This window comes from Vibrio sp. 10N.222.49.C9, assembly GCF_041474985.1.
GTDB classification, from domain to species: domain Bacteria; phylum Pseudomonadota; class Gammaproteobacteria; order Enterobacterales; family Vibrionaceae; genus Vibrio; species Vibrio crassostreae_C.
Map to the genome: position 1 here is coordinate 56,586 of NZ_JBFRVD010000020.1, position 57,671 is coordinate 114,256.

The following is a 57,671-nucleotide window of genomic DNA, read 5'->3' on the forward strand; positions in this document are numbered from 1 at the left end:
TAAAAATAGGATGAAATGAAAGTGCTTTTCCACTATCATCCTGTCGCCTAAACGTAAGCGATTGCTTTCACAGATTTCGCCGAGTTTAGGCTCCAACTACATAACACTTCAAATGGTGGGAGCCTTCAATGACACAACTTACGATTACTCGTCCTGACGACTGGCACGTTCATCTACGCGATGGCGAAGTATTAAAAGATACAGTGCGCGATATCAGCCGCTACAATGGTCGAGCGTTAATCATGCCAAACACCATCCCACCGGTAACCGATACCGAAATGGCCTTAGCTTACCGTGAGCGCATCATGGCAGAGCAGCCAAGCGAGCAATTCCAGCCTCTGATGGCACTTTACCTGACAGACAACACAACACCTGAAGAAATTCGCAAAGCGAAAGAGTCTGGTGCAGTAGTGGCAGCAAAGCTTTACCCAGCGGGCGCGACGACTAACTCGGATTCAGGCGTAACTTCAGCACAAAAGATTTACCACGTGTTGGAAGCAATGCAAGAAGTGGATATGTTGCTACTGGTTCATGGTGAAGTAACCACTCACGATGTTGATATCTTCGACCGCGAGAAACAGTTCCTAGACACAGTGCTAGCTCCGATTGTGAACGACTTTCCTAACCTAAAGATTGTTCTTGAGCACATCACAACCGCTGACGCAGCAAACTTCGTTAAAAACGCGAATGACAACGTCGCGGCAACCATTACTGCTCACCACTTGCTTTATAACCGCAACCACATGTTGGTTGGCGGCATTAAGCCACATTTCTACTGCCTACCTATCCTTAAGCGCAACACACACCAGTTAGCACTTATTGAAGCAGCAACAAGCGGTAGCAAGAAGTTCTTCTTGGGTACAGACTCTGCACCACACGCTAAAGGTGCAAAAGAGTCAGCGTGTGGTTGTGCAGGTTCTTACACAGCGCACGCTGCGGTTGAACTGTACGCTGAAGTATTCGATTTAGAAGGCAAGATTGAGAACCTAGAAGCATTCGCGAGCCACAATGGCCCAGACTTCTACGGCATGCCACGTAACTCAGATACAATTACGCTCGTTAAAGAAGAGTGGAATGTTGCTGAAACGATGCCTTTCGGTTCAGACATCGTTGTGCCAATCCGTGGCGGCGAGGCGATTGCTTGGTCTGTAAAATAAGCACTTGGGCTGTTAAATAAACACCCTCCATTTAGCGAAAAGGGTCACCATAGTAATTATGGTGACCCTTTTTTGTTTCGATAAAAGACTGTCTTATTCCCAGCAGTAATTTAACGATTACTTACCGCGAATTTTTCCGATAGCAGTCCAAATAGCAACGACAATCAATCCAGATAAAACCCCAATCACACCATTTAATAGCGTTGGTACCACCGCAGTCGCAATCGTATGTCCACTGAAGTCCATAATAATCGGTTCAATTAAGTGATGAATTGCTGGAACGTTGTGTACCACAATACCGCCGCCAACCAAGAACATCGCAGCCGTGCCGACAACCGCAAGCATCTTCATTAGCTTTGGTGCAAATGCGACTAACCCATTACCCAATCGGGTTTTAATGGCACTCCCATTTGATGTGCGTTGGAGATAGAAACCTAAATCATCCAGCTTAACGATCCCTGCCACTAAGCCATAAACACCAATCGTCATCACAACCGCTATCAAACTCACCACAAGAATCTGAGTCACGATACTTGTACCCGTTACGGTACCCAGCGCAATTACAATGATTTCCGCAGATAAGATGAAGTCGGTACGAATTGCGCCTGAGACCTTTCGCTTCTCATACTCTTCAACAGATTCACCCGAGCTGCTTTCCTCATCTTTCTCTTCGTGTTGATGAGCATGAGGAAAAAGCTTTTCTAAGATTTTCTCTGCCCCTTCAAAACAAAGAAACAGACCACCAATCACCAGTAGTGGCATGATCAACCAAGGAATGAATGCACTGATCAATAGTGCTGCCGGAACCAAAATCAGCTTGTTTTTAAATGAGCCTTTTGCGACCGCCCATACCACTGGGATTTCTCTTTCAGCAGAAACACCGGATACCTGCTGGGCGTTAAGGGCTAAATCGTCACCTAATACGCCTGCGGTTTTTTTAGCGGCTACCTTAGACATCAATGCGACATCATCCAACACGGTTGCAATGTCATCTAGCAGTGTTAGTAAACTTGCTCCAGCCATTTTGTTGTCTCTTTATAAAGAATTGAACCATCAATAAAATGTAACACCATCAATTCACTCATCAAAGTTATGAGTCTGTAAAAAATAAAGTCACAAGTTGTGTTTTCTATTGCTGTCTCTGTTAGACAGGAATAATCTGTCTTAATCTTTCACGAACATAAAAGAAAAAGTATTGATGAAAAGTGAATCTACCTACCCGATTGGTAAGCCAGGGCAAAAATGGCAACAAGCAGAACGTGAAGCATGGTTAGCTCAACGAACGGTTAAGCGTGAATACCAGCAAGAAGTTGTACCAAAGATTAAAGCACTTGCAGACCGCTTTGACATCGAACAATACGGCGCACTGAGCTACGACGAAGCTCGCTTCCCACTCTTCGCTATCAAGAGCAAAAACTGGGACGAGTCAAAGCCGACGATTCTGGTAACAGGTGGTGTTCACGGTTACGAAACCAGTGGCGTGCATGGCGCGATCAAATTCGCTGCGACTCAAGCAGAAAAATACACGGCGCACTTCAACATTGTTGTCGCACCTTGTGTGAGCCCTTGGGGCTACGAAGTGATCAACCGCTGGAATCCAAATGCTGTTGATCCAAACCGCTCTTTCTACGACGGTACGCCAGCAGAAGAATCAGCAAACCTACGTGCATTAGTCGCTTCTTTACCAGAAGTGTTGGTTCACGTTGATCTACACGAAACAACGGATTCTGACGAAACAGAATTCCGACCAGCACTCGCAGCCCGTGATGGCATTGAGTACATTGAAGGTATGATTCCAGACGGTTTCTACACAGTTGGCGATACTGAAAATCCACAGCCTGAGTTCCAAGCGGCGGTAATTGCTTCAGTTGAAAAAGTAACGCACATTGCGCCAGCAGATGCAGACGGCAAGATCATTGGTTCTGAAGTTACCCAACATGGTGTGATCAACTACCCTATGAAGAAGCTAGGCTTGTGTGGTGGTGTGACTGATTGTAAGTACGGTACAACCACAGAGGTTTACCCAGACAGTGACAAAGTAACAGACGAAGAGTGTAATGATGCTCAAGTTGCTGCTGTTGTTGGTGCTTTAGATTACGTTATTCAGCATGAATTGAACGCATAAGCTCATACCCGCTAATAACTAGAACCGAGCACCTAGAACTAAGAACGAAAAGAGCCACAAGTGATGATTCACTTGTGGCTCTTTTTTATCTGGTCTCTGATTTCTTCCTAGGCATAAAAAACTCTCTTGCACCAAGTACAAGAGAGCTTTGAATCATGCTGAGTAAAGTAAATCTCTATCTAGCGACTTACTTAATTCACGATTTATTTTGTAGTTTGAGTTACGGTTTCTTGCCCTTTACCGACTTCTGTCAGTAGGCCTTTCAACAAGCTCACACAACCAATCAAAAGAATGATCGTAAACGGCAGTGCTGCAATAATCGTAATAGATTGCAGAGCTTGGATTGATTGAGTACCACCAATCCACAGCATCACCATCGCGATAGCACCTGAGATAACCGCCCAAACGACTTTCTGTTTCACTGGCACTTCTAATTTACCACCCGCCGTCATGCCATCGATAACGATAGAACCTGAGTCCAACGTTGTAACGAAGAACACGATGATCAGCGCGACTGCGAGAACAGACAGAATGCTACCGAACGAGTAAGCATCTAGCATGTAAAACAAGCTTAGAGATACATCTGTAATGCCTTGGTCGAGGCCAAGTTGCCCCACCTGATTAATCACTTGCTCGATAGCTACGCCACCGAAGATAGACATCCAAGCTGAAGTCACCAATGTTGGGATAATCAATACGCAAAGTAGGAATTCACGAACCGTACGGCCTTTAGAAATACGCGCTACGAACATACCGAAGAAAGGTGCATACGCTACCCACCATGCCCAGTAGAACACAGTCCAACCATGCAGCCATGTTGTGTCTTCACGACCCGCACTTTGGCTCAAAGCTACGATATTTTTCACATAGCCCGTTGCCGCCGTTGCCATTGAATCAAGCACAGTTGTGAAGTTCAATACAGCGATAAGACCAAGGAATATGAATGCAATAACCATGTTCAGGTTACTTAGGAACTTAACACCACCGTCCATACCACGTAGTACAGAGATGATCGCCAAGCCCATGATTAGAACGATGATAGATTGCTGAAGGAAGATGTTGTTTTCCAAGCCGAACACGTGGCTAATACCACTTGCTGCTTGTGTACCACCTAAGCCCAATGAAGTCGCAAGGCCAAACAGAGTAACCAGTACGGTTAGTACATCGATTACATCACCAGTTTTGCCCCACACACGCTCACCCAGAATTGGGTAAAACACAGAACGCATTGATAGCGGTAAGCCTTTGTTATAAACAAAGTACGCCAGACAAAGCGCCGTCATGCCATAGATAGCCCATGCATGAAAACCCCAGTGGAATACGGTTGCGCCTAGCGCCAGTTCACGACCAGCGGCTGTGAAAGGTTCTGCGTCTAATGGCGTTCCGAACCAGTTAGTGAAGAACGCAGTTGGCTCTGCAACACCCCAGAAGATAAGTCCAATACCCATACCTGCTGCGAATAACATCGCAATCCAAGATGACATTGAATAGTCCGCCGTCGCGTCTTCGCCACCTAAACGGATTTTACCCAACGGTGAAAAAGCAAGAACAACAGCAAACGCTAGCATGATGTTAGCTCCCCACATAAACAGGAAGTCAAACTTTGATAGAACAGCACCCTTAATAGAATCAATTGCAGCTTTAGCATCTGCAGGAGGAAGAGCAAGAAGAGTGATGATGAAGAGAAGAGATAAGCCAACTGAGGCTACGAAAACTGTGTTATGGACATCCATGCCCCATTTACTGACGTTGTCTTGACCAACTTGATAGTCAGTAGAATCAATACTGTACTTTTTTGATTTAAAACTCATAAATTATGATGTTCGCATATCCGATTCAACGAATATAAGGACGCTCTCCATATCCAACTACTACTTGATTGGCTCGCCGCATCGCCTAAATAAAAGGCAATAAAAATCACAATAGTTAGTGATAAATGGACTTACAGGCTCAATCCCAAGGCGCACATTATAGCACAGCTCAAAGCATTTTGACTGATTTTTAGCTCAATAGTCACCCAAACCACCGTTGATAGTGATAGTTAACCCAATAAAAACAGAATAAAACAAAAGAATAAAAACCTTCAAATACAACAATTTAAATTAAAATGACGCACCGTAAAATCACATCCAAACTTTTTGCAGATAATTTTAATAATCACCCAATTTACTTATAGCTCTAATAAAAAAGCCCCGCTATAGGGGCGGGGAAAGTTACCAAAGGTAAAAGAGAAATCAGTGCTCAAATGTCAGCGCTGCGTCTCACAGATCAGCACTGCACATTTCAAAGACAGTTCGTTAGATTGCGAAGCAAAAACCTAGGTTATAGTCTTCACCATTTTTCGCAGTGAACTCTTTGTCTTCACTTGATGCATTCGGGCGGCCACTTTCATCGCCTTTTACTAAGCTCACCCAGTGACGGATGCCAGAAGAACGGCTGGCCTCAGTTTGACCAAACGTAGTGCACGTCTCTAATTGGATATCTTGAATATCAACCAACTCCAGACGGCCAGTGCCTTTACGAGCACCGATTGTCACTTCAACGTGCGTACCGCTTTCATCACGGAATAGGATTGCTGAAGGCTTAGATTTATCACCTGTGTAAGCCACAAAGTGTTTAGCGCGTTTCAGTCCAGTATGTTCGCCATTCTTGAAGTAAACCTGAACGTGTCGGTAATCGATCTCGTAGCTCACCGCGTCTTCGTGTGAACCCGCCTCAAGAGGAAATAAAGTATCAAGCAACTGTTTCGCCATTTTCTGTTTTTCGAGTTGCTTGTCTGCTTTCACCATTTCGACGGCAAAGACAGCTTCAGCAATAAATGTTGAATGGTTTCTGTGAAGTTCTGTTTTGTCTAGTGTCAGCATATTCATAGTCTATCCCTCGTACGGCTTTAAATTTCATTTAGGTCAAACATCCCAATAGACCCTTTTCAAAATTGTTCTTTACTGTGTGGTTTCCATGTTTTTCATACTACTGTTATTTTTGAAACAATTTCACAACAAAAATTACACAGTGTGAATTTTACTAAATTGCTTTTTTACACAAACCGGCATTTCGAGCCCCCAGCCCTTTATTTAACTGGGTTGAGGGTTCCGTAGAAACGCGTTTACGTGTTGTTTGAATTTGTGTAATAACCCACCCCAACCAACTTATTGTCGATAATTCGATAGTAAGTGTGCTTAGTTTCCACTTTGCTCGACAGCGGATTTAACCATCGATAGGTGTAAACGCCACGACCATTTTCTTTGGCTCGATTTAACATCTCAGTAAGAATTGGCTTATCGTCAGGGCTTAGATTTTTACGCTGATTTTTCCATCTTTCAGGGTAAACACATCAACCATACGAGCTTCGATGACGGTGCCATCTGGGTTAGTCGCAGAGAACGTTGATTCGCTTACCGCGCGGTCTCCACACACAAAGTGGACAGGATCGCTCCAGGCTGCATCTGGAAAGTTCTGCCAAACCAATTCAAAGCTATTGCGAACGGCTTCGTACCCTTCGATAGTGTTTCCAAGTTCGCCTTCTCCTGCCACGGTGTGGAAGACACAGTCTTCGGTCATAAACGACATTAGCGCTTCAATATCATGGTTATTCCATGCATCACTAAAAGACTGTAAAAAGGCGGTGTCGACTTGGTTTTCCAGCACGAATGTCGCTGCATTGGTTTGCATATTCATATTCCAGAATCCTTTATGTTTTCGTTATTGGTTTAAATTTCAGTAGCTTTTCGCCACTTTTTTATTAGAGTGTTTAAACTAGATCTGTAAAAATTTAACAACTTGATAACAAGATTCATCACTCTAACTTCGAGTTACTTTATAAACAATCTTTAAGCTCACAGATTTCATCTTTTTATAAATTAATTGGTGTTCTAATTTTATTTATCTCGTAATCACTAGATCTATATGAGCTCTAAATAAAATCAGTAGAAATATTAGACTTTAGTCGAAATCAAAATCTTGATGGTACTTTCGGCCATACTGCTCAAGCTGGCGATCATGAGTATTCACTTGTAATTCAATATTACCCTCACCTTTATTAATAACTTGATTGTTATCTACATGGGCTTCATTTTTTATATCAGTTAGCTTCTCTTCGATATAATCAGTCGGTTCATTTAAAACATTCATGGATATTAACTCCTTTATCAGGTTTACTTTCGCTGACGGAAAAATATGAACGAATACTAGACCGTTTGAATATTCTTTCTCATCGTACAAAGGCTGAATGGCATCATTACTGCCGTCCTTAAATGGATGAATGGAATACCACTTATCCGTTCGTTGCTCTTGCTTATCGCAGTCGGCTACTTTGAAGATCTGAGTTCTTTCAAGTTCATAGGGTGAGTTAAAAACACTAACCCTATGATAATTAATCGCTTTAACAATATTGATGCAGTCTTTACTTTGGCTATGGCACACAGACCACAACGCATTAATCAGGCTATCTGTCCATTCAAGTAAACGGGTGGGAAAGCCCTGCTTTTTGGCTAAACACATCAATAACCAATCATTTATGTCGTATGAGCTCAGCGAGTGACCACCGTAAACTCTCACTGTTGAAAGCAACTCTTGTTCGACACGGCGTATGTTCTTACGATTGGAACGGCCTAAACTTGGCATTAGATTATTATTTTCATAATCACACACGTTATACATCAAACCACGTTGGTCACTGCATTCATTCATTAATGAATTAATTATTTTATACATCTCTTCGAGTGAGCTTATATAACGTTTATTGTTCACAGCATGCATGTAATAGGTCACTTAATTTAAATTTATTACAATTAAAAATTAACTATCATGGTTAATCAGTATCGTTACGAATAATTTTAAAAATGACAATAGGTATATGTCTTTATCAATGGCCATATATCCTCATCAATAACTAACAGTTATAAAACCATTAACTAAGGAGCAATTAGCTAAGGGTCGATTAATAAGGAACGACAAAGTTTATATAACTAAAACCACTTATATATACAACAGTCATTTAATTCATGTTCTAACGTTTGACTAAGGATTATTGAAATACGGGTTGCCGGTATTCACTTAAGTACATTGCCAATACCCGTTAATATTGCCCGACCACATTCTCGATAGCACTTTCTCTAACACTCTCGAGATATCTACGGCCGGACAAACTTCCTATGACTTATACGTAATCTTTGTATTTATCTAGGAAACGAACCGGTGTTGATAGTGCATCTCGGCGGAACGGGTCACCCAATTCCTGAGTACACATGATTTCAATGATGGTTGTTTTGCCTTCGTTCATCTGCATGTCGATGGCTTTTTGCAAGGTTGGACCTACATCTTCTAGCTTATCAACCGTGATACCTTCAGCGCCCATTGCTCGTGCGATTTCAGCAAAGCTTTGGTTATCTAGCTCACCGGCAACAAAGCGTCGGTTGTAGAAGTCGACTTGGTTCTTCTTCTCTGCACCCCATTGACGGTTGTGGAATACCACGGCTGTCACTGGAATGTTATGACGAACACATGTCATGGTTTCCATCAGGCTCATGCCCCACGCACCGTCGCCTGCATAAGAGATAGCTGGGCGATGAGGTGCTGCTGCTTTCGCGCCAATGATGGTCGGGAACGCGTAACCACAGTTACCAAAACTCATTGCCGCAAAGAAACTACGTGGTTTTTCAAAGCGTAAGTAGCTGTTTGCCACCGAGTTGATGTTACCGATATCGGTTGAGACCATTACGTCTTCTGGCATCGCTTTTTCTAGCTCACGCAATACTTGGCGCGGGTGAAGGTATTCACCACCAGAGAACGGAGTCTCGTGTGAGTTTTCTTCAATCATATCCAAGCTGAACGAGTCACGTTCGTGTGTCCACTCATCAAGCTCTTTTTCCCAAAGTGCTTTCTCTGTTGCGACCGTGTCTTGACGATCGCCTTTATTGTCATCACACAACAATGCACGGCCTTCCAATCTTTCAGATAGAGCAACCGCAGCTGCTTTCGCATCACCACAGATACCAACTGAAATCTTCTTAACCAGACCTAGCATCTTGTTGTCGGCATCAATCTGAATGATTTTCGCGTTCTTCGGCCAGTAGTCCATACCATGTTGAGGCAAGGTACCAAATGGACCAAGACGTGTACCCAAAGCGATAACCACATCCGCTTGAGCCATCAACTTCATTGCTGCTTTCGAACCTTGGTAGCCTAAAGGACCACACCATAATGGGTGACTAGCAGGGAACGAGTCATTGTGCAGGTAGCTGTTCACTACGGGTGCGCCTAATCTTTCTGCCAGTGCCGCACACTCTTGAACTGCATCAGCCATTACCACACCGCCACCAGAAATGATGACTGGGAATTTCGCTTCAGCTATCAGGTCTGCTGCTTCATTCAGAGATTTCTCACCACCTGGACCACGGTCTAAACGCGCGGGTTTAGGGATCTCGGTTTGAGTTTCACCGTAGAAATAGTCACGTGGAATGTTCAGTTGAGTTGGACCCATTTCACTCATCGCACGGTCGAAGCATCGGCCTGTGTATTCCGCCATACGGTCTGGGTGCGTTACGTGTCCTTGATACTTAGTAAACTCTTGGAACATTGGAAGCTGGTTACATTCTTGGAAACCACCTAAGCCCATTGTTTTAGTGCCTGTCTCTGGCGTCACAATTACGACCGGGCTATGTGCCCAGAACGCAGCTGCAATTGCTGTTACACAGTTACTAATACCAGGGCCATTTTGCCCGATGACTACACCGTGGCGACCCGATACACGAGAATAACCATCTGCCATGTGGGCAGCGCCTTGCTCGTGTACTACTGGAACCAATCGAATGCCAGCAGGAGCAAAGATATCCATTGCGTCCATAAATGCCGACCCCATGATGCCGAACATATCGGTAACATCATTAGCAACCATAGTTTCAACGAACGCTTCTGATGGTGTCATTGTTACTGTGCCGGAAACAACCGTACGTTTTTCTTGCTCGCTCATTCTTCCATTCTCCTTGAGTTAACCAAAATTTCATTTTTCGGAATGAATTGTCTCTTTTTCGAATTCATTTTCACCTTGGTAGTAGAATTTTTGCGCGTCAACTTTTTATATTAAATTGGAACAATTCATTCTAATTAATAAAACTGGATCACATTATTGGTAGTTTTTCGTACAAAAAGTGCCGTTAACTTAACTGGAGCTGTTAATAATCGATGACATATCGCGATAGCAGCGACAAGTGATGAGCTATATAGAGGGAAATATGATGAAAGAGGCGGAATTGGTACCAACGCAGCCGGTAAGCGTGAGAGAACGCTTTGGCATCGACAGCAACCTAACGGTGATGGCATTTGAACACCCGGGTGAATATGTGCCGAAAGTCGACCCAAATTACTGTTTTGATCCTGAAGTGACGTTGGCTATATTAGCGGGGTTCACTTCAAATCGTCGTACATTGATACAAGGCACGCACGGAACGGGCAAGTCGTCTCACATTGAGCAAATTGCCGCGAGATTGAATTGGCCGTGTTTGAGGATCAACCTAGACGGACACTTAAGTCGATTGGATTTCATAGGTAAAGACAGCATCGTCATTAAAGACGGAATGCAGGTGACTGAGTTTAAAGAAGGCATTCTTCCGCAAAGCATTCAACAACCCATCGCACTGGTATTAGATGAGTACGACGCTGGTCGCCCTGACGTGATGTTTGTGATTCAGCAGTTATTAGAGCAAGACGGAAAGTACACCTCTTTAGAGCAAAACCGAGTGATCACACCTCACCCTTCTTTCCGCCTGTTTGCTACCTGCAACACGCTTGGCTTGGGTAACTTTTCAGGTTTGTATTCGGGTACTCAAGTGCTTAACCACAGTCAGTTAGATAGATGGAACATCATCGCCACGCTCAACTATTTAGATCCACAACATGAAACCAAGATCGTGTTATCCAAGCTTCCAGAGCTGAATAATGAAAGTGGCCGACAACTGGTTGAGAAAATGATCGCAACGGCAGGGTTAACGCGCAACGGGTTTCGGGCTGGCGACCTTTCAACGGTGATGTCTCCGCGAACGGTGCTCACTTGGGCTGAAAACATCCAAATATTCGATGATGTAGCCACCGCATTTAGGTTGTCATTCTTGAATCGCTGTGAAGACGAAGAGAAAGAACTGGTTAGCGAATACTATTTCCGTTGCTTTGGTGAAGCCTTGGAAACGCATACTCAAAACTATTCGCACTCGGAGTCGTAAACCATGGCCAATATTTCTTCTCAGCAGAAAAAGATCCTCGATATTGGAGTGTCTGTCGCCAGAGCAATCAGTGGTGAACTCGATCTGAACTATCGGGGAGAACGACTCTATAAAGGCAATAAGCCCTGTTATTACCAGTCTGCCCACACCAACGATCTCACCTTTGTATCTCGCCACGAGCTGAAAAACAGTAAGCTTTCGATGCAAGGCAAGATCGATTCATCGGCATTACGACTCTTGCTTTCAGATGCTGATCTTCACTACTCATTGCGACCGAAAAACGAGGTCGAACGTCTGTTATATGACTTCTGCGAGCAGGTGCGAATTGAATCGCAAGTTCCATCTTATCTAAAAGGCGTTACCACCAGCATTCAGTTCAACTTTGCGTATTGGAGCGACCAATATCATCAGAATGGCTTCACCGAATCACGAATAGGCATGTTGCTGTTTACTCTGATGCAAGTCATCCACACCCGCTTAACCGGTGTTCCGGTTTCGGAACCCATTGCTGAGACCATTGAATCGACTCGCGCCGGCATCGTGCCTACCTTCGGTCACAGCTTTAAACGCTTAAAGCAACATAGAACAGACCAAGAACAGTTTGCACACAGTGCCAATGAGCTTGCAGCCCTTGCACAAGAGTTAATCATCCAAGAACAGGAAAGTGATAACTCACCCACACCAACCGTTGAAGAAGACATCAAGCTCCTTGCACAGCTTGCCTTGATTGTTGATGGTGACATTCAAGATCAAGACGTCGATACCGACATCACAGGCAGTAGCAAGGTATTCGAGTTGTCGGGCGCCAATTATCAGGTCTTTAATTCAGAATTTGATCAAGTCATCGCCGCAGACAAACTCGTCAGGCGTACCCTATTACTCGAACTGAGGCAAAAGCTAACCGATGACATCATGGCGAGACAAGTCAACACTCGCCGTTTAGCCGCTATGCTTACTAGCTTTGTTGCCACACCACAGAGGAACCGACGTCAGGACCATTTAGAAGAAGGCATTGTTAACGCCACCACCATCACCAAGCTCGTCACATCGCCATTGGATAGCACTGTCTTTTATCAACCTGACATCGGTACATCTCATCAATGTGCCACCACATTTTTGATGGACTGCTCTGGCTCAATGCAAAAGCACAGTCACAAGCTAAGCCTACTGATTGATACAATTCTCAAATCCGTTGGACTGGCCAACATCCCTTTCGAGATTATTGGCTTTACGACCAATAACTGGAACGGTGGCAAGGTCTATCGGCAGTGGCTTAAACAAGGCCAACCAAAGCACCCGGGCCGCTTAAACGAAGTTCGGCACATCGTGTTTAAGGATTTTGATACCCATTGGAGACGTTCTCGACTTGGCATTGCGAGTCTTCGTAAAGCCGACATCTTTAAAGAAGGGATTGATGGCGAAGCGGTTCAGTTCGCGAGTCATCGATTGCAGCAGCACACCGCCCAGCGAAAGGTTTTGATTGTGTTCTCAGACGGCTGCCCGATGGATACCGCTACCAGTACCGCCAACGATCAGTTCTATTTAGATAACCATCTCAAACAGGTGATTGAACGTGAGTCGACCAAAAACGGTATTGAGATTCATGGTGTGGGAATGGGAGTGGATTTGAGCCCGTACTATCGCAGCAACATCACGTTAGATGTACAAGAGAGCTGCTTGTTTGGGCTATCTAGGAGCATATTTGAGATGCTAAAGCGTGTTTAAACAGGGAAGCTTAGGCTAGCGAATCACTAGCCTCCTTTGTCGAGAATGGTTTACGAGGAGCCAAACAACGACCATGCAGAGACAGCCATCAAATATCCGCCTATCAGCATTAACACCGTAAACACCAGCTTTCTGAGTTGATCATTAGACAACAGCGGTGGGAAACGCCGAGCAAACATTGTGACAAGCGCCACCAGAGGAACAGCAATAGCGGATAACCACAATATGCTCTGTTCCATGTCGCCCGCCGCATAGACATTGACCGTACGGGACATCGACGTACAAGCGAAAACCATCAGCAGTGTGCTTCGCACCAGATCGAGCGAAAAAGGTTGCCGATAGAGATGATAAACAATCGGTGGACCTGCCATCCCAAATAATCCCCCCGCTAACCCAGAGCTAAATCCTGAGACAAGGAAAGATACGGTTGTCGAACGGACCGTTCTAGTTTTAGGTTTAAACATAAAGCTCAAACCAGCGAACAACACCATGGCACCCAATAGCCCTCGTAGGATTTGGGTTGCCGACTCGCTCAACGCGTCCAGCAAGTACACGCCCATCGATACGCCGGGAATAATACCGATGACTAACACCACCAGAATCTTGAGTTCCCCAAGCAGTGGCTTACCCATCAACGCCACCAAGCAATTGAACAAGGTCACAATACTGACCACCCCGGCTATAACGGGTAGGGATACCAAATTAAGGCTGACCGTTAGCCCAATCACAATGATACCGAGACCAAATCCAGTGACAGTTTGGAAATAAGTACCTACCGCAATGGTGGCAAGAATGGCGAGTAAAACAGGTAACTCCATTAGCTATCCTAATTAGGTTATTTGGGGGTAAATATGAGTGCAAGATTCCGCATTAGTTTAAGCAACGAGTGTTAATACCGGAATTCAAACTCCGACTCTTCTCTTTCTTCAACATCAGCTTCAGAGTCAGCCTTAGAGTCAGATGCTTTCCCTTGCTGCGCTTGTACCGCGGTAACGGCAATGACATTAAAGATATCTTCGGCACTACAGCCTCTGGACAAGTCATTCGCTGGTTGATTCAGCCCTTGCAGCAACGGGCCAATCGCAACAGCCCCACCTAGCCTTTCCGCAAGCTTATAACCGATATTACCTGCTTCTAAGTTAGGAAATATCAACACGTTAGATTGACCTTTGACCTTTGAATCAGGCAACTTTTTCGCCGCTATTTCAGTGACAATCGCCGCATCTAATTGAACATCTTGGTCTACAGCGATTCCCAGGCAACGCTGTTTAACTATCTGCGCAGCACTGCGCACCTTGTCTACCGACTCATGTTTCGCGCTACCATTGGTAGAGAATGAAAGCATCGCCAACTTAGGCTCTTCCATTAACAATGCCTCAGCACTTTGAGAAGCGGCTACCGCGATTGATGCCAGCTCGGTTTCATTGGGGTTAATAACCAAACCACAATCGCTGAAAATCATACCGCCTTTAAGATTATGGAAAGGCTCACACAGCATCATCAAGAAGAAGCTGGACACCAACTCGCTGTCTGGCGCTGGCCCAATAATCTGCAGCGCAGCTCGCACCACATCAGACGTGGTATAAACCGCGCCATTAACTGTGCCGTCGACCAGCCCTTCCCTTACCATCAAATTGGCAAAAACAAGTGGGTCTTGAACCAGCTCTAGTGCGTCATCATAAGTCATGCCTTTGGCTTTCCTTAATGTATACAGCCGCTCAGCGAGCACCTCTTTGAGTGACGACGCCTGTGGAGAAACAATATGAATGCCAGCCAGGTTAATGTGATGCAGTTCTGCAGCAGCGATGATCGCCGATTCATCGCCTACAAGTGTGATGTGAGCGAGCTGTTTATCGATTGCCATTCTTGCAGCAGCTAGCACTCGCGGGTCCTCCGCTTCACTCAAAACAACACGCTTACGATCTAAATGAGCTTTATCAATAATCCGTCCAATCGCCCTCATCTTTAAATTCCATTTATTGAGATTAATTGTTCCATAATTTACATTTATATTATTTGAATAATAAAAAAGATCAAATTTTATTCAGATAATTGAAGAATAATGATTTGGTATGTACACTCTTAGGCATAGACATATCGCAAGGATGAATCACTGTATGCAAACAGAAACACCGCAAGTTCAAGGGGATACACCGACCCTCCGACTTTTTGCACTATTAGAGGTGATAGCGCAAAAAGACGAGTTTATTTCTCTGCAAGGTTTAGTCGAAGAGACCGGATTACCAAAACCCACGCTGCACCGAATGCTTCAGCAATTAGAAGCGGCGGGCATCATTCAAAGAGATGGCGACGAAAAGCACTACAGCTCAGGCATTCGACTAAGAAAACTTGCCGAAAACCTACTTTTGAATAGCACCATGCACAGCGCGCGACGCACTATCCTTGAGAACCTGAGAGCAGAGGTCGGTGAGAGTTGTAACCTGACGGCTCTTTCAAGTGGTGAAATCATCTATCTCGATCGTGCAGAAACTGAAGCTCCCCTTCGCTTTCACCTGCACCCCTGCTCTCGCGTTCCCGTACACTGCTCAGCTACAGGCAAGCTGTTTTTAGCGCACATGTCTAAGTCGCAGCGCAGACGATTAATTGAAAACGTGCCGCTGACTCAATACACCGTGAACACGATTACCGACTATTCGACTCTAGAGAAAGACATCGAAGAAGCAAAAATCCAAGGTTTTGCTATTGATGATGAAGAGTTTTTACCAGGCTTAGTCTGTATCGCTGTGCTGATACCCTCACCAACTGGTCAATCAAACCTAGGCCTAGCGATCCAAGCACCTGTGATTCGAGTGAAACCGGATGAAGCAATAAAATTCTTGCCCGCACTTCAAAAAGCAGCAAAAGCGCTGGCGAAAATCGAAGCTGATAATTGGAGTCAGCAGTAAGCACTTTCTTAAAGAATTTCGAAGTCCATGACTTAACTGATCATGGATTTCGAAAGCCCTACTTTGGTAAACAATGCTTGCGCAAACAAGGGCTTCAAAACTATCGAATTAACGACCACAATCTGCGACTAATCAACATTTGGTCGAAGTGATCTGAACACTCGCCAACCCGCACATCAGCAACACGTCTAAAGTAATCACGACAAAGGAATCACGATGCTAAACATTGATAACCAGCACTTACTCTCTTTTATGGTGACAGAAGCGAACAACGCAGTTGCAGTCACAAACCCAGCAACGGATGAACTCATCGGGAACGCACCGATATCATCAGAAACAGAGTTAGCGAACGCGATTGAACAAGCTCATGTAGCGCAGAAAGAGTGGGCAAAAATTCCTGCTAAATCTCGTGCTGCACTGCTTCATCGCTGGCACCAGTTGATCCTTGAAAACAAAGATGACCTTGCTCGAATCATGACAATGGAACAGGGTAAGCCGTTAGCCGAAGCGACAGGCGAAGTGGTGTATGGCGCGAGCTTCATTGAGTGGTTTGCAGAAGAAGCAAAGCGCACTTATGGTGATTCCATTCCTAGCACAGTCGCTGGCAAACGCTTGGTGACCATCAAGCAGCCTATTGGTGTCGCATGTGCGATTACGCCATGGAACTTCCCGATTGCAATGATCACTCGTAAAGCGGCTCCTGCCTTAGCTGCGGGTTGTAGCTTTGTCGTGAAACCTTCGGATGAGACACCGCTTTCTGCGTTTGCTGTGGTTGAACTGGCTTATCAAGCGGGTATCCCTAAGGATCTACTTCAAGTCGTTCTTGGTGAAAGCCCTGAACAAGTGGGCAACCTATTCACTTCGCATCCGTTGATCAAAAAAATCTCTTTCACTGGGTCGACCCGTGTGGGCAGCATTTTGATGGCTCAAGCTGCAAAAGGCATCAAACGCACCTCTATGGAGCTTGGTGGCAATGCACCTTTTATTGTGTTTGACGATGCTGACATCGACGCGGCCGTTCAAGGCGCAATGGCGTCAAAATTCCGTAATGCGGGACAAACATGTGTCTGTGCAAACCGTTTCTATGTTCACAGTAAAGTATACGATGAGTTCGTGGCTAAATTCGATCAAGCGGTTCAACAACTTAAGATTGGTAACGGCTTAGATGAAGGTGTCACCATTGGTCCTGTTGTCAGTCAGAATGCGAAGAACAACATCCAAGCATTATTAGACAGAGCGGTAGAACAAGGCGCGACACCTGTGACGCCAACTCAAGAGCTTGATGGGCTTTTCCTTCAGCCTGTCATACTTAAAAATGTGAAACACAGCATGGACATTGTTCAGCAAGAGATCTTTGGCCCAGTCGCGCCTGTGATGAAATTCGACACGGACGAAGAGCTTATCGAGATGGCCAACGATACCATTTATGGATTAGCGTCGTACTTCTACAGTCAGAACATTCATCGAGTATGGAACATCGCAGAGGCACTTGAGTACGGTATGGTGGGTATTAATGATGGCCTGATCTCAACCGAAGTCGCGCCTTTCGGTGGCGTGAAACAATCAGGTATTGGCCGTGAAGGTGCGAAAGAAGGCATCGATGAGTACATGGACATTAAGTATCTTTGCTTTGGCGGAAAATAAGGTTGGTAGTAACTAAGTTCTGGCAGTGATTAGGGCTCGGAAATAATTAAGTCTTAGTGATCACTAACCTGACCCACTTTCCACCTTTCCCTTCACAAAAATGAATCAAAAAAAAGCCGCGCTATAAAAGCGCGGCACCTTGGGCTCGGTTAAAGGGGGGGTTCTTTTTTTAGTATTTTACATTCTCTATTTTTGTTATTCAGTTGCTTCGCTATTCCTGTGCTTTCAGTTTTAGACGCATCGCGTGCAGTACTGGCTCGGTGTAACCGCTCGGCTGAGCACAGCCTTCGAATACCAACTGACACGCCGCTGAAAATGCAATGCTGTTTTCAAAGTCAGGCGCCATGTTACGGTAGCTCTGGTCGCCAGCGTTTTGCTCATCCACCACTGCGGCCATGCGCTTCATGGTTTTCATTACCTGAGCTTCCTCGCAAATGCCGTGACGTAACCAGTTCGCAATATGTTGGCTTGAAATACGCAGCGTCGCTCGGTCTTCCATCAAGCCGACATCGTTAATATCAGGTACCTTCGAACAACCAACGCCTTGATCAATCCAACGAACCACGTACCCCAGAATACCTTGTGTGTTGTTATCCAGCTCACTTTGAATATCTTGCGCAGTCAGCTTTTGGTTGCCCAGTAGCGGGATAGTAAGAATATCATCAACATTGGCTCTCACTCGCTCACGAAGCTCTTTCTGACGGCTTGGTACACTCACCTTGTGATAGTGCAGCGCGTGCAAAGTCGCGGCGGTTGGAGAAGGAACCCAAGCAGTATTAGCACCCGCTTGTGGATGTCCGATTTTCGCATCCATCATCTTCGCCATGTTGTCTGGCTCTGGCCACATACCTTTACCAATCTGGGCTTTACCTTGCAGGCCACAAGCTAAGCCAAGATCAACGTTTTGATCTTCGTATGCGCCAATCCAAGTCATGGTTTTCAGCTGTGTTTTAGGAGCGAATGGTCCCGCTTCCATACTGGTGTGAATCTCATCACCCGTTCGGTCTAAGAAACCTGTGTTGATGAACACAACACGATCTTTAGCCGCTCGAATACATTCTTTAAGGTTAACCGAAGTACGACGCTCTTCGTCCATGATGCCAACTTTGATCGTGAATCGATCTAGCCCTAATGCATCTTCAATGCGACCAAACAGCTCATTGGTGAACGCGACTTCTTCAGGACCATGCATCTTAGGTTTTACAATATTGATGCTGTTCGCGGTCGAGTTTTGGTAAGCACTGTTGCCTTTTAAATCATGCATCGCGATTAGCGAAGTGATCATGCCATCCATAATGCCTTCAGGCACTTCATTGCCTTCGGCATCAATAATCGCAGGGTTGGTCATCAGGTGGCCGACATTACGGATGAACAACATGCTGCGGCCTTTTAGTGAAATCTCACCACCCGTCACGCTGGTGTATTGGCGATCTGGGTTAAGGTTACGAACAATGGTTTTGCCGTTTTTCTCTAGTGATTCTTGTAGATCACCTTTCATCAAGCCTAACCAGTTACGGTAAGCCAATGCTTTGTCTTCACCATCAACTGCAGCAACCGAGTCTTCGCAATCCATAATGGTTGTTAGAGCGGCTTCGACTAATACATCTTTAATTCCCGCCACATCGACGCTACCAATCGGTGCGCTCGGGTCAATTTGAATTTCGATGTGCAGATTATTGTGTTTAAGAAGAATGCACGAAGGGGAACTTGCGTCACCTTGATAGCCAATGAACTGGTCGCTATCAATGAGAGTGACTTCTTCGCCGTTATCGAGTGTCGCTATTAATTTATTGCCGATGCTAGCGTTACTGATGCTGTATTTAGTGACGTCTTTATGGGAGACGCCGTTTAATGGCGCTGCGTCATCAAGGAACTCGCGAGCATAAGTCACGACTTTAGCACCACGGGCTGGGTTAAAGCTTCCGCCCTTTTCCGCGCCATCACTTTCACTGATCACGTCCGTTCCGTAGAGCGCATCATATAGGCTGCCCCAACGCGCATTGGCTGCGTTAAGTGCAAAACGTGCGTTCATGATTGGCACCACAAGCTGCGGCCCTGCTTGTGTTGCGATCTCAGGCTCTACGCTCGCTGTCGTCACTTGAAAGTCATCGCCTTCAGGAACCAAATAACCGATCTGCTGTAAGAACTGTTTGTACTCCACAGGATCGAGCGTTTGCCCAGCACGCTCTTGGTGCCAAACGTCAATTTGATGTTGAAGATCTTCACGCTTGATAAGCAATGCGCGATTTTTTGGAGCCAAATCTTCAAGGATGGTTGCAAATGATTGCCAAAAGTCTTCAGCGACAATGCCTGTTCCAGGAATCACCTGCTCATTAATTAATTGGTAGAGGGTGCTATCAATGTTCAAGCTTCCCTGTTGAATACGACTGCTCATAAAATCTCTCTCAAACTAATTTATGGCTACTCAATAAATTTTCGTGACTAGCTCAAATTTACTTTACTGACTTAAACTTACTTAACGGACATGAATTTAGCTAATTTATGCCGGTTATATTGGATATTCATATAAAAAATACCCTAAAAACTGTGTTATTCCGTTACTCCACTCTCGATTTCGTTAGCGACACTTTTAATCAAACGACGCATCCACTGGTGGTCTGGATTGGTTTGCAATAATGGACTCCACGCCATTTTCACTTCAAACGGTTCAATCGCAAATGGCGCGGGTTTGATCAACAGCCTTGGATTATTTCGCTGCAATTGCGCGGCTTTGGTTGGAATGGTCAGGATCAGATTCTTCTGTTGAGCGAAGAGAATGGCTGATAGGTAATGTCGAGTAAACACCGTAATATTGCGTGTTTTTCCGATACGAATAAGTGCTTCATCTATCCAACCGAGCTTTTGTGCTTCACTTGGATTTATCCCCACCCCCGTTCCCATACCTGTCTTACTTACCCAGATATGTTGCGCCTTTAAATAGGACAAAATATCGAAGTTGTCGGCTATCGGGTTGTCACAACTAAATAGACAAGAAAACCCGTCGTGCCAAAGGCTCATCTGGTGAAACGACTGAGGAATATCGTCAAATCGGTTGATAATTATATCAACAGTACCTTGCTCTACATCCTGATAACTCACGTCACTTGGCGTCATGATATCCAGTCGTATTTTCGGTGCGATTTCACTTAACCTTTTCAGAAGAGGTTGAATAATGGTCGATTCTGCATAGTCACTCGCCATGATACGAAATACGCGTTCACTGTCTTCTGCATTAAACTCTGCGGTCGGCTGCAGTGTCTTTTCTACATTTGCCAGGATGTTTCGAATCAGTGGCTGCAACTTATGTGCGCGTTCGGTTGGTATCATCCCTTCACTGGTTCTCACTAATAGCGGGTCCTCAAAGAGATCACGCAATCGGCGAAGGCCATTACTCATGGCTGGCTGAGTAATACCCAATTGATTTGCTGCTCGTGTAACGTTTCTTTCACGTAGCAACATGTCTAAATACACAAGTAAATTAAGGTCTATACGAGCAATATTCATAAGAAAAATACCGAATATAATAACTATAAATTAACAAAATTATCACATGCGTGGTTATTCTTTGTCCATAGCAAAGTTTTAATCCAAGCCAATTTGGCAACCATACCCCACGTGAAACTAAGGAATAGTTATGTCGCAAATTACACAAGATATCGAAATGATAGAAGTTGCAAAAAGCGCTGCAGGTGCTCCATGGGATGCAATTAATGCTGAATCTGCTGCTCGTATGCGAGCTCAAAACAAATTCAAAACAGGTCTGGATATCGCGCAATACACGGCAGATATCATGCGTGCGGATATGGAGGCTTACGACAAAGACAGCTCTCAATACACTCAGTCTCTGGGTTGTTGGCATGGTTTCATCGGCCAACAAAAACTGATTTCTATTAAGAAGCACTTTGATGGCAAGACTGACCGTCGTTACCTATACCTTTCTGGTTGGATGGTTGCTGCACTTCGCTCTGATTTTGGTCCACTTCCAGACCAATCTATGCATGAGAAAACATCGGTTGCAGGCCTAGTAGAAGAACTATACACATTCCTGCGCCAAGCTGATGCACGTGAACTGGGTGGTTTATTCCGTGAGCTAGACGCTGCACGTGAAGCGGGCGACGTTAACCAACAAGACCTTATCCAAGACAAAATCGACAATCACGTAACACACGTGGTGCCAATCATCGCCGATATCGATGCAGGTTTTGGTAACGCAGAAGCGACCTACCTAATGGCTAAGCAGATGATTGAAGCAGGCGCATGTTGTCTACAAATTGAAAACCAAGTTGCCGATGAGAAGCAATGTGGTCACCAAGACGGCAAAGTAACGGTTCCACACGCTGACTTCCACGCAAAACTTCGCGCACTTCGTTACGCTTTCCTTGAACTAGGCATCGACAACGGCGTTATTGTTGCTCGTACCGATTCTCAAGGTGCTGGCCTAACAAAAGAAATCGCAGTAGTGAAAGAGCCGGGCGACCAAGGTGATATCTACAACTCATACCTAGATGTTGAAGAGATCGATGTTGCAGATATGGCAGAAGGCGACGTTTGCTTTAACCGTGACGGCAAGCTAGTTCGACCTAAGCGTCTACCTTCAGGCTTATACCAATTCCGCCAAGGTACTGGTGAAGACCGTTGTGTATTCGACTGTATTGAAGCAATCAACGCGGGTGCTGACCTACTATGGATTGAGACTGAGAAGCCACACATCGGTCAAATCAAAGAGATGATGGACGGCGTACGTGAAGTTCACCCTAATGCGAAGCTGGTTTACAACAACTCTCCATCATTCAACTGGACGCTAAACTTCCGCCAACAAGCATACGATGCGATGGTAGCAGAAGGTAAAGATGTTTCAGCTTACGACCGTGCTAGCCTAATGAGTGCTGAATATGACGAAACTGAATTGTCTAAACGAGCTGATGACAAGATTCGCACATTCCAAGCGGATGCATCTCGTGAAGCGGGTATCTTCCATCACTTGATTACTCTACCGACTTACCACACTGCAGCGCTGTCTACTGACAACCTTGCAAAAGAATACTTCGGTGACCAAGGCATGCTGGGCTATGTTGCAAATGTTCAGCGCAAAGAGATACGCCAAGGCATCGCTTGTGTTAAACACCAAAACATGTCTGGTTCAGACATCGGTGATGATCACAAAGAATACTTCGCGGGTGAGAATGCACTAAAAGCCGCGGGTGAAGCGAATACGTCTAATCAATTTGATTAACCGCTAACGCTAAAGCCTCCCCCGCCCTTCTCTCTTACTTAGGTAAGATCCGGGGGAAGGCTTTGAGATAAAGCTTGTACTGCCAGCTTTATCTCAAAGCCTCAGATTTGTGTTCCACACCACGGTTAACCGAACAACTTCTGTTTAAGCTAACTGTATACATATTTGTTCAGATTCCTATTTGTTGAGATTTTTATTTGTTGAGAGTGCCTATGACTTCAATACCTACACACCTACAAGATGCAAAAACACTGTTATCAGAGAATGGTTTCGCGACGGGTGATACTTGGTATCACGGCACATCTTCAGCTTTATTGGCTTCTATTCAAGGCCAAGGTTTAAAACGTTCTGGAGACAAAGCGCTCAACGAAGCAGCTTCAAAAACTATGGCGACCATCGGCAACAACTACACCGAATCGGTTGAGCCAGTGTTTCTCACCCAGAGCAAAGAACTGGCATATTACTGGGCTCAACAAACCGTTCGTGAGCGAGGCGTTCGCTTCGAAGGTGAAGAACAGCCTATCGTATTAGCGGTAAACTTATCTGAAAAGCAACGTCCCAAAGTAAGACCGGACGTAGGAGCAATGAGTCTATTGATGATGAGTGTGGGCGAGCAATTCATGTCTCACCTCACTGAAATTTATCAAGCCAATAACATTGCAGGCCCCGACATCGAGCTTCGCACTGCTGATCGCATGGACTACCTCAATAAACTCGGTATGGCCTACATTGATGAAGACATCAGCCGTGCTTGTGTTCAGGAGTTAGCTGAGCCCGAGTTGGCCGACTGAAAACGTTCAACAAATCAGTCTTCTTAAAAACAAAAATGGCTCCCAATACGGAGCCATTTTTATTTGCTATAAGCCTATCTCACAAGATACAGACGCATCTAGATTATGAGCACAGAAGACCTTTCTGTGCAGGTTGCGTCATTTCGATGTCACCTTGTAGAGAACGGTAAACGATGGTGTTCCACACTTCACCATTATCCATTTCAAACTCAATAGCGTAATTCAAACCCGCGACAACCTGAGTTCGAACACTCAAGATCTGCTTGAGCTCAGCTGAAGTGTTCATTTGGCTAAGAACTGCGTTTAAAGCTTGCTTGGCTTCTGGTGTTATCTCACTTTTCGACCAACCACCCGTCAGGTTTTTAGTGCTGCAGATGGGGTTCGCATTCTCTTGCGGTTGAGTTGGTACCTCTGATTTCTGACTACACCCAGCTAACGCCACGACACTAAACAAGGTTGCTGTTCCAAGTAATGATGTTAATCGTACGTTCTTCATAAATTCTCTCTACCTCAATCATTTACGAGGGATTACTCGCAATAATGTTTCATATGCAGGCAAGCTTAAACCTCGAATGTCATCACTTCATCAGAGATTATGGTGTAACTACTCTATAAACACAGGAGATTGTCAGGAAAACAAGACGAGCACTGGAGCTCTGCTTTTATCCACCTGATATTTAAATCATTAAAATGAGTAGCGAGAGAATAAGCGAGTAATAATACAGACATAATTAATCAGATAATTACATACTTCACACCAAAAACATTCCTATCACGATTAATAAGATGAGCTCATCTTGATGTGGATTATGATATTGGTTCAAAAAATAGATATTTGAAATTATTTTATAAATCCAAAAGTTTATGCTCGACTTAATCATGTCTGATTTTAAAACTGTGATCCAACCCTACAAGTTGTTGATAATAATGTATTTTGTTCATCTTTGAATTCATTCAAATATGGAAAATCTTTATTGTTGAGGGTGAGTGCAAGTAGTAAAATCTCGCCCGATTATGCAACTTACTTCTCACACCATGGACACAAGTAAAGTTACGATTGGCTCTCTCAAAGTAACGTAACTTCAAACACATACCTAAAATCAGTGTCCTATAGATAGTGCAGATCAAATAAAAATAATTATATAAACCTAGGCTAGGTTAAACATGAAATTAACGTCGTCTTTAGGCTCACTGTTGGCTAGCAGTCTGTCTATCGAAATAAAACAGCGAGCGCTGATAGAGCTCGTCATCAGCACTTATCAGCCACATGAGCGCACTGAGCTTTTTCAAAGCGTGACTGAATATCGTAGAAGCCAATTAGAATTGCTTTTCCCAGAGCATCAAAACAAAAGCTACTCTGTATTGTTTGAGGTGATGGACTACCGCGATCTGATTCTGCGCTATCCAAATACACTATCTGCAGAGATTGCTCTTCTAGAGCAGGCTGTAGGGCAGTGCTATATGCATTGGCTAGATTTCTGGTGTGAGTGTGAAATTGCTGCGATCAAAGCAAAATCTCCATTAAATCCAAGCTCCATTTCTCATGTCGACCTCCCTATCAATGACAGTGCTTATTACGGTGCGATCATCGAACAGATAGAACATGAGCCACTTTTGGTACAAACACCGAGTCACCCACAAGGAATGCCAATCAGCGATGCCATTGCTTTAAGCAATCTCGAGGTGTTCATCAAGGGCGAGAAATGGTTTGAGATGCTGCCTTTATTACACCTTTCTCAGGCAGGTAAGCATTTTATTCTGCTCAAGCATCCAGTCGATGAAGCCTTTCCAACACTGGTTTCCTCTGCGCTGATTCAAGACTGGTCTAAGAATGACACTTGGCTAAGTTACGCACCGCCGTTCAGCAATGAGCAATGGCAATACTGTTTACCCAATTACGGCTGCGATGAACTCGCAGGGTTACAACTTTTCACACCGCCTACACTGTCAAAATGTTACTCTCTCCCAGAATTTGACCAACAATTCCAGTTACAATTGTCCGACAAAGATGCCCTGTGTGAGGTGTTACGTCTGACAGTCAGTGGCAATACCCAACAAAAGCTCTATTTCCTCTACCTTTCTCAAAAAGAGCTGGTGAGTGTGTTACACCAAATAGGCTATAAGATTGGCTTCACTATTATCGAGCAACCTTTCATGCTTCAGTTTTATCAAACCATTGATTCCAATGCATACTTCCATTCTGGATATTGCGAATTAAATGACGATGGCACGACAATTTATCGTGGATTCTGGAATTTTGAGATGATGGTAAAAACGTTCAATAATGTCGATTTTCGAAGCTACAAACGCGCAGTGCGAGAAAGCAGAAAGTCATTAGAAAAGTCGCGCTCGGCAGGAAAAACTAGCTCGGTGAAAAAGGATGAACATGTTTGATTTCGGCCTAGAGGCGATCATCTATGCAAAAGCAATCACACTGCTTGCAACCGTGGCTGTGGTTGTCATGTGGTTGTTCTATTACTGCTATCGCCTGAAACAGAAGAACGAAGTGATCGCAGGGACACACCATGCCCCTTACATCGCGTATTCGATCTGCATTGTTGCGTGGATCAGCAGTAACGCTTATTTCCATACCGACTTATTACCGGAACTTGGGGCCTCGGCCGCCGTGTTCGCCGCAAAGTTTGCCAACCTCGCCTCGTTCTTTGCGTTTGCCTTTGCCTATTACTTCTCGTGCAAACTCGCCGCTGAACAACGTAATGGTAAGGTTCATGTGTGGCAGCAAGCCATTTTCGTCACTCTGACCGTCTACTCCTTCTTTATCAATTTAAGTCCGGGGTTAACCGTTGAACACGTCACCATTGCAGGCCCAAGCCAGTTCGTGATTGAGTTTGGCCCGCATACGCCGTACTTCTTTATTGGGATGATTAGCTTTGTAGTGCTAACACTACTCAACCTGGTGGCCATGCGCGCCAACAGCAGCAAGCTAACTTTAGCCAAAACCAACTATATGATCGCCGGCATTTTAGTCTTCATGCTGTCTACTGCGACGATCCACCTAGGCATGACCTACTTCTTGCGTGATTTCTCGCTCACTTGGCTGCCACCAGCTTTGTCGATAAGTGAAATGTTGTTCGTTGGCTATGCCCTGCTGACCTCGCGCTTCTACAGCGTGAAATACCTGGCGTACATGAGCCTAAATGCGATGTTGGTTTGTGCTATTTTGGTGATCCCTTTTGGCGCGATATTTATCCCGCTGACAGACGACAGTCAATGGCTTGTTGCTATCCCAATCTGCGCGATTATCGGCATCACGTGGCATGTTCTCTACAAGCGCGTAAGCCACTACGCCTCGTTCTTTGTCTACGGAAACAAGAAAACGCCAGTACAACAGATCCTCTCACTAGAAGACGATTTCAAGCTGTCGATTGATGATGCAATGCGTCGATTAGGTAGCCTATTGCAGATTCCCGAAGACAAGTTGCGTCTGGTGAACAGCAACTACAACGAAACCTTCTACGAAGATTACCTGTCTACCAACAAGTCCGTTTTAGTGTTCGATGAGCTGTCTCAGGAGCTTGATTACACCGCACCAGCCAAGCGCTCGATAAAAGCCCTATATGACAAGATGAGCTCAAACGACACCGCTTTGGTGATGCCTTTATTTGGTCAGGGGAAATCAGTCACGCACTTATTGGTCTCATCACATAAGAGCAACGATAAGATGTTCTCTAACGAAGAGATCTCTGCACTGCAAACCTTGTTAACTCGTGTACAAAGCACCATTGAAGCCGATAGACGCATTCGCCAAAGTCGCGCGCTTGCTAATTCTATCGCACACGAAATGCGTAACCCGCTGGCTCAAGTGCAGCTGCATTTTGAGGTGTTAAAACAGCACATTGATAACCAAGCCCCAGCTAAACAAATCCTAAAGGATATTGAGAATGGCCAAGCGGCGATTCAACGCGGGCGACAACTGATTGATATCATCCTGCGCGAAGTCAGTGACAGTACGCCTGAACACGGCCCTGTGGCCATGACCTCTATCCACAAAGCCGTAGATCAAGCCGTAAGCCACTATGGTTTTGAGAATGAAAAGATCATTGAACGCATTCGTTTACCACAACACGCTGATTTTGTAGCAAAGCTCAATGAAACCTTATTCAATTTCGTTATTTTCAACCTGATACGTAATGCAATCTATTACTTTGATTCTTATCCAGAAAGCCAAATTGAGATCAGCACCAACACAGGGCCTTACGAGAACGTTCTGATATTCCGAGATACCGGCCCTGGCATTGACGAAGCCATTGCACATAAGATCTTTGATGACTTCTTCTCTTACCAAAAAAGCGGTGGTAGCGGCCTAGGGCTTGGCTATTGCCAACGTGTGATGCGTTCATTTGGCGGCCGAGTTGAGTGCCACTCTAAACTTGGGGAGTTTACTGAGTTCCACCTGTACTTCCCGGTAGTACCCAATGCACCCAAAGCAGACGCACTTCGTACGCCTTACTTCAATGATTGGAAAAGTAATCAAACTGCAACTGAAAACAAAACCAACGCTGAAGCTAAGCCAAATAACCCGCCAGAAACGCAAAGTTCAGAGCCAACAAGTACGCTAACCCCAGAGAACCATTTGGCTCCAACCGTGCTTATCGTCGATGATAAAGAAGTGCAACGCACGCTTGTTCAGATGTACCTGAGTCGACTTGGCGTAAATAGCTTACAAGCTAAAAACGGCGAGAATGCCGTCGAGCTGTTCAAAACACACAAGGTCGATTTGATCTTAATGGACGTACAAATGCCGATAATGAATGGTTTTGACGCAAGCCAAATCATCAAGGCACGCTCTCCTCAAACGCCAATCATTGCTTTGTCTGGCGAATCAGGACAGCACGAGTTAGATATGATCAGCAAGTTGATGGATGGTCGCCTAGAGAAACCAACCTCCTTGAACGTGCTGCAACACGTGCTCGATAACTGGCTTGAAAAAGACTGGGCGTCGAATGCTCCCAAAGAAACCGAAGATGAAGAGTAAATTCAGGAAAACACGAATCGCCATTTTTCCAGTTGATTACTGTCTGCCTCACAACTTTCCTTTAATTATTCATCAAAAAGCCAGCCGAACAAGGCTGGCTCTATCAGAACTAAACGCTCTAATTAATCTAAAAGTGAACGAACATAATCAGCGATTTCTTGGTTTTGGCAATGCTCAAAGAAGCATTGTTGGAAACGTTCGCTGCCAACCGCTGTTTTCACTAGATCTTGGTCGATGGCTCTCAGAGAATCAATAAAGTTATCTTTTACCACCGCCGCTTTCACTTCATTCAAAATTGCTGCATTACGTTGCTGTGGTTCTGCACGCTCTAGTGGATACCCATTACCACGCTCGCCTGTGAACGCTTTTTCAAAGATATAACGAATGTTGAGTTCACCTGCCCAGCCAAAGCCTTTAGCAAAAGCGAGAGCGAGAGCATTGCCGTTGTTGATTTGGTTAAACAAGAAAGCATCTGATGGCTCTAGGCAGTAACCACAAACCACACCCGGGTGCAGGTTCAGTGACATCAAAGCACCTTGCCCTGTTCCACATCCCGTCACAACAAAGTCCACAGCCTTTGAGTTGATCAGAATACTGGCCATGATACCTAAGTGGATATACGTTAAGTGGTGATCATTCTCGTCGGTCATACCTAAGTTGAAAACATCGTGACCAATGCCACCCGCCACTGACTCTAGCTCAGCTGCAACCATGGCATTTTTACCTGCCTGACTGTTTTCCATCATTAAAGCGATTTTCATTTATCTTCTCCTGCAAGATTGCTGCAAACTCAAAATTTAGAATAAAAAACCAACTAGCGTGCTAACCAACCACCGTCAACAGCAATGGTATAGCCATTAATGTAATCCGATGCTGATGATGCTAAGAACACACAAGGACCTGCGATATCTTGCGGTTTACCCCAACGTTCAGCCGGAATACGCTCAAGAATCGCTTGATTACGCTCAGCATCTTCACGCAGAGCTTGAGTATTGTTCGTTTCCATATAACCGGGGGCTATCGCATTCACGTTGATATTATCGCGCGCCCATTCGTTCGCCATCGCACGTGTCACGCCCATCACAGCACTTTTTGAAGCCGTATAGGAAGGAACTCGAATGCCACCTTGGAATGAGAGCATCGATGCAATGTTAATGATCTTTCCGCCAGTACCTTGAGCCTTAAATTGCTTTGCAACAGCCTGAGACATAAAGAACACCGTCTTGGTGTTCACGTTCATTACGTCATCCCAATCTTGCTCTGAGAACTCAATAGCATCTTGGCGGCGAATAATTCCTGCATTGTTCACGAGAATGTCGACTTGGCCAAACTCAGCCAAAGTGCGCTCTATAACCCCTGGAATGCACGCTTGCTCGAGAAGATCAGCACTCACGTTTAGGAACGAATGACCTGCTGCACTCATTTTCTCAATAGTCTCTTCAGGCTCTGTTCGGTTAACACCGACAACCTTACAACCGGCTTCCGCTAGGCCTAATGCAATACCTTGCCCAAGCCCCGTGTTACAGCCCGTCACTATCGCTACTTTACCTTCCAGACTGAATGACTCTAAGATCATGCTCGCTTCCTCAATTACATTGGATTCATTGCGTATCGTTATTACCAATAATTAAATCATACAATAAGATGTAAATACGAGAGCGACGTTGTAGAAGTTCGATCTTGCACCAAAATCAGTCGAACAAGTGAAACGGCACCACAAACTAAATGAATAGGGGAAAGTGATTTGAAGACGAGAAACCTATAACCCACTATGAACAATGAGTTCGAAGATCACCCAAACCAGATATTTTAGGGATTTGGCAACAATTCCATGATTTAAAAGAGTAAAAGGGTTATACATAATAATGTGTTATCTAAATTACTGAAATTATCATGACGCTCAAAGAGATCCTTAAAATTCCCAATGTCCTCTACTTCTTGATGTTTAGAAGCAGCTACTTTGCGCGTTTTTACTACCCTATATTCACACTACTTTATTTAGATTACGGGTTAACCCTGTCTCAATTCGCGATGCTCAATGTAGTTTGGGCGGCCACCATTGTGCTTGCTGAAGTACCGTCGGGTGCATTCGCCGATACCTTAGGCCGCAAGAAACTGGTGGTGCTGTCTTCGATTGTGATGTTTGTTGAGATCGCAATGATCGCCTTAGTGCCAACCGGAAACCCCGACTTGGTGTTCATAGTCTTTCTGATTAACCGGATTCTCAGTGGCTTAGCGATGGCACTGGCCAGCGGCGCCGACGAGGCATTGGCTTACGACACCTTAAAAGAACAAGGTAATGAAGAGTTGTGGCCGCGAGTGCTGCAAATCCAGCTTCGTGTCGCCTCAACGGTCGGTATCTTTGTCACGCTGATTGGTGCGGCGATGTACGACGTGAACTTTATGACGAACATCTTTCATTTCCTTGGACTAGCCGAACCAGAAAGCACTAAAGACCTGATGCGTATTCCTGTGTTCGCCACCCTATTTGTAGCGATGATCGCCATCTATGCCGCGATTAATATGCGCGAAGAGAAAAAGGTGATGCCAAGCGACCAAACCAAATTGGCAACCACCATCTCAAGTCTTAAATTGACGATCGATGCGGGTAAATGGGTATTCGCTACACCTTACGTGCTGTTCATCTTGCTCTACTACAGCCTATTCGAACACACCTCACGCATGTTCCTAACCATGAACAGCCAATACTATCTGGCGATTGATATTCCAATTATCTACTTTGGTTTTATTGGTGCGGGTATAAGTTTGCTTAAGATTATATTGGCAGGACAAAGCCGAAGATTAGCAGAGAGTATTGAGCCTAAAACCTTCATTGTGGTCATGGGTTTAGCAAGCATGGCGACTTATTACTGGATCAGTTTAGGTTGGTCGATTTACGGGGTCATTCCGGCGTTGGTGTTAATCTTTATCATCATGACGATGAACATTTTCATCAGCTACCACCTGAATAAAAAGACCGAATCGCACAACCGAGCCACCGTTCTTAGTTTCAAAGGTTTAATGTTTAACCTCGGATACGGGCTGATCGGGATCTTGTACGCTTACTACTATAAGTTGGTGTCTCAGGGCTTCACCGAACAAGAAATAGAACAGAACCTTGCCTTCTTGGCCTCACTGTCTTCGTTTTTCTATTACTTCACCTTACTGTTCATTTCGATCAGCGCGCTGTTCTATTTCAAAAACAAGAAACAGCCGATCTTCTGAAGAAAGCATCGAACTGTTGAAGATATCTCTACTGCCGAATAGAGAATCAAGGTGAGCCTGTGGCTATAAACAGATAATGACACTTCTTATCAAGTGATTTTTTGTTAGTATCACCACCAAATTACATAACACATGGACGCGTCATGTCTTTTAGTTGGATAGCCTTTACTCTCCTTGCCGCCTTTAGCCAATCTTGGCGCAATGCCTTTCAAAGTAAATTAAGTGGCACCATGAGCGTGGCTGGCGTAACGTTAGCGCGATTTATTTGGGCTAGCCCTATCGCCCTTATTTACCTCTGCGCCCTCTATCAATGGCAGCCCGTATCCGCACCGGATTTTTCGGGTGAGTTTGTTTTCTATATTGTTGCTGCCGCCATCATGCAGATCCTCGCGACCGGCTTAATGGTGATGCTGTTCAAGCTCGAAAACTATGCGATAGGCGCAGGCTTAGCCAAGTGTGAAGCCCCCGTATCTGCTGTGCTATCCGTATTGTTTTTTGGTACTGCTTTGACACTAACAGGTTGGGTCGGCGTACTTATTGGTACTTTAGGCGTGCTAATCATGAGTAGCGCTTCTGGCTGGCGAAGCTTGTCCCCGAAAGTGTTCTTATTAGGTATGGCGTGTAGCACCGCCTTTGCTTTAACGTCTCTTTGGGTACGGGAAGCAAGTTTGAGCATAGGGTTGCCCTTCCCTCATAGCGCTGCTTGGGTGCTGTTCCTCGTCATTTCCCTTCAGACAGTGATTATCTGTACGTATCTCTTTTTCAGAGAACGCGACACGCTGCGCCTGATATTCAAGAAGTCGAAACTAGTCATCATGACAAGCTTAGCGAGTGTTATCGGTTCTCTGGGTTGGTTTAGCGCGATGTCGCTTCAAGCCGTGCCGTACGTAAAGACACTCGGGCAAGTCGAAGTGATCTTCATGGTGTTGATATCCTATTTCTGGTTAGGGCAAAGCATCGCGCGCAAAGACATTCTTGCGCTCATCTTGCTTTCTATCGCAGCAGTATTGGTTATGTGGCAGTGACGAGCTCGTTAATATGACTAGGACAAATTGAAGTCATATTGCGACCGTTTGTTTTCGCTTGATATAACGCTTTGTCGGCTCGGCTAATAAACCCATTCCAACTCTCATGCGGGTGAAGCTGAGCAACACCAAAACTCGATGTCAGAAACATCTCATGTTCTTGTACTGCTGATACCTCTGAAATAGACAATCGTAACTTGCAGGCAATAACCTGAGCTTGTTGGAAATCGACATTAGGCAATAAAATCATTATCTCGTCTCCGCCAAAACGAAACGCACTGGCTTTAGGCGATGTTTTTATCGCACTTTGAACCATTTCAGCAAAAGACTTGATCACGAGGTCACCTACAATGTGTCCGTGTTGGTCATTGATCGACTTAAAGTTATCAATATCCATCATAATGGCACTAACAGGTGCAGTTTCCGCCTGCTTCATGATAACTGGAACCATCTCATCTAATGCTCTGCGGTTTCCCAGTACCGTTAGAGGATCGCTGTAGGACAGCTCGTGAATAGAACTAAGCAACCTTGCGTTAATCAGCCAAAGCATTGTAAAGCTCATCGACACAATAAGAACGATGCTCACTAAAAAGGCAAGTTGATGAATGAGAGTGGCCGCCATGAAATCCTGGAGCTCAGCGGAAAATAGTGTCACCACAACTCGAAAAACCATAAACCCGCCATATATCGTAAATGACAAGGCCATCATCCGAATACCTAGAGTCAAGTCATCACGCCGGCCCTTTAATACCGCAAAGGCAGTGCAAAGAGTCACAAAAGCCAGATATAAACTAATGAGGATAATTCGAGCCTTTATGGAAGGCTCATAGAACGTGAAGTAAATAAAACATGGCAAAAGAGCCAACATCATTAGACTACTGAGGTAGGTGCATTTGAGAGAGTATTCTCGAAACAGACATAAGCTATACAAGGCGAGATGAAAACCAAGCGCAATGACCATATTGGCACCAATAACGGTGACCCAATCAGGGAACTCCCCTCTTAGGCTCAACATCAACGGCCCAGTTCCGATAACAAATATTGAAATGGAAAAGATTGAAAGCCCTTTAATGGACTGTTGAGTGAATTGAAATAACAACAAGCCAATACAGTAAATGAAAGAGAACAAAATAATAATAAAATTAAGTGTTCTCATATCCAGCGAAAAACCATCCATGATTTTCTATCTTCCATACGCAACCAAATTTCAACATGGTCAATAATCATGCAAACCACAAAAACATTCACCATGTGAATCTTTTTATTTTATAAAAAAAGGGGGTAGATCACATATGCGGAGATTTTTATCGCATGAGTCCATGATATGGATAGGCATGTAACACTCGCCCCCATAGAGTTTTATCGCATCACTGAATCTACAGGCTTCTGCACTCGTTACTTGGTTGAATGACGACTGTCTGGCATTATGCGCCCAAGAAATCTCTAGGGCTGTTGACCTTAGTTATTATACAGCAAAGAATGAACGAAGGTAGTCAGTGGTAGAAAACAGCCAACAATTAAGTGACCGTTACGACGAACATGGTTACTTTGTTATCAGAAATTATTTCAATGAAGCTCAAATTGCATCGCTTAGAAAAGTCGTGCTGAAATTTCATGAATCATGGAAAGCAGACAACGAAGAATTCTATAAAGAAGAAGCATTTAACTCGTCTTTAATTACGGGAAGCGAGTATTTGCCTGCCGACGATAGAAGCGTGCTTTTCGACTTCATAAGCTCGAAACAAGTGATGGATGTGGTTGATGCGGTGATTCCGAACAAGCCGGCATTCATGAATACACAGCTGTTCTTCAACCCAGTAAACCCGCAGCAAAAAGACTTCTGGCATCGTGACTGTCAATACGACTACGACATTGATGACCAGATGAAAGTCATCATGGAAACCCAAGTATTGCATCTGCGAGTGCCCCTTTTTGATGAGCCCGGCATGGAACTTATCCCCGGCACGCACAAACGTTGGGATAACGAAGAAGAGTACAATGTTCGCCAAGAAGAAAACGGCAAAGTGAGCAGCGATGACATCTCTGGTGGTAAGCAGATACCGTTAGCCGCAGGTGACTTATTGGTGTTTTCAGCGGATATGATCCACCGAGGCCGATATGGCTTGGATCGTTTGGCTTTGGATATTTTGATCTTCGATTCGGCGGCAGACTATGTCGACTACGTTGATGACGACTGTTTACCGACGCCAGCTATGTTAAGCAATATTAGCGACCCAAGGTTGTTTATGAACACGCTACACTTAAAATCAATGCAGTACTCATAATCCATAAAGGTGCCCAAACTATGACTGACACTAAGCAAAATACCCGAATTAGCCAGTTCCGTTTCGGTCAGCCAAAAGAATCTCTCAAGTTAGAACATGTCGCTTTAGGGGTACTAGACAAAGATAAAGTTCGCGTACAAATTGAAGCGACTAACATCAACCCTAGTGATCTGTTGTCGATTTATGGTGTGGGCCAATACAAACATAGCCATCAGCCGCCGAGAGTACCGGGATTTGAAGCGGTAGGAAGGATTGTAGAATCCAGCAGTGCTAAGTTTATAGTGAATCAACGAGTGCTTGTGGCAACCAGTGGAACATGGCAGAACTATGTCGATGTATCACCAGATGATCTGTTCCAAATTCCTCAACATTTAGACAATGGCTACGCCTGTCAGTTGTACATTAATGCGCTAACCGCATGGGTGCTAACGACAGAAATAGCCAAGCTGACCCAAGAGGATGTGTTGATCATCAACGCGGGCAGTTCAGCCATCGGTAAGATCTTCTCCCAGTTATCAGCATCACTCGGCTTCAACATCATTGTCGTTACATCACAGCAGACACAATACCCTGCCACTTCCTGTTGGGTGATAGATGCGAACGCTGATCTAGTTTCTCAAATTAAGGCATTAGGCTTGCCTATGCCAACCGTTGCCTTTGATGCGATTGGCGGCTCACCCGGAACCGATCTTGTTCACACCCTTGGCAACAACGGGCGCTTTATCAACTATGGGACGCTGTCGTTGGATTTTTACGAGCCACGCTTCTTTGAGTACGCGAAAAACCAACACATCGATTTCAGCACCTTCTTCTTGCGTTATTGGGAGGAAGCAGAAGGTAAAGATGTTCGCCGTGATAAGTTCACGACCATGCTAGATCACTTCATCACAAACGACATTCAGCTCGACGTTGACCGCTATCTACCATTCGATGAAGTGCAAACCGCGATTGATCTCATTGAATCGAAAACCACACGCCTAGAGGGCAAGATCATCTTACTGCCACAGTAAGTGAGAGTTGGACGATATATACCTTGTTTATTTCAACAGGCAAGACGTTCAACAGCTTACAAGCGTGCTTGTTAATACACCATCGCTTAGGAAGTTTGATTAAAGAAATCGAAGATTGAAAAGATAGCGAAGAGTTGTGGTGCATTTCTCCATAACTTAAGTGGTTACGAGATGGTCATGAATCACATTTATTTGAAACATCAATTAGTTATATCAGTAGAAATATGATACTGATCACCCATAAGATAACCTCGATTCTATATGGTAGCGTCATACTTAAAACCACGATGTGAACATACTTATGAAAAGACACATACTATCAAGCGCCATCCTACTCTCTCTAGCCTTTCCCACCTTTGCAGCTGATGGCGATATACACGATGTCACGATACTGGGTACTTCAGATATCCACGGTCATTTTATGGCGTGGGATTACGCGGCAGATAAACTCAACACTCGTGGTAGCTTGAGCCAAATCGCGACCAAAGTTGGTGAGATCCGCAAAGAGCAATCTAACATTATCCTTGTCGACGCTGGCGATACCATCCAAGGCAACTTCGTAGAAACCTTCAAAGACGAGCCCGTTGATCCAATGATGCTTGGCTTTAATCACATGAAATACGATGTGTGGGTTTTAGGTAACCACGAATTCGACTTTGGCCTCAAAACCCTCAACAGGGCCGTTACCCAATTTAAAGGGCAGTCTCTCGGTGGCAACATCAAGAACAAAAACGGAAACCCATTCCTGCCTGGTTACACCATCCTAGAACGCGGTAGCATTAAGATCGGCGTGATCGGAATGGATACCCCAATGACGGAGGTCTTTGCGCAAGGTACCAACCGTTTAGAAGGCGTCACTTTCACTAATCCAACCTTGGAAGTGAAGAAAATCGTCAAAGAGATTGATGATAAAGTGGATGCCATCATATTGGTTGCCCATATGGGAATTGAGAACGAGAATGACATTGCCGACACCGGTGTCACCGACATTGCCAATGCAAACCCAGAGCTTGATGCCATCGTCGCTGGCCACATGCACACTCGCATCGATAAAGCCGTTGTAAATGGCGTTATTATTACTGAACCCGACAAATATGGCCGCGCCCTATCTCGTATTGATCTTCAATTTGAAGAGCGCGATGGCACATTCACTCTCGTCAACAAAGACAGCTTCACCTATAAAATTAAAGGTATAGATTCTGATCAGAATATGGACGAGCTATACCAGCCTTATCACAAACAACTCCGAGAAATGGCGAACAGACCTGTCGCTCAGCTTACCGGCGTTGATTTAGTCCCTGAAAATGAAATCCGCGGTATCCCTCAAGTCCACGTTCAAGACACAGGCATCAGTGCGCTATACCAAGAAGCGAGCTTCTTCTATGCACCCAAAGCCAATGTCATTGCACTTCAAATAGACAACGACAATGCAGAGCTCGATGTTGGCCCAATCAAAGCCAAAGACATCGCGTACAACTACCAATACGCAGGTGGCGAAATCACTGTCTACCAGATGACAGGCAAAGAGTTAAGAACCTACATGGAATGGTCTGCGGGCTACTTCAACTCAGTGCAACCCGGTGATGTGACCTACAGCTTTAACCCTGAACGCAGAGCTTCAAAATACTCAACTAATGACTTCTTCGCGGGCGTGACTTATACCATCGACCTCACTCAGCCTGCAGGTACACGCATCACCAACCTCGCGTTTGCAGATGGCACACCGGTTACTGATCAAACAGAAATCCGTATTGGTATGAATAGCTATCGAATGGGTCATCTGACCAAGAAAGGCGGCGTGCTAGAAGGTGAATCGTTCCCTGTACTCTTTGATACGGAAGCAGAGTATGGAGAAGAAGCAGGCACAATCCGTAATATGACCATCAAGTATCTTAAGGACGAAAAGAACGGCAAGTATGAAGGTAAACCTCAACAACGATGGGCACTTTCTGGTTTAGAAAGCCGTTATAATGAACAGCGAGAGATCGTAAAGTCGTTGATTAATGATGAAACCATATCAATCCCGACCAGTGACGATGGCCGCTACACAAACATCGCTTCTATCAACGTAAAAGAACTGATGTTCACATCTGACGAAGCCAAACAAGCAGCCATAACCACACGCGAAAAGAAACTGGCGCAGGCAACTGAGCAAGAGAGTAAGCAGATCAAACGCGAAATCACTCTGATCGAAGCACTCAATTAACCCCTGACCTCAAACCAATAACGACTTAACGACGCTTAGAGCGTGGTTAGGTCGTTGATTACGGAAAGTTGAGTACGATCCATATTAAGTGACGTTGAAAAATAGAAGTAAAAGCAGACTCTTTGACACACTCATTACTATTGTAAGCAAGTACTTTGCAACTTGAAGGCTACACCGCCTCCCCCCTTTTTAGTAAAACCTAATAAATCAGATAGTTATCCACAGGTAGCCCCATTTCTTTATCTTGCCTTCCATCACATGCATGTTGATAATACGAAGAATCTCTCACATAAGGCGAGAGCTTCTTTATAGGTAATAATATGAATAACCCTGAATTAGTTTTCGCTATCGCTGCTTTGTTAGGTGCCTTAGCAAAATTAATCCTCGCAATAAAGTCCAAGTAACTAGATTTTCTTGAGCCTTACTAACCCTGATTGGCTTCAACCAATCGGGGGCGTTTTCTTTTAAAACGAATTGGAATTGGGACAATTTTTAACATAGATATTTATTATCTATAAACAGCCCCAAAAGCCTCCGAGGTGACTCTAAGCTCCCACTAACACCTGTATTCCTCCTCACACTGATCTATTTCCCTCTTTTCGAAGTACAAGTTATTAATAATTCGACGTAAATCGCTTTCTTTTTCAAATTGTTGTCTACAGTTTTATAGAGCTTGTCGCTTCGGTAATTGCCACAAGTAACGACACCTTTTGATGGTAAGTTTTGGTTATAAGGAAAGGAAATGGAAAGCCCAATTGTCACACTCACACAGGCCAACAAAAGCTTTGTTGATGACAAAGACACCCATAGCGTGTTAGACAGTGTCGACTTCGCTTTGGCGACAGGGGCAAGCGTGGCTTTGACAGGAGCGAGTGGCAGCGGAAAAAGTACTCTGCTGAACATCATTGCAGGGTTTGAACCTCTATCTGGTGGCGAGTTGTGGCTCGATGGTGAGAACTCATTAGATTGGAGAGATCCACAGTGGAGCCGATTCCGCCATCAAAAATTGGGCGTTATCTTTCAACAGTTCAACTTATTGACCCCACTCAACGTAAAACAAAACATCGCCTTCCCTCTTCATTTAAATCAACAGAAATGGAGCGACTGGTGCGATTATTTAGTTGATGCATTGGGCATCAGTGAGCTACTCGAAAGACACGTATCCGCACTCTCTGGCGGTCAGCAACAACGGGTGGCAATAGCGCGTGCGCTTGCCCATAAACCCAAACTACTGCTTGCCGATGAACCCACAGGCAACCTCGACCACAAAGCAGGGTTAGAGGTTATGAAGCTGCTGAGTGAAATCACTACACAAGGCAACACTGCCGTGCTTTTGGTTACGCACAGCCCAGAATGCGCCAGCTTTATGCAGACAAAATTGGTGTTAGACGATGGTTGTTTAAGGAACGTAGATCTAACCCCAAGAGCAGCAACGTTGTGAGTCATTCAATGAAGCAAACTGGCTTTGCTCAGAACCAGCTCACCCATACCAAACTGACTCTGAATCTATTCGCAGCGCACTATCGTCAATCACCATTGCAAGCCGCAGCGATTCTGATCGGCATTGTGCTAGCGGTCACCTTGTTTGTCGCAGTGCAAGCCATCAACCTCAATGCCAAGCGCAGTTATGCAGAATCGACCGAGCAACTTAGCGCCCAAGCGAAGAACCTTATCATTCCACCAGCAGGGCAAAACTATTTGCCGGAATCGCTCTACTTCAACTTAAGACAAAGTGGATTAAGCGCAGCACTGCCTGTGATTGAAGGGCGAGTAAGAGACGAACAAGGCCGACGCTGGTCAGTTCAAGGCAGTGAGCTAATCGCCGCCCTCACTTCAAGAGCTCGCCACTCTCGCATCGACGAACAAAGCAACACTCAAACCAAAGAACCAAACATTTCCCTGTTCGACAATGCCTTACCTTTGCCGCAACTCTTAGCGGGTGAACCCATTGTGATGATGAGCCAATCACAACACCAGAACTTGGGAGAAGTAGACACGCTCACTTTGGATGAAGTGCTCACCCAAGTAGTAGTGCTACCAGATGAATGGCAACTGGGAAGCCGAATGTTGATGGACATTGGGTTCGCTCAGCAGCTGCTTAACAAGCAAGGGCAACTGAGCTACATCGCTATTTTTGACACCAAGAGCGACACTAACAGCAATACTCAGGATAAGTGGCGAATCCTTATCGGCGAGCAAGGGCAATGGATTTCCAACAACCAAAGCACGGATCTCGGTTCAATTACCGATAGCTTTCACCTCAATCTCACCGCCATGAGTCTGTTGGCGTTTTTGGTTGGCCTATTCATCGCTTACAATGGTGTGAAGTACAGTTTACTGAAGCGTAATCGGCTATTGGTGCAAATTCAACAAGCCGGCATTGCGCCAAGCATCGTGTTTTCAGCTCTGTTAGTCGAGCTGACTCTTTTAGTCACACTAGGCGCGTCGCTTGGTTTCATTCTCGGCATCCAACTCAGCCATTGGCTGCATCCAACCGTCGCGATAACACTTGAGCAACTTTATGGTGCAACACTGCTTCCCGGTACATGGCAGTGGCAATGGTTAGTGCAGGCACTGCTACTCACGCTGGCCGCAACGCTTGTCGCTTGTTGGCAACACTTTAAACAGCGGGTGCGACAACCCCTCTCTTCCCATGGCGGTTTCTATCAAGCGCCGGAAACGTCTAACGAAAATCAGCTGTTTGTTATCGGGTCAGTATTAACTATTCTCGCGTTAGCAGGTTTATGGATGAGCGAACATCATCGCTTCACCATGGCATGGCTCGGTGTGTTAGTGGTATCGATTCCTTTGTACCTGCCCAAAACGCTAAGCGTGCTAGCGAACTGGAGCGAAAAACGCACCCAATCGGGGTTAATACAATATCTGTTTGCTGAGCTACGTGAACTTATTTCCCCTCTCTCCCTTGCCATGATGGCGTTGCTTCTCGCTGTCACCGCCAATATCGGAATGAATACCTTAGTCGGCAGCTTTGAATCCACGTTAAAGCAATGGCTTGAACAGCGCTTACATGCCGATATTTACGTTAGCCCTGCCCAAGGTGAAATCGCGAATGTGGAACGTGCGTTAGAGCAGTTTGAAAATGTTGAAACCGTTTATAAGCAATATTATGTCGATGATAACTTGCAGGGCTTACCTACTTTGCTCGGCACCAAAGACAAAGACACACTTGAGCAAACCATGGTATTTCAATCCCACCTTGATGATTTCTGGACGCGCTTTTACCAAGGTGAATTCGTGGCGATCAGCGAACCTACGGCAGTGAAGCTCGGCTTGCCGCTTGGAAGCCGACTCAAGCTCGACGCGATCCAAGACAAAGCGCTCATCGTCGGGGCGATTTTCCACGATTACGGCTCACCGAATGGCGAAGTGTTACTTGCACCTAATTTGTGGATCGAAAGCGGATTTACTGACTTACCCACCAGCTTGGGAATCAAAGTATCTGGCGACCCACAAGTGGTGTACGAACAGTTACGCCAACAACTCAATCTGCACCCAGGTCAGCTTTACAATCAAGCACAGATCAAATCGATCGCGTTGGATATATTCTCACAAACTTTTGCCATCACGCGGGCGCTTAATGGCGTCACATTAATGGTGGCGGTGATTGGGTTGTTCTGCGCCTGTTTCATGTTGCTCGATGCACGTAAAGCCGCCATTGCAAGGCTGTATGCACTCGGTGTTAGTCAGAAAAAATTGATGGCAATGGTGGTCGGGCAAATCGTTGTTCTGGTCGCCTTCACTCTGGTTATCGCTTTACCACTCGGCGCTATGGTCGGTTATGTGTTGACGGACATCGTTACCCTACGCGCCTTTGGTTGGAGCTTAAATTACGTATGGAATTGGAGTGATGCACTCAGCATCGCAACCATCACCATTTTAGTGGCTGTGATTGCGACCTTGATCCCACTGTGGCGTTTGGTCAGTAAACCCGTGGTATCCAGCTTGCAAAGTGAGGTGTTGTGATGAATCGATCAATGAGAGTTTTCGTTCTCACACTTGGCATCTTACTCCTTTTAGGGTGTGAGGAGTCCACTCAACCATCAGCTCAAAATATGGGTTCGATACTCGGTACTGGAAAACAAACCGACGATGAAACACAAAAAGAGACTGATCAATTCACACCGGTAGTTAAAGGTATCGACATCGCCTTCCCTGCCGACCATCAAGCACATCCAGATTTTCGTCATGAATGGTGGTATTTAACCGCAAACTTAATTGATGAAGAAGACAATGTGTTAGGTGTGCAATGGACACAGTTCCGCTTTGCGGCTGCACCACATGAAAGTGGCAATAGCACCAAGGAAACTACGTGGCAAAGTCAGCAGATTTACATGGCGCACAGCGCTGTCACCACTAAAAATAAACACTATGCCGATGAAAAATGGTCACGTGACCAAGCTGAACTGGCGGGTGTAAGCGATTCGCCGTTTCGTGTTTACCTCGATGATTGGCAATGGACGTCGACGACCGATGACCTCTTCCCAGCTACATTGGTCGCTAACTCGGGTCAATTTGGATATTCGCTTAAGTTAACCAACAACGCGCCATATCAAAAGCAAGGCGAACAAGGCTACAGCACTAAAAGTAGCGATGGCAAAGTGGCTTCCTATTACTACAGCCAACCATTCATCAATGTATCGGGCGAGGTAACTATTGATGGCGTCACCCATCAAGTTTCCGGCAAAGGTTGGATAGACAGAGAATGGAGCTCGCAGTTTTTACTCGACTCGCAACAAGGTTGGGATTGGTTTGCGCTAAGGCTGAGTGATGAAACCAGCTTGGTGGTATTTCAACTTCGAAACTCAACTACAGGCAAAGCCAGCTATTCTCATGCGAGGTTGATGAATCAAGATGGCTCCGGCATCGCGATTAAGCAGCAAGACATCAGCTTAACCGCCATCAAGCAAACTAAAATCGACGGGCGTGACTACCCAACAGAGTGGCAAGTTTCGATTCCAAGCCAGCAAATAGAACTGACCGTCTCGGCACTCAATCCAAATGCCAAAATGCCGCTGTCGGTTCCTTATTGGGAAGGGCCAATTGAAATCAAAGGTTCTCATTCTGGGTCTGGCTATATGGAGTTGACTGGGTATTAGATTGTGTATTAATACAGGTGGAATCTAACAACAAATACATCGTGATAACCATCAACTAAAACACTTTCAACCAAAACCTCCACCACGGAGGTTTTTTGTTATTCCATATGTTCTATTTACCTTAACGCCTGTTGAAAAATATCTAATTTAACCAAACACTGGGCTCCCCTAAAATACCAATCAAATGGTTAGAGGAGATAGAACATGCTTAGCTCAGTGCACAATGACGAACTCAACAGATACATCGAGAAACTAGACTTAAACCTTACCAAGGATCAGGTTCGTGAACTTGGTTGGCAGCAAAGTAATGAAGAGGTAGGAAAAGAAAAAACAGTATTAGGCTCGTGGTTTTTCTTTTCTTTCTTTGGCTTATGTACGTCTGCATGTCTTGCGCTGCTAATGTATATCTCATGAAGATAAACAAAACAATGACCACGTATAACCAGCATGGAACCTTCAATTGGTTCGAGGTCGACGGAGAAACGTACATACTGTTCAAAGTGGGCAGCAACAGTGCTCTATTGAACCAACACTATGAGGATGTCACCGAACAACAGAGCGAAATATATGGGCTGTTAGGGGCGATTCCATAAGCTCATACTGCACGTATTCACTTATGGTCTATCTATTCACTTGTGGTCTATCTACGCACTAACTAGCGCAAACATCCGTTCTTTTGGCAACAAGACCGAGCTACAACAAACGGTTCTTATACTGCTCTGGCGTTTGGTTCGCGTAACGTTTGAACATGGTGATAAATGGGCTTGCTTGGTTATAACCCAATGTAAGAGCGACCTCTTTAACCGATTGGCCGTTTCTCAACAAGTCCATTGAGTATAGGTAGCGCACTCGCAGTCGCCACTCGGTAAAGCTCATTCCAAGCTCGGTCTGGCAGTGGCGAGAAAGGGTTCTTTCCGTGGTGTGGACACGTTCAGCCCAATCTTTCAGCGTCACTTCATCGGTTGGGTTCTCTTCAACAGAAGCCAATATAGGCGCTAGATACTTATTATCGGTTGAAGGCAAGAAGTGGTGTTCAACCTCACGCTGCGCAAGTTGGTCAAGCAGTACCTGAACGAGCCTTTGGTCTTGCTCGGTTTCCGCAACATTGATCCCACGATCGCGAAAATCATCGATAATAGAAGACACAATCGGCGTGATCTTTATAAGGCTGGTTTTATCTGGCAGGTGTTGCGTGAGTTCTGGGGCGATATTTAGTGAACAGTAGTCCAAAGGCTTACGGTTATAACTGCAATGCATCACCCCGGCCGGTACCCAAATCGCTAGATGTGGTGGCGCTAGAAATCGAGTGCTTTCCGCTTCCATCTCTAATATACCACCACTGATCAATTGAACCTGTCCCCATGAGTGGCTATGAACTCGGGTTTCAGTGTTCGAAAGAAACGCTTCAAAATTCATAAATACGTTGGATGGTGCCTTATCAATTAATAAGGATGGATGAAGGTTTCTGGAGTGTTTTTTCAAACTTGTCTTCCTATCGCGCTTAATGTCTTTATAAAGATACTTGTAAGTATAACGACCTGTCAAACTAGCCGCATCAACTCATTCGCCACGGAATTCACATGCATTACCTATTACCATTTTTTACAGTCTGTATCTGGGGCGCCAATGCAATCGTCAACAAGCTTGCTGCAAGCACCATAGAACCTAGCGCAATGAGTTTTTACCGCTGGTTTTTTGCGATGTTAATTCTCACGCCTTTCTGTATTCGCCCAGTGATGAAGCAGTGGGCTGTCATTAAGCCAAACTTATCTAAATTAGCGTTCCTCGGCTTTTTGGGCATGGTGTTGAACCAATCTCTAGGTTACTACGCAGGCTTAACCACAACCGCCTCTAACATGGCATTAATCACTTCTTTGGTTCCATTGGTCAGTGTATTTTTAAGCGTCCCTTTGCTGCACAAGTCGATTTCTAGTTTGAGTATTGTTGGCGGTGTGTTGTCACTATCAGGCTTAGCCCTGATGTTAGGCAAAGGCGATCCGTTATTCTTCATGCATCAAGAATTGACTCAAGGCGATGGCTATATGCTAATTGCAGCCTTTGTTTATGCTTCTTACTGTGTACTACTGAAACGCTGGAAAATGCCAATCAGTAGCTGGGTGGTGATATACATTCAGGGTCTGTTTGCTGTCGCGATGCTTACGCCACTTTGGCTTACCAGCGAACAACTTTTACCACCGCAACAAGCGCTCCCATTGATAGCTTACGCAGCGGTTGCCGCTTCGATTTTAGCGCCTTGGATGTGGGTGAAAGCGATTGACACCATTGGTGCTGACTCAAGCGCGATGTTCATGAACTTGCTTCCGGTTGTAGCGATCGTATTAGCCGCGACATGGCTTGGCGAAGAGATTAACCAGTTCCACATCATTGGTGGTGTGATGGTGATTTCAGGTGTCATCCTTGCTCAAATCAGAAGAAAACCAAGGCTTGAGGCTCCTCTCCCTCAACAAAGCTAAACGCATTACCCAACGCTCACATTAGGGTAAAAATTCAAACTCACGTTTCACACAGCAAATGAGAGTGGCTACTGTAATCCATACTATGATGAGCCCTTACAGCAAGCGAGTAAAACGGAAGATTAGTCTAAACGCTTTACTTTATATCAGCACGATGAGTCGTTGCTCAACTATTCTTCAGCAGTTATACCTTTATATCATTACAATCACACACGATTAGTGCGAAATACACTAAAAGGCTTCCCAAACAATAATCCGAAAGGAAATATCTACGCGAAGGATCTATACTTTTTAAAACAGTAAAAGTGAGCTGATAAGAAAACAATAATCACTACCACTTTAGTGGTATCTGAGATACAGCCACTTTAACTAAACCAAATCAACAGCGGTTGGTTGGCTAACACAAAAAAGTACCGACATGAGTACCACACGGCTTAGAAACACCTAGCATTACGCTAGGTGTTTTTTTTGCAATCGACCTATCTAGTGACTTAATCAGTATTTCTATTCTCTTGCTTGATATCACTTCATCCATGTTTGCCATTCGCCTGATACGCCTTTAAGCACCAATATTCATCAACTGATCATCTGTTTGAAAAAAATAGTCTTAACCATGAGATTATCCGCTTTAACTTATGTCATCTTAAGTATATTGTTACTAGCAAGTAACAAGCATGTTACGCAGCAAAATAATAATGAAGGAAGATAGATGAGCAGTAGCAATAGCCGACAAGATGGTAAACGAGACGTTACTCTGCGTTTTTTAGCTGAACCCGGAGATGTGAACTTTGGTGGTAAAGTTCATGGTGGTGCAGCAATGAAGTGGATCGATTTAGCAGCCTACGCTTGTTCCGCAGGTTGGAGCGGTAAATACTGTATAACAGCCTATGCAGGCGGAATTCGATTCGTTGCCCCAATTCATGTAGGCAACCTTGTGGAAGTAAGTGCAAAGGTCATTTACACAGGTTCATCTTCAATGCATATCGCTATCGACGTGCAAGCAAGCGACCCTAAAGAGCTCAATAACCGCCTAACAACTCACTGTATCGTTATTATGGTCGCTGTCGATGAGAATGGTAATCCGACTAAAGTGCCAGAGTGGATACCAGAGACGCCAGAAGACATCGAATTACGAGATTCGGCTATTCGCCTAATGAACATGCGAAAACAGATTGGTGAAGAGATGGAAGCTCACGTGAAGTACCTTAAGTAAGGTCCACCAGCTGCCCTCCCCCTACAAAACCTTATTACAATGCCAAGCGCCTGCTTGGCATTGATCTATTTGATACCTTCGTGCTCTACACAGCCAAATCCGCTGCACACCCAATACAGACGATAAGAGCGTGATACCCAGCCAAAGGTTGAAATGAATCGGCACTTGTTCACTGATTTATTTTGACTGTAATAAAGTCGTCATTTTGCTCTGATTAAATACCGCCAATCATAATAGATGCATTTGAATTTCTTGGAGCCACTCTTGAGCGTCATACGCCCCACTCTTAGCGAGTCTACACTGAACAATTTAAAGGCTGTTGAGTACCAATGGGTTAGAACTTTGTACGTCGAAGGCTACGACAGCAATGAAATCAACCACTATATCCAAACGTGTTTCGGTGGAGATCCGACATTTGCCGATCTATTTCGTCGCGTGGCACTCGATCAAGAAAGCATCTATGTGCTATTGCAACACTTAGGTTGTGCTCCTTCTAGTAAAGAGTTCTAACTTCTAAGTCCCACCAAAAACCAGAAGCATAAATAAACCCACCTCCATAACCCTCATGAATGTCACTTGAATATTCTGTAACTACCTCTCGCTTACCCATACATTTTCAGTGCAATTTCAGGTTTTGTTGCATACAAATCATTGAAGTATCACGCATTGGAATATTCACAACATATCAATAGTACAACAGCCACTTATACTGAGTGTCTGATTTGTGAGACTAGTTCATTTCTACAAGTAACCAAAATGAAGTGGTCGGTATTTAGGAGAGAAGTAACTCGAAACTTTGGGTTTTAAAGTAGATATGAGCGCGATAGTTAACGAGTAACGCTGACACAAAAAACAAAAAGTAGCAGGCATAAAAAAACCCAAGTAAATACCTGGGTTAGAGTTACAAAAACCACTAATCATTAATAGCGTAAGGAACCTGATTAGTAGCCAGCTATGCGTAACCTGAGGGTTATTTTTATTACTGATCGGCGGCCAAACCAAATGATGTAATAAAAATGCCAATATAGAGCGACCTAACGGTCGCTCTTTTTCTTTCTTATAGAGTACAGCTTATCCTTTTACACCACCTGCCGTCAAACCACCAACTAACCAACGTTGAGCAAGTAAGAACACGATAGTAATCGGAAGTGCTGATAGTACAGCCGCTGCCGCAAAGTCACCCCATAGGTAGTTCTGAGGGTATAGGTACTGCTGCATACCTACTGCTAGCGTGTAAGAGTTCACATCTGTAAGTAGGATAGACGCTACTGGCACCTCACCCACTGTCGCGATGAAAGATAGGATAAACACAACCGCTAGGATTGGCACAGACAGCGGTAGTAGAACCAGTCTGAATGCTTGCCAAGGCGTTGCACCATCAAGGGCTGCTGCCTCTTCCAGAGAGTTATCAATCGTCTCAAAGTAACCCTTAATCGTCCATACGTGCAGTGCAATACCACCTAGGTAAGAGAAGATTAGACCACCGTGTGTGTTCAAGCCTAAGAACGGAATGTATTGACCAAGTTTGTCAAACAGCGCGTAGATTGCTACTAGAGCCAATACTGCTGGGAACATTTGGAAAATCATCATCGCTTTCAGGATTGTGTTCTTACCTTTAAAGCGCATACGAGCAAACGCGTAAGCCGATGTCGTAGACAGTGTCACAATCAGAATCGATGTGATACCTGCAACCTTCACTGAGTTCCATAACCAAGTTAGCACAGGGAACGGAGGTGACGTTACCGAGCCATCTGCGTTCGTTACTGACATACCCAATGCTAACTTCCAGTGTTCCAATGATGGGTTATCTGGAATCAAACTACCGGTTGCGAAGTTACCTTCACGGAACGAGATCGCGATGATCATCAGTAGTGGGAAGATAATCATTGCCAAGAAGCACCACAACACTGCATGCGTTGCCCACACTCGGTATTTAAGGCCTTTACCTTGTACCATAGCCATTGTCGTGCTCCTTAATCTTGAGACAGTTTAGTGAAACGAAGGTTTAGTAACGCTAGTGCACCAACCAATAGGAAGATAAGCGTTGCGATAGCACTTGCTAGACCGAAGTCTTGACCGCCGCCGCCTTCGAATGCAATTCGGTACGTGTAGCTTACAAGCAAGTCTGTGTAACCCGCTGGCTCAGAAGTACCAATCATGTTCGGGCCACCGTTCGTCAATAGTTGAATCATTACGAAGTTGTTGAAGTTAAAGGCAAACGCTGCAATCAATAGCGGTGTAAGCGGTTTAATCATCAATGGGAACGTAATGCGCTTGAAGTTATCAAGGAAGTTCGCACCATCGATTGCTGACGCTTCGTATAAATCATCAGGAATCGCTTTAAGCAGACCCATACATAGAATCATCATGTAAGGGAAACCTAGCCATGTGTTAACCATCAACACCATGGTTTTCGCTAAGATAGGGTCTGAGAACCAGTTCGGGCTTAAGCCGAAGATATTCTCGAGCACCATGTTGATCTCACCAAAGCTTTGGTTGAATAGACCCTTAAAGATAAGAATCGAGATAAACGCGGGTACGGCGTAAGGCAGAATCAGTAGAACACGATAAATAGAACGACCTTTCAACTCTTCCCATTGCACGATGTTAGCCAATACAAGGCCGATAACTAGCGTGAACGCTACGGTACATACCGAGAAGATAACCGTCCAAATAAAGATGCTGATAAACGGTTCTTTAATGCCGTCATCTTTCCATACACGCTCAAAGTTATGCGTACCAATGCTAACCACGAAACCTGGAGAGATGGTATTACCCGTAAACTCACCATTTGCATCAACAGGCTGGTAGAAACCCACATCCATATTTGGCTTGAGAACTTCACCCGTTTCATTGTTGATTAACGTTTCTTCATCGTCTTGTAGCGTGTAAAGCGGAGCAACAGAAGCAAACTTACGTAAGCCACTCATGCGGATGTCACCACCGTCAGGTAGATTGAAATCAACACCACTGATTGCTGCTCGGTTTTGAATGATCGCTTTGATCTTCTCTTTTTCACCTTGCGCAGACTCAATAACAGATAGGTCCATCTCTGTTTCTGTCATATTGTCTAGAGAAAATACGTCAGTCGCTAACAGTTGATCGCCATCTTTTACAACGATCTGGTGACCGTCATCTGTCTTGTACAAAGTAAATGGGTAGCTCTCACCGCTTTGGAAAGAACGGTCTAAAAGAACGGTTTGAGTGCGCTCTAGAGAAAGTTGGTTTTTCGCGCTGTAGTTAGTAAACGCAAGCCCTACGGTGTATGCCAATGGGAAAAGAATGAACAAGATCATTCCGGCAATACCTGGGTAAATATAACGGTGGGCGTAAGTTTTTTTACTACCAAAAATGTAAAGTGCCAAAGCCGTTAAGATCACTGTAAGCAGCGCAAAAGCGAGCTCACCGCGAGAATACATTAGAATTGTAGCGTAGCCGTTTATTAAGCCAACGCTACCAAGCAACCCCCATTTAATGAAGACGCTTTTACTGCCTGGAAGGCTTGATGGTGCTGGGATAGCATCTGTACCTTGAACTGACTGCATAGAGGAACCTGCTAGCGATATAGATAAAAAATAGAAAAGTAAGGAGAGGTTACCCTCTCCTTAAAAGGTAGTGCCTGGGTGTTACTTAACCATACGACCTTCAGCAGCTTTTAGTGCTTGGTCTACTGATTGACGGCCGTCAACTACGTTGCCGATCGCTTCTTCCATGCTGTACCAGAATGTTGTGAACTGAGGGATGTTAGGCATGATTTCACCGTTCATCGCGTTGTCCATTGTTGCTGCAATACGAGTATCGCTGTCTAGTTGACGTTGGAAAGAGTTAAGAGCAACAGCGCCTAGTGGCTTGTCGTCGTTCAGGCTCTTCATACCTTCATCTGTTAGTAGGTAGTTTTCCATGAACTCAACAGCTAGGTCGCGGTTTGGAGACGCAGTGCTGATACCACCTGCCCATACACCAACGAAAGGTTTAGACGCTTTACCGTTGAACTTAGGTAAAGTTGTTACGCCGTAATCTACGCCAGCTTTCTTGATGTTTTCCCAACCCCAAGGGCCGTTGATTGTCATTGCAACGTTACCTGCAACGAATTCAGACTCAGCTACTGAGTAATCCATGTCTGCAGAGATAACTTTGTCTTGTACCATCTTCTCGATGAAACCTAGAGACTTCTGAACACCGTCAGTCGCTACGCCCGCATCTTTAATGTCGTAACCTTCTGCAGTCTGTTTGAATGCGTAACCGCCGTCAGCTGCAAGTAAAGGCCATGTGAAGTAAGCGCCGCCACGTAGAGGCCACATGATTGCTTTCTTGCCGTCTTTTTTAAGTTCAGCATCAAGTGCTGGGATTTCTTCCCAAGACTTAGGTGGGTTAGGAACAAGCGCTTTGTTGTAAATTAGCGAAACTGACTCAACAGCAACAGGGTATGCGATTGTTTTACCTTCGTATGAAACAGCGTCCCATGCGAAGTCTACGATACCTTCTTTAGTTTCTTTAGAAGGTTTGATATCAACAAGAAGTCCCGCTTCTGCATAGCCGCCAAAACGGTCATGTGCGTAGAAGATCATGTCTGGGCCATCGCCAGCTGCTGCTACTTGAGGGAATTTCTCTTCTAGCTTGTCAGGGAAAGCGACGGTTACTTTAACACCAGTATCTTCTTCGAAGCGTTTACCTACTTCAGCCATGCCTTCATAAGCTTTGTCACCACCTACCCAGATTGTTAGTTGTCCTTCTTCGATAGCAGCATTTGCACCAAAAGAACCCAGAGCAACTATTGTACCTAGAGCTACAGCGCTTAGAGCGTTTTTCATGTGAATATCCTTTTTATATTTATACGTAGGGCACATCTACCAAGACGAGCCAGTTTTCGGAGGTTATGATCTGAGAAAACAGACCCTAGCTCATCATCCTAGCCACTACGCCCTAGCTATTATGGCTTAAATTCGTGATCGCCATCCGGTCAGATTAGAGACTGCAATCACAAAACGTATACTCATCGTGATCAACATCACCGTTACGTGGTGGATTTATTTGAACTGGATCGCCAATTATTAATAACCCCATTTATCTACTCCTCCCCTCCTACTCCCCCTAGTTAATTTTCCATTAGGAGGATGTACCCTTACGCCAATTCACCGAAACTGCATTCATCCAAGAGTGGATAGTAAGAACCCTTTACCGGCAAGTGTTATGCGTTGACGCATTATTCATTTAGTTGGCTTCACTGCCCGCTGGTGTCTTATATTAGCATCGAGCTAAATCTGTGAACGAATCACGGGGGAGGTTTAGCTGGATGTGGGGGAAATGGGCATCAGTTTGGCTATGACGGGTGGGCTTGGTTAAAGAAGCCAAGTCTCACCCACTTTTTTCTTACTCACTCAATACTTACCAATTCCTACAGTTACTGCTGACCCAAAAATTTCTTATAATGATAAGCAGTAAAACTTAAAATTTGATCGATCGAGGACAAGCTAGATGGCGAGTGTCACGTTAAAAAACGTTTATAAATCATATGGTGATGTACAGATTTCTAAGGACGTAACCTTAGACATCAACGAAGGTGAATTCGTAGTATTCGTTGGACCATCAGGTTGTGGTAAATCGACGCTATTACGTTGTATCGCAGGTCTAGAAGACATTACGTCTGGTGATTTGTACATTGGCGACCAACGCATGAATGACGTTGAACCGTCAAAGCGTGGCGTAGGTATGGTATTCCAGTCTTATGCGCTTTACCCTCACCTTAACCTATACGACAACATGTCTTTCGGTCTTAAGCTAGCAAACGCAAATAAAGCTGAGATTGACAAACGCGTTGAACATGCGGCAGAAATCCTTCAGCTTGGTCACCTTCTTGAGCGCCAACCTAAAGCGCTTTCTGGTGGTCAACGTCAACGTGTTGCGATTGGTCGTACTCTGGTTTCTCAACCAAACGTATTCCTACTTGATGAGCCTCTATCAAACCTAGATGCCGCGCTACGTGTTCAAATGCGTTCGCAAATCACCAAGCTACAGCGTCAACTGGGTTGTACCATGATCTACGTTACCCACGACCAAGTGGAAGCGATGACAATGGCGGATAAGATCGTTGTTCTGGATGGTGGTTATGTATCTCAAGTCGGTAAGCCGCTTGACCTTTACCACTACCCTCAAAACCGTTTCGTTGCTGGCTTTATTGGCTCACCGAAGATGAACTTCATGTCGGTACACATTGAACAAGCTGAAGCAGAACGCGTATTGGTACAACTTTCTAATGGCATGACTTTCTGGATCCCTGTTGATGGTACGACTGTCAATGCTGGCGATCGTATGTCTCTGGGTATTCGCCCTGAACACTTGATGTCTGCTGAATCAGGTGACGCGACGATTGAAGCTGACGTGATGATGGTAGAGAAACTAGGTAACGAAACTCAGGTTTACCTAAACCTTGAAAGTGCCGATGCTGATGTTATCTATCGCCAGCCAGACACGTTGAAAATCGAATCAGGTGACAAGTTGGCGATTGGTATTCCAGCGCACCGTTGTCACCTGTTCCACAGCGATGGCCGCGCATGTCGTCGTTTGTACAAAGAATACGGCACAGACTAATCGCTTAGCCTTTTAGGATATAACTTGCCCATATCAAATCCCTCTTACTCAGTAAGGGGGATTTTTTTATGTGCTGGATATTTTTATGTGTTGGATACGAGTTTCACTTACATTGAATAGTTCATGAGTCAGCCACTCGGTCTTTCGCTAGCGGCAATAAAAAAGGTCTAGCAAGCGCTAGACCTTTATCTGTTAGTTAGGCTATGAACCCAACCGCTAATATCACTTCTTTCAGACATGAAACCTGTCTAAATCAACTTAGTGAATTGGCGTATCATTCTGTTTGTTGAACTGGCCAAAATGCTTCTCTAACACTTCAGGAGTCAGTTTGCCTTCCGCCTCTAGTCGCTTGAACTCAGCAACAATTGCTTTTTGCTCTTCAAGTGATGGCAGTTTCACCTCAGGCTCATCGCCCATCTCTTGAGTCATCTGCTCTAGTTCTTTTTCAAAATCGCTCATGATACTTACCTAAATATTAAACCTAACGAGATTTTACTCATTTACGCCCTATGATGCTAGGGTGATTAAAAGCAAAGCCCGAAACCAGATCAAGCTAAAGGCAGTTAGAGGCAAATTAGCGCACTAATAAAAAGAGCCGGATTCACGATGAAATGAATCCAGCTCTTAGTTTATGTATCTTTGTAAGCCATGCTACAGCTTAAAGGGATTAAAGCTTAAATGAACCAACCATCTTATCTAGACGAGACGATAGATCACGAAGCTCTTGGCTCGCTTCAGCAAGTTGCTCAGCCGTGCTCGTTGTCACTTCGTTGATTGCGTTAATCTCTTCAATGTTCTGGTTGATGGTGTGAACTACGGTTGATTGCTCTTCCGTTGCCGTTGCCACTTGAGTGTTACGGTCTGTGATATCAACGATACGGTCTGAAATGCCACTCAGCACGTCTACCGCTTCATCCGAAGCCGATACACCTTCAAGGGTAATCACCTTACCCGCACTCATTGCCGTTACCGCATCTTTAGCATCGCTTTGCAGTTGGTTGATCATCTTCTGAATCTCTTCCGTTGAATCTGCAGTACGGCTTGCTAGGTTACGTACTTCATCTGCTACGACAGCAAAACCGCGACCTTGTTCACCGGCACGTGCGGCTTCAATCGCAGCGTTCAGTGCAAGTAAGTTAGTTTGCTCTGAAATATCACGGATAACACCCAGAATAGAGCCGATGTCTTGAGTTGTAGAAGCCAGTTGCTCTACTACCTGACCTGTGCTTTCAATATCTTGCGCCAAACGACTGATCGCGTCTTTTGCTTTGTTCACCACAGAGCGGCCTACTTCCGTATTGCCTGAAGCTTGAGTTGCCGTTTCTGCTGCGGTTGCCGCGTTCGATGCAATCTCGCTGATGGTCATACCCATTTGGTTAATGGCAGCCACCACTTGAAGCGTTTGGTCGCGCTGTTCTTGGCTGTTGTCGTGGGTGATGTGGGCTTTGTTAGAAACACTCTCTGCCGCCACTTGAAGCGCTTGGCTTGTCGAACACACCTCTTTCATCGACTCGTGAATCTTTTCAATGAATCCGTTGAAGCCTTTTGAAAGCTGTGCAATTTCATCGTTGCCTTTCACTTCGATACGCTGTGCAAGGTCACCGTCGCCTTCACCTAAGTCGCCGAAACGCTTAGCCAAAAGCTTGATCGGTTGAGTAATGCTGTTCGCCAGAACTACGCCCATTAGGATAAAGACTAACGCCACAACCGCAGTCATGATCAGCATCTTCTGCGCAGTCGCATCAAGCTCAGCAAACACTTCACCGGTTGGTACCACACCAATAACGAACCAGTCCATTGAAGACACATACAAGCTCGCCACGAACAGCTCTTGGCCTTGGCTTTCTGTAGTAATCAGGTTGAAGCCCGACTTGTTCAGTAGTTGGCTTGCTTGAGGACCGTAAAGTTGTTGAAGTGAAGAGTCACTGCGAGAACGCTCGCGATGAATTTGAACATCACCTTGGCTATCGGTTAAGAAGACAAAACCGGTATTTTCAATCTTGAAACCGTTCAGCAGGTTAACCATGTCATCCATCGACTTTGATAGACCAGACATAGCCAAACCAGAAGGCTGTTGGTAGTTAGCAAACATCTTCACTTCGCCATTCGCTTCTTGGAACATGCTCACCATGGTCGGCTGTCCAGATTGCGTAAAGCCAAAGAACCAACCATCTTGCTGTTGGTTTAACTGACGCAGGAAACCATTTTGGTTCCAGTAGTAAGCCGTTTGACGGTTCGCCACTGAGGCATCGTTCAACTGATACTGGTTACGAACATTGTTCAGCTGTTTAACCAGTTTATTTTCTAGTGCCGGATCGCGATCGGTCGATTCGATAGCATCAGAAATAAATTCATTTGAAGCAATTTGCTCCGCCGCTAGTAATAGCTGAGAGACTTCTCGGTCAATTTCACCATTGATTCGCTCTAGCATTCCTGGAAGTTCAATATCGATCAATCGATGACTTAATACATCTCTTGCTTGTTGTTGTGCCATTGCGCCGACAATCACTGTCGATGCAAGAACCGCAAAGGTAATTCCAAGTACAACTTTTTGCTTGATACTCAGAGAGTTAGTTTTAAACATATTTGGACCTTTAAAAAGAATCGCTCGTTATTGGTATACCCTGAACAGGACTTTTTTAGTGCACTCCAACAAGCAATGCACAATCTGAGTGATGTATCGGCCACAACCAATAAAACTAGAGACTTTCTTCTCAAAAAACTGCAAATATGATGTAACAATTAGAAATATTCACCTTGAGCATGAATTAACTAAGCAAATACCGCATTGTCGAGAGTCAATTTTAGTTCTCACCCCCTGAGACCCAACCGAACTCAAACCACTCCCCACCGCCGAGCTTTTGTATATAAAAACCAATTGATATAGTAATAATCACAACCTAACGATTTTTTTAGCTAACCACTTGTAAATATTTCCAATTTTGAAAAAATAAATTACGCAAATGTACTGGAACTTTTTCCTCGAAATCAGTGACCAATACTCAAAATAAAAATCAAATGGATACCCAGAGAGTCCAAAATGCACAAAACAAATTTCGAAGTCCTTCAAAACTATCTAGAGTCTCAAATCATTGGTCAAAAAGAGCTCGTTAAGCAACTGATGATCGCCCTTTTAGCAGATGGTCATATCCTCGTTGAAGGACCTCCCGGCTTAGCAAAAACTCGCGCAGTAAAATCATTGGCTGACTGTGTTGAGGGTGACTTCCACCGTATTCAATTCACTCCCGATCTGTTACCTGCTGATTTGACGGGTACCGACATTTTTCGCCCTGAGACTGGGGAGTTCACTTTCCAATCAGGCCCGATTTTCAACTCATTGATTCTAGCGGATGAGATCAACCGTGCTCCGGCGAAAGTTCAAGCGGCAATGCTGGAAGCGATGGCAGAAAAACAAGTAACTGCCGGTCGAAAAACCTATGCGCTGCCTGAGTTGTTCTTGGTAATGGCAACACAGAACCCAATTGAACAAGAAGGGACTTACCCGCTACCGGAAGCTCAGTTAGACCGATTCTTGCTTCACCTAGAGGTTGAATACCCAGATATGGAAAGCGAGCTTGAGATCTTACGACTCAACCGTGGTGAGGCTCAAGGTAACGAATCAGCTCAGCCACAACAGATATCTCAGCAAACGATCTTTGAAGCGCGCCAAGAAGTGCTCAACATTCACATGGCAGACACCATTGAGCAGTACATCATCAGACTGGTTATGGCGAC

Annotated in this window: 45 protein-coding genes and 2 pseudogenes (1 of these 47 only partly in view); 26 read left to right on the top strand and 21 right to left on the bottom strand. The window is 44.9% G+C overall.

What is annotated here, in order from left to right; translation table 11 throughout:
- Positions 1–128 precede the first annotated feature (128 nt).
- A complete protein-coding gene (pyrC, locus tag AB4585_RS08620) occupies positions 129–1,157 on the top strand; it encodes a dihydroorotase (protein WP_372154652.1) in 1,029 nt (342 codons plus the stop codon).
- Between the two features lie 117 nt (positions 1,158–1,274).
- Here the strand turns inward: pyrC and AB4585_RS08625 are convergent, their stop codons facing one another.
- Entirely contained in the window at positions 1,275–2,180 is a 906-nt protein-coding gene (locus AB4585_RS08625) for a DUF808 domain-containing protein (protein ID WP_017059964.1), read from the bottom strand.
- A gap of 175 nt (positions 2,181–2,355) precedes the next feature.
- Between AB4585_RS08625 and AB4585_RS08630 the strand changes: the two genes are divergently transcribed.
- Positions 2,356–3,282, top strand: coding sequence for a M14 family metallocarboxypeptidase (locus AB4585_RS08630; protein ID WP_372154651.1), 927 nt, complete (start codon positions 2,356–2,358; stop codon positions 3,280–3,282).
- Positions 3,283–3,485: 203 nt separating this feature from the next.
- Here AB4585_RS08630 and AB4585_RS08635 read toward each other — a convergent pair whose 3' ends face one another.
- From AB4585_RS08635 to xsc, 6 genes and pseudogenes are all read right to left on the bottom strand, one after another.
- On the bottom strand, positions 3,486–5,093 hold the full coding sequence (locus AB4585_RS08635; RefSeq protein WP_017064293.1) for a BCCT family transporter: 1,608 nt from the start codon (positions 5,091–5,093) through the stop codon (positions 3,486–3,488).
- A 486-nt stretch (positions 5,094–5,579) separates the two neighbouring features.
- Complete coding sequence (locus AB4585_RS08640; protein WP_017070684.1) at positions 5,580–6,152, bottom strand: malate synthase; 573 nt, start codon at positions 6,150–6,152, stop codon at positions 5,580–5,582.
- A gap of 236 nt (positions 6,153–6,388) precedes the next feature.
- Positions 6,389–6,580: pseudogene (locus AB4585_RS08645) on the bottom strand (cache domain-containing protein); the annotation flags it as partial.
- Entirely contained in the window at positions 6,574–6,960 is a 387-nt protein-coding gene (locus AB4585_RS08650; protein ID WP_372154650.1) for a nuclear transport factor 2 family protein, read from the bottom strand. The pseudogene AB4585_RS08645 and the gene AB4585_RS08650, both read right to left, overlap by 7 nt.
- A 264-nt stretch (positions 6,961–7,224) precedes the next feature.
- Positions 7,225–8,040 carry an FRG domain-containing protein gene (locus AB4585_RS08655; RefSeq protein WP_372154649.1) on the bottom strand — a complete coding sequence of 272 codons (816 nt, stop codon included), beginning with the start codon at positions 8,038–8,040 and terminating at the stop codon, positions 7,225–7,227.
- Between the two features lie 400 nt (positions 8,041–8,440).
- Positions 8,441–10,252, bottom strand: coding sequence for a sulfoacetaldehyde acetyltransferase (gene xsc, locus AB4585_RS08660; protein ID WP_372154648.1), 1,812 nt, complete (start codon positions 10,250–10,252; stop codon positions 8,441–8,443).
- Positions 10,253–10,514: 262 nt separating this feature from the next.
- On the opposite strand from xsc, the gene AB4585_RS08665 reads away from it, so the two are divergent.
- The gene (locus AB4585_RS08665) at positions 10,515–11,498 is read left to right on the top strand and encodes a MoxR family ATPase (protein WP_017077362.1); all 984 of its coding nucleotides are present in this window, start codon (positions 10,515–10,517) and stop codon (positions 11,496–11,498) included.
- Positions 11,499–11,501: 3 nt separating this feature from the next.
- On the top strand, positions 11,502–13,223 hold the full coding sequence (locus AB4585_RS08670; protein WP_372169558.1) for a cobaltochelatase CobT-related protein: 1,722 nt from the start codon (positions 11,502–11,504) through the stop codon (positions 13,221–13,223).
- A gap of 50 nt (positions 13,224–13,273) precedes the next feature.
- Here AB4585_RS08670 and AB4585_RS08675 read toward each other — a convergent pair whose 3' ends face one another.
- Both AB4585_RS08675 and pta read right to left on the bottom strand, forming a co-directional pair.
- Positions 13,274–14,041, bottom strand: a complete 768-nt coding sequence (locus tag AB4585_RS08675; RefSeq protein ID WP_372154646.1) for a TSUP family transporter — start codon at positions 14,039–14,041, stop codon at positions 13,274–13,276.
- A gap of 71 nt (positions 14,042–14,112) precedes the next feature.
- Complete coding sequence (gene pta, locus AB4585_RS08680; RefSeq protein ID WP_372154645.1) at positions 14,113–15,186, bottom strand: phosphate acetyltransferase; 1,074 nt, start codon at positions 15,184–15,186, stop codon at positions 14,113–14,115.
- A 154-nt stretch (positions 15,187–15,340) separates the two neighbouring features.
- Between pta and AB4585_RS08685 the strand changes: the two genes are divergently transcribed.
- Both AB4585_RS08685 and AB4585_RS08690 read left to right on the top strand, forming a co-directional pair.
- The gene (locus AB4585_RS08685) at positions 15,341–16,129 is read left to right on the top strand and encodes an IclR family transcriptional regulator (protein WP_372154644.1); all 789 of its coding nucleotides are present in this window, start codon (positions 15,341–15,343) and stop codon (positions 16,127–16,129) included.
- 216 nt (positions 16,130–16,345) lie between these two features.
- Positions 16,346–17,773 carry an NAD-dependent succinate-semialdehyde dehydrogenase gene (locus AB4585_RS08690; RefSeq protein WP_372154643.1) on the top strand — a complete coding sequence of 476 codons (1,428 nt, stop codon included), beginning with the start codon at positions 16,346–16,348 and terminating at the stop codon, positions 17,771–17,773.
- A gap of 211 nt (positions 17,774–17,984) precedes the next feature.
- On the opposite strand, the gene AB4585_RS08695 is transcribed toward AB4585_RS08690, so the two are convergent.
- Positions 17,985–20,168: a malate synthase G gene (locus AB4585_RS08695; RefSeq protein ID WP_136981763.1), complete on the bottom strand. Its 2,184-nt coding sequence runs from the start codon at positions 20,166–20,168 to the stop codon at positions 17,985–17,987.
- 155 nt (positions 20,169–20,323) lie between these two features.
- On the bottom strand, positions 20,324–21,277 hold the full coding sequence (locus AB4585_RS08700; protein WP_017033103.1) for a LysR family transcriptional regulator: 954 nt from the start codon (positions 21,275–21,277) through the stop codon (positions 20,324–20,326).
- 130 nt (positions 21,278–21,407) lie between these two features.
- Between AB4585_RS08700 and AB4585_RS08705 the strand changes: the two genes are divergently transcribed.
- Entirely contained in the window at positions 21,408–23,006 is a 1,599-nt protein-coding gene (locus AB4585_RS08705) for an isocitrate lyase (RefSeq protein ID WP_017059981.1), read from the top strand.
- A gap of 212 nt (positions 23,007–23,218) precedes the next feature.
- Positions 23,219–23,797, top strand: coding sequence for a hypothetical protein (locus AB4585_RS08710; RefSeq protein WP_102332704.1), 579 nt, complete (start codon positions 23,219–23,221; stop codon positions 23,795–23,797).
- Positions 23,798–23,900: 103 nt separating this feature from the next.
- Here AB4585_RS08710 and AB4585_RS08715 read toward each other — a convergent pair whose 3' ends face one another.
- The gene (locus tag AB4585_RS08715; protein WP_017064277.1) at positions 23,901–24,293 is read right to left on the bottom strand and encodes a cystatin domain-containing protein; all 393 of its coding nucleotides are present in this window, start codon (positions 24,291–24,293) and stop codon (positions 23,901–23,903) included.
- Between the two features lie 668 nt (positions 24,294–24,961).
- Here AB4585_RS08715 and AB4585_RS08720 point away from each other — a divergent pair.
- Both AB4585_RS08720 and AB4585_RS08725 read left to right on the top strand, forming a co-directional pair.
- Positions 24,962–26,191 (top strand): acyl-homoserine-lactone synthase, encoded by a 1,230-nt coding sequence (locus AB4585_RS08720; RefSeq protein ID WP_372169562.1) that lies wholly within the window; start codon positions 24,962–24,964, stop codon positions 26,189–26,191.
- Positions 26,184–28,793 (top strand): response regulator, encoded by a 2,610-nt coding sequence (locus AB4585_RS08725; RefSeq protein ID WP_372169565.1) that lies wholly within the window; start codon positions 26,184–26,186, stop codon positions 28,791–28,793. Before AB4585_RS08720 ends, AB4585_RS08725 begins: the two co-directional genes overlap by 8 nt.
- Positions 28,794–28,915: 122 nt before the next feature.
- Here AB4585_RS08725 and AB4585_RS08730 read toward each other — a convergent pair whose 3' ends face one another.
- Positions 28,916–29,554 carry an RpiB/LacA/LacB family sugar-phosphate isomerase gene (locus tag AB4585_RS08730; protein ID WP_017059986.1) on the bottom strand — a complete coding sequence of 213 codons (639 nt, stop codon included), beginning with the start codon at positions 29,552–29,554 and terminating at the stop codon, positions 28,916–28,918.
- Positions 29,555–29,607: 53 nt separating this feature from the next.
- Positions 29,608–30,369: a 2-dehydro-3-deoxy-D-gluconate 5-dehydrogenase KduD gene (gene kduD, locus AB4585_RS08735; RefSeq protein WP_017067926.1), complete on the bottom strand. Its 762-nt coding sequence runs from the start codon at positions 30,367–30,369 to the stop codon at positions 29,608–29,610.
- A gap of 317 nt (positions 30,370–30,686) precedes the next feature.
- Here kduD and AB4585_RS08740 point away from each other — a divergent pair, with 317 nt between their 5' ends.
- Together AB4585_RS08740 and AB4585_RS08745 are read left to right on the top strand one after the other, a co-directional pair.
- Positions 30,687–32,018: an MFS transporter gene (locus AB4585_RS08740; RefSeq protein WP_372169568.1), complete on the top strand. Its 1,332-nt coding sequence runs from the start codon at positions 30,687–30,689 to the stop codon at positions 32,016–32,018.
- A 143-nt stretch (positions 32,019–32,161) separates the two neighbouring features.
- On the top strand, positions 32,162–33,043 hold the full coding sequence (locus AB4585_RS08745) for a multidrug transporter (protein WP_372099890.1): 882 nt from the start codon (positions 32,162–32,164) through the stop codon (positions 33,041–33,043).
- Here AB4585_RS08745 and AB4585_RS08750 read toward each other — a convergent pair.
- A complete protein-coding gene (locus tag AB4585_RS08750; RefSeq protein WP_137002317.1) occupies positions 33,030–34,220 on the bottom strand; it encodes a GGDEF domain-containing protein in 1,191 nt (396 codons plus the stop codon). The two genes, AB4585_RS08745 and AB4585_RS08750, sit on opposite strands and share 14 nt — an antisense overlap.
- A gap of 319 nt (positions 34,221–34,539) precedes the next feature.
- On the opposite strand from AB4585_RS08750, the gene AB4585_RS08755 reads away from it, so the two are divergent.
- From AB4585_RS08755 to AB4585_RS08790, 8 genes are all read left to right on the top strand, one after another.
- Positions 34,540–35,328, top strand: a complete 789-nt coding sequence (locus tag AB4585_RS08755; RefSeq protein ID WP_017059991.1) for a phytanoyl-CoA dioxygenase family protein — start codon at positions 34,540–34,542, stop codon at positions 35,326–35,328.
- A 20-nt stretch (positions 35,329–35,348) separates the two neighbouring features.
- Complete coding sequence (locus tag AB4585_RS08760) at positions 35,349–36,338, top strand: zinc-dependent alcohol dehydrogenase family protein (protein WP_017067922.1); 990 nt, start codon at positions 35,349–35,351, stop codon at positions 36,336–36,338.
- A 301-nt stretch (positions 36,339–36,639) separates the two neighbouring features.
- Positions 36,640–38,544: a bifunctional UDP-sugar hydrolase/5'-nucleotidase gene (locus tag AB4585_RS08765; protein ID WP_372169571.1), complete on the top strand. Its 1,905-nt coding sequence runs from the start codon at positions 36,640–36,642 to the stop codon at positions 38,542–38,544.
- A gap of 742 nt (positions 38,545–39,286) precedes the next feature.
- On the top strand, positions 39,287–39,985 hold the full coding sequence (locus AB4585_RS08770) for an ABC transporter ATP-binding protein (protein WP_372169574.1): 699 nt from the start codon (positions 39,287–39,289) through the stop codon (positions 39,983–39,985).
- Positions 39,986–39,993: 8 nt separating this feature from the next.
- The gene (locus tag AB4585_RS08775) at positions 39,994–42,528 is read left to right on the top strand and encodes an ABC transporter permease (RefSeq protein ID WP_372169614.1); all 2,535 of its coding nucleotides are present in this window, start codon (positions 39,994–39,996) and stop codon (positions 42,526–42,528) included.
- On the top strand, positions 42,528–43,661 hold the full coding sequence (locus tag AB4585_RS08780) for a lipocalin-like domain-containing protein (protein WP_102321292.1): 1,134 nt from the start codon (positions 42,528–42,530) through the stop codon (positions 43,659–43,661). The genes AB4585_RS08775 and AB4585_RS08780 overlap by 1 nt, the downstream gene beginning before the upstream one ends.
- A 204-nt stretch (positions 43,662–43,865) precedes the next feature.
- Positions 43,866–44,075 (top strand): hypothetical protein, encoded by a 210-nt coding sequence (locus AB4585_RS08785; protein WP_048609786.1) that lies wholly within the window; start codon positions 43,866–43,868, stop codon positions 44,073–44,075.
- Complete coding sequence (locus tag AB4585_RS08790) at positions 44,072–44,254, top strand: hypothetical protein (protein ID WP_017060054.1); 183 nt, start codon at positions 44,072–44,074, stop codon at positions 44,252–44,254. Before AB4585_RS08785 ends, AB4585_RS08790 begins: the two co-directional genes overlap by 4 nt.
- Positions 44,255–44,354: 100 nt before the next feature.
- On the opposite strand, the gene AB4585_RS08795 is transcribed toward AB4585_RS08790, so the two are convergent.
- Positions 44,355–45,143, bottom strand: coding sequence for a helix-turn-helix domain-containing protein (locus AB4585_RS08795; protein WP_029235520.1), 789 nt, complete (start codon positions 45,141–45,143; stop codon positions 44,355–44,357).
- Positions 45,144–45,241: 98 nt separating this feature from the next.
- Here AB4585_RS08795 and AB4585_RS08800 point away from each other — a divergent pair, with 98 nt between their 5' ends.
- The 4 genes and pseudogenes from AB4585_RS08800 (at position 45,242) to AB4585_RS08815 (ending at position 47,858) form a co-directional block, all read left to right on the top strand.
- Positions 45,242–46,135, top strand: coding sequence for a DMT family transporter (locus AB4585_RS08800; protein ID WP_017065645.1), 894 nt, complete (start codon positions 45,242–45,244; stop codon positions 46,133–46,135).
- Positions 46,136–46,183: 48 nt separating this feature from the next.
- Positions 46,184–46,438, top strand: a pseudogene (locus AB4585_RS08805) (peptide ABC transporter substrate-binding protein); the annotation flags it as partial.
- Positions 46,439–46,844: 406 nt separating this feature from the next.
- Entirely contained in the window at positions 46,845–47,348 is a 504-nt protein-coding gene (locus AB4585_RS08810) for an acyl-CoA thioesterase (protein WP_019822926.1), read from the top strand.
- A gap of 237 nt (positions 47,349–47,585) precedes the next feature.
- Entirely contained in the window at positions 47,586–47,858 is a 273-nt protein-coding gene (locus AB4585_RS08815) for a hypothetical protein (RefSeq protein ID WP_019822928.1), read from the top strand.
- A gap of 561 nt (positions 47,859–48,419) precedes the next feature.
- On the opposite strand, the gene malG is transcribed toward AB4585_RS08815, so the two are convergent.
- The 3 genes from malG to malE all read right to left on the bottom strand — a co-directional run bounded on the left by malG (position 48,420) and on the right by malE (position 52,159).
- On the bottom strand, positions 48,420–49,310 hold the full coding sequence (gene malG, locus AB4585_RS08820) for a maltose ABC transporter permease MalG (protein WP_017060050.1): 891 nt from the start codon (positions 49,308–49,310) through the stop codon (positions 48,420–48,422).
- 11 nt (positions 49,311–49,321) lie between these two features.
- Positions 49,322–50,893: a maltose ABC transporter permease MalF gene (malF, locus tag AB4585_RS08825; protein ID WP_017060049.1), complete on the bottom strand. Its 1,572-nt coding sequence runs from the start codon at positions 50,891–50,893 to the stop codon at positions 49,322–49,324.
- 81 nt (positions 50,894–50,974) lie between these two features.
- Complete coding sequence (gene malE / locus AB4585_RS08830) at positions 50,975–52,159, bottom strand: maltose/maltodextrin ABC transporter substrate-binding protein MalE (RefSeq protein WP_017060048.1); 1,185 nt, start codon at positions 52,157–52,159, stop codon at positions 50,975–50,977.
- A gap of 664 nt (positions 52,160–52,823) precedes the next feature.
- On the opposite strand from malE, the gene malK reads away from it, so the two are divergent.
- The gene (gene malK / locus AB4585_RS08835; protein ID WP_017060047.1) at positions 52,824–53,936 is read left to right on the top strand and encodes a maltose/maltodextrin ABC transporter ATP-binding protein MalK; all 1,113 of its coding nucleotides are present in this window, start codon (positions 52,824–52,826) and stop codon (positions 53,934–53,936) included.
- 258 nt (positions 53,937–54,194) lie between these two features.
- On the opposite strand, the gene AB4585_RS08840 is transcribed toward malK, so the two are convergent.
- Together AB4585_RS08840 and AB4585_RS08845 are read right to left on the bottom strand one after the other, a co-directional pair.
- Positions 54,195–54,395 (bottom strand): hypothetical protein, encoded by a 201-nt coding sequence (locus AB4585_RS08840; protein ID WP_010431457.1) that lies wholly within the window; start codon positions 54,393–54,395, stop codon positions 54,195–54,197.
- Between the two features lie 208 nt (positions 54,396–54,603).
- Complete coding sequence (locus AB4585_RS08845) at positions 54,604–56,520, bottom strand: methyl-accepting chemotaxis protein (RefSeq protein WP_371725028.1); 1,917 nt, start codon at positions 56,518–56,520, stop codon at positions 54,604–54,606.
- A 456-nt stretch (positions 56,521–56,976) separates the two neighbouring features.
- On the opposite strand from AB4585_RS08845, the gene AB4585_RS08850 reads away from it, so the two are divergent.
- Positions 56,977–57,671, top strand: the 5' portion of a protein-coding gene (locus AB4585_RS08850; RefSeq protein ID WP_017072421.1) for a MoxR family ATPase. The gene runs 262 nt beyond the window's last position; 695 of the gene's 957 nt are visible here — the first part of the coding sequence; its start codon is at positions 56,977–56,979; its stop codon lies beyond the right edge, outside the window.

Excerpts from the sequence above, each read along its gene's own strand:
- pyrC (WP_372154652.1), top strand. The coding sequence starts at position 129 with ATGACACAACTTACGATTACTCGTCCTGACGACTGGCACGTTCATCTA.
- AB4585_RS08625 (WP_017059964.1), bottom strand. The coding sequence starts at position 2,180 with ATGGCTGGAGCAAGTTTACTAACACTGCTAGATGACATTGCAACCGTG.
- AB4585_RS08630 (WP_372154651.1), top strand. The coding sequence starts at position 2,356 with ATGAAAAGTGAATCTACCTACCCGATTGGTAAGCCAGGGCAAAAATGG.
- AB4585_RS08635 (WP_017064293.1), bottom strand. The coding sequence starts at position 5,093 with ATGAGTTTTAAATCAAAAAAGTACAGTATTGATTCTACTGACTATCAA.
- AB4585_RS08640 (WP_017070684.1), bottom strand. The coding sequence starts at position 6,152 with ATGAATATGCTGACACTAGACAAAACAGAACTTCACAGAAACCATTCA.
- AB4585_RS08650 (WP_372154650.1), bottom strand. The coding sequence starts at position 6,960 with ATGAATATGCAAACCAATGCAGCGACATTCGTGCTGGAAAACCAAGTC.
- AB4585_RS08655 (WP_372154649.1), bottom strand. The coding sequence starts at position 8,040 with ATGCATGCTGTGAACAATAAACGTTATATAAGCTCACTCGAAGAGATG.
- xsc (WP_372154648.1), bottom strand. The coding sequence starts at position 10,252 with ATGAGCGAGCAAGAAAAACGTACGGTTGTTTCCGGCACAGTAACAATG.
- AB4585_RS08665 (WP_017077362.1), top strand. The coding sequence starts at position 10,515 with ATGATGAAAGAGGCGGAATTGGTACCAACGCAGCCGGTAAGCGTGAGA.
- AB4585_RS08670 (WP_372169558.1), top strand. The coding sequence starts at position 11,502 with ATGGCCAATATTTCTTCTCAGCAGAAAAAGATCCTCGATATTGGAGTG.
- AB4585_RS08675 (WP_372154646.1), bottom strand. The coding sequence starts at position 14,041 with ATGGAGTTACCTGTTTTACTCGCCATTCTTGCCACCATTGCGGTAGGT.
- pta (WP_372154645.1), bottom strand. The coding sequence starts at position 15,186 with ATGAGGGCGATTGGACGGATTATTGATAAAGCTCATTTAGATCGTAAG.
- AB4585_RS08685 (WP_372154644.1), top strand. The coding sequence starts at position 15,341 with ATGCAAACAGAAACACCGCAAGTTCAAGGGGATACACCGACCCTCCGA.
- AB4585_RS08690 (WP_372154643.1), top strand. The coding sequence starts at position 16,346 with ATGCTAAACATTGATAACCAGCACTTACTCTCTTTTATGGTGACAGAA.
- AB4585_RS08695 (WP_136981763.1), bottom strand. The coding sequence starts at position 20,168 with ATGAGCAGTCGTATTCAACAGGGAAGCTTGAACATTGATAGCACCCTC.
- AB4585_RS08700 (WP_017033103.1), bottom strand. The coding sequence starts at position 21,277 with ATGAATATTGCTCGTATAGACCTTAATTTACTTGTGTATTTAGACATG.
- AB4585_RS08705 (WP_017059981.1), top strand. The coding sequence starts at position 21,408 with ATGTCGCAAATTACACAAGATATCGAAATGATAGAAGTTGCAAAAAGC.
- AB4585_RS08710 (WP_102332704.1), top strand. The coding sequence starts at position 23,219 with ATGACTTCAATACCTACACACCTACAAGATGCAAAAACACTGTTATCA.
- AB4585_RS08715 (WP_017064277.1), bottom strand. The coding sequence starts at position 24,293 with ATGAAGAACGTACGATTAACATCATTACTTGGAACAGCAACCTTGTTT.
- AB4585_RS08720 (WP_372169562.1), top strand. The coding sequence starts at position 24,962 with ATGAAATTAACGTCGTCTTTAGGCTCACTGTTGGCTAGCAGTCTGTCT.
- AB4585_RS08725 (WP_372169565.1), top strand. The coding sequence starts at position 26,184 with ATGTTTGATTTCGGCCTAGAGGCGATCATCTATGCAAAAGCAATCACA.
- AB4585_RS08730 (WP_017059986.1), bottom strand. The coding sequence starts at position 29,554 with ATGAAAATCGCTTTAATGATGGAAAACAGTCAGGCAGGTAAAAATGCC.
- kduD (WP_017067926.1), bottom strand. The coding sequence starts at position 30,369 with ATGATCTTAGAGTCATTCAGTCTGGAAGGTAAAGTAGCGATAGTGACG.
- AB4585_RS08740 (WP_372169568.1), top strand. The coding sequence starts at position 30,687 with ATGACGCTCAAAGAGATCCTTAAAATTCCCAATGTCCTCTACTTCTTG.
- AB4585_RS08745 (WP_372099890.1), top strand. The coding sequence starts at position 32,162 with ATGTCTTTTAGTTGGATAGCCTTTACTCTCCTTGCCGCCTTTAGCCAA.
- AB4585_RS08750 (WP_137002317.1), bottom strand. The coding sequence starts at position 34,220 with ATGGATGGTTTTTCGCTGGATATGAGAACACTTAATTTTATTATTATT.
- AB4585_RS08760 (WP_017067922.1), top strand. The coding sequence starts at position 35,349 with ATGACTGACACTAAGCAAAATACCCGAATTAGCCAGTTCCGTTTCGGT.
- AB4585_RS08765 (WP_372169571.1), top strand. The coding sequence starts at position 36,640 with ATGAAAAGACACATACTATCAAGCGCCATCCTACTCTCTCTAGCCTTT.
- AB4585_RS08770 (WP_372169574.1), top strand. The coding sequence starts at position 39,287 with ATGGAAAGCCCAATTGTCACACTCACACAGGCCAACAAAAGCTTTGTT.
- AB4585_RS08775 (WP_372169614.1), top strand. The coding sequence starts at position 39,994 with ATGAAGCAAACTGGCTTTGCTCAGAACCAGCTCACCCATACCAAACTG.
- AB4585_RS08780 (WP_102321292.1), top strand. The coding sequence starts at position 42,528 with ATGAATCGATCAATGAGAGTTTTCGTTCTCACACTTGGCATCTTACTC.
- AB4585_RS08785 (WP_048609786.1), top strand. The coding sequence starts at position 43,866 with ATGCTTAGCTCAGTGCACAATGACGAACTCAACAGATACATCGAGAAA.
- AB4585_RS08790 (WP_017060054.1), top strand. The coding sequence starts at position 44,072 with ATGAAGATAAACAAAACAATGACCACGTATAACCAGCATGGAACCTTC.
- AB4585_RS08800 (WP_017065645.1), top strand. The coding sequence starts at position 45,242 with ATGCATTACCTATTACCATTTTTTACAGTCTGTATCTGGGGCGCCAAT.
- AB4585_RS08810 (WP_019822926.1), top strand. The coding sequence starts at position 46,845 with ATGAGCAGTAGCAATAGCCGACAAGATGGTAAACGAGACGTTACTCTG.
- AB4585_RS08815 (WP_019822928.1), top strand. The coding sequence starts at position 47,586 with ATGCATTTGAATTTCTTGGAGCCACTCTTGAGCGTCATACGCCCCACT.
- malG (WP_017060050.1), bottom strand. The coding sequence starts at position 49,310 with ATGGCTATGGTACAAGGTAAAGGCCTTAAATACCGAGTGTGGGCAACG.
- malF (WP_017060049.1), bottom strand. The coding sequence starts at position 50,893 with ATGCAGTCAGTTCAAGGTACAGATGCTATCCCAGCACCATCAAGCCTT.
- malE (WP_017060048.1), bottom strand. The coding sequence starts at position 52,159 with ATGAAAAACGCTCTAAGCGCTGTAGCTCTAGGTACAATAGTTGCTCTG.
- malK (WP_017060047.1), top strand. The coding sequence starts at position 52,824 with ATGGCGAGTGTCACGTTAAAAAACGTTTATAAATCATATGGTGATGTA.
- AB4585_RS08840 (WP_010431457.1), bottom strand. The coding sequence starts at position 54,395 with ATGAGCGATTTTGAAAAAGAACTAGAGCAGATGACTCAAGAGATGGGC.
- AB4585_RS08845 (WP_371725028.1), bottom strand. The coding sequence starts at position 56,520 with ATGTTTAAAACTAACTCTCTGAGTATCAAGCAAAAAGTTGTACTTGGA.